Source organism: Caballeronia glebae (assembly GCF_001545035.1).
GTDB classification, from domain to species: domain Bacteria; phylum Pseudomonadota; class Gammaproteobacteria; order Burkholderiales; family Burkholderiaceae; genus Caballeronia; species Caballeronia glebae.
Genome location: NZ_FCOJ02000020.1, coordinates 1 through 56348 on the forward strand (window position 1 = coordinate 1; position 56348 = coordinate 56348).

Consider the following 56348-nt stretch of genomic DNA (forward strand, 5'->3'; position numbering starts at 1 on the left):
ATCTTGCCCGCAAGCGGCAAGCGATACTTCGCGATATCGCCGATCCCGATGTTCCGGTATTCCGGCCTTGGTTTTTTCAATGCTTCAGCCACGTTAGACCCCTTCCCAAACTGATTGACGATTCGCGCGCCGCCGATGCACGCCACATGCTCGACACGGGCGCGACCCGCCATGCCTGATTCGCGTTTCCGGGCGACCGGCGATGTATTCGGGGATAGTTCCAGCCCGCGCACTGCGCGATAGCGGTATTTTGTCGCTCGATTGATATACTGTCCAATATCTATCTCGTCTTTCTGAAATCTGTTTTACCGACTATCGCATGGAACTGCGCCATATCCGCTACTTTCTGGCCGTTGCCGAAGAGCGCAACGTGACGCGCGCGGCCGAGCGGCTCGGCATCGGTCAGCCGCCGCTCAGCCAGCAGATTCACGCACTGGAAGACGAACTTGGCGTGCGGCTCTTCCGGCGCACGGGGCATGGCGTCGTGCTGACGGAAGCCGGCGAAGCGTTCGCCGTCGATGCGAAGCGTCTCGTGAACGACGCGCGTCTCGCCGTCGAAAAGGCGCAAAGCGCGGGGCGCGGAGAGATCGGGCAGTTCAATATCGGATTTACGGGATCGGCGGCGTTCAATCCGGTCGTGTCGAAGCTCATCCGGTCTTATCGTCAGGCTTATCCGAACGTCACGCTGACCCTCACCGAGGGCAATACCGCGCAACTGCTCGCGCATCTCGACGCCGGCCGTGTCGATGTCGCGTTCGTTCGTCTCGGCAGCCAGTCGCCCGCCGGCGTGCAGATCAATCACATCGCGATCGAGCCGATGAAAATCGTGCTGCCCGCCACGCACAAGCTCGCGAAAAAGCGCAAGGTGCCGCTCGCGGCGCTGGCGGACGATCCGTTCGTGATGCTCCCACGCGAAGCAAGCCCAACGCTGCACGACGTCATTATCGGCGCGTGCCGTGAAGCGGGATTCGAGCCGCTCGCCGGGCAGCAGGCGCCGCAGCTTTCATCAGTCGTGAATCTGGTCGCGGCGGAATTCGGGGTGTCGCTGGTGCCGGCGTCCGTGTGCCAGATTCAGGTCGATGGCGTCGCCTACACCGACGCGCTCGGCAGCGCCATCACGATTCGTCTCGCGCTGGCGTCGCGCATCGACGCGACAGCCGCCAAGACCGCCAACTTTCTGGATATCGCACGGCGAGTCGTTACGTCATCGACCTGACGTTGTCATCAGAACAAGCGCGCATTGCATTCGACGCAATTTCGTCCAACACTTCAGCTCGCAGGAAGAGCGTCAGAAGGCCGAATCCCGTTCGATCGAGGAGCGAGATCATGCGCGAAGTTATGAAGCATCCGCTGCAATGCACGCCCGCGTGCCGCCGGGGTTTTCTCAAATCAGTTGCATGTGCAACTATCGCCGGAATTGCCGGGCCGCCGCTTCTCACGACATCCGCTCACGCCGACGCGCTCACTCACGCGCAGCGCGATGCCATGACGCCCGCGCAGATACTCGCCGCGATGCAGCGCGGCAACGAGCGCTTTCGCAGAGGCGAGCGCAAGCCGCGTAATTACCTGGCCGAACAGAAGACGAGCGCGAAGGGACAATATCCCGCGGCCGTGCTGCTTAGTTGCATCGATTCGCGCGCGCCCGCGGAAGTGATCATGGATCTCGGTATCGGCGATATCTTCAACTGCCGTATCGCGGGCAATATCGAAAACGACGATATCCTCGGCAGCATGGAGTTCGCGTGCAAGCTGATGGGCGCGAAGGTCGTGCTCGTGATGGGGCATACGTCGTGCGGCGCGATCAAAGGCGCGATCGCCAATGCCGAACTCGGTCATCTCACGGCGCTGCTCGCGCGCATCAAACCCGCCGTGGACGCAACGCAGTACGACGGCGAGCGCTCGGCGACGAACTACGCGTTCGTAGACAAGGTGGCGCGCAAGAACGTCGAGCTGACCATCGCGCAGATTCGCAGTGAAAGCGCCGTGCTGAGCGACATGGAGAAGCAGCACGCCATCAAGATAGCCGGCGCGATGTACAACCTGAGCACGGGCGCGGTGGAGTTCTTCGGTTCCTAACTCTCGACGGGCTCGCGAAGCGCTTCCTGTTTCGTCGCGACGCCACGCTGCGCCGACCAGTAATCCGTGCGCACGCCGATATCCTCCGACACGAACGGTCCGCTGCGCGTCGAGCGATAGTTCGCGAGCGCCTTGTACACGAGACGTTGCCCGATCAGCAAGATCGGCACGTTGAGCAGCACCATCACGATGTTCATCAGATCGGACAGCGCCCAGAGATTCGGCAATTCGAGTCCGGCGAGCACGGTGAGCGCGCCGAACGGCACGAACACGAGCGAGCCGACGACGCGAATGCCGGTGATGAAACCTCGCCTGCGCGAAATGAAGTTGGCCGAGATTTCGGCGAAGGAAATCATGCCGAGCAAGGTGGTGAACGCAAAGAGCCCGTAACACGCGCACATCACTATCTTCACGACATGCGCGACGGAAACCGGCACGAGCGTTTCGACCGACGCGAGATAAACCGTGATCTTCGACGCCCTCACCGATTCCCACGCCTGACCGTCCACGGTGCCGGTCCACACATGCGCCATCACGACGATGAAGCCGGTCATCGTGCAGATGACCATCGTGTCGAAGAACACGCCGAGGCTCTGCACGAAACCCTGCTCGCACGGGTGCTCGTTGTCGGCGATCGCCGCGGCCATCGTGATGGTGCCCTGCCCCGCTTCGTTCGACATCAGCCCGCGCTTGACGCCCTGCGCGAGCGCGGTGCCGATCGCGCCGCCGAAGAGCGCGTGCGGTGCGAAGGCGCCGACGATCACTTCATGAAAGAAGTACGGAATCAGCGGCAGATTGATGAGGATGATGACGAGCGACATCGCGCAGAAGAGCGTCGCCTTGATCGGCACGAGCACATCGGTGTAAGCGGTCACGCGGCGGATGCCGCCCATGATGATGAACGAGCACGCCGCGACGAGCACGGCCGCGATGACGTAATACACCGTCGACTGACGCGCGAGATGCGTGCCCGTGACCGTGTCGGCGATGGTGCCGATTGCGGTGAACACGTTGAACGTTTGCGGCGGCACGTTGAAAAGCGCGTAGATGATGAATACGAGCGACAGGAACGTGCCGACGAAGCGTTTGTCGCCGAGAATGCGCCGCCCATAGAACGGCAAACCGCCGACGAACTCGTCGTGCTTCTTCTCCTTGAAGAGCTGCGCAAGCGTCGATTCCATGAACGCGGTCGCCATGCCGAAGAACGCGGCCACCCACATCCAGAACAACGCGCCCGGTCCGCCCACGGAGATCGCGCCCGTGATGCCGACGATATTGCCCGGCCCGGCGCGCATCGCGAGCCCGAGCATGAACGACGCAAGTGCGCTCACTCCGGTTTTCGACGACTGCTTGCGCAACATCATGCGCACGATCCGCGCGACGTTCATCGTCTGGATGAAGCGCGTGCGAATGGTGAAGTGAATGCCCACGCCGACGAGCAAAAGAATCGCGAACGAAAACTGCCCGAGTACGGGAATCTGCGAATAGGCCTTGAAATTGGTGGGGAAATCCCACAAGAAATCCGAGATGGGCGCAATGCAGGCAAACAATGCATTCACGGACTGGAAGAGACTTTCCACGCGGGGCGTTCCTTTCTTGCTTCGGCCTGTCTGCGACAGGCGTTCGGAATGTTGATGAACCAGCGTCGTTCGAAGCTGGCGGGCGTGCTTTCAGGGGCACGCAAACGTATGCAAGGTCGCGATTATACGGCTCCGCGCCGGCCATCTGCCGGGCCGTAAATTTCGGTGGCCGCGAATCTGGACTTGAGCGACAAGTGCGAAGGCAAATCGAGACCGTTAGTTGCGCTGGACGATCATGCTCATCTCATTCTTCTCTCGCATAATCGGGTTCACAACGCGTCTGGAGAACGAGATGACCGAACGGCTCGCGAAACTTCTCGTCGTCGCTTCGATGGCGTTGCTCGCCTCGCTCGTCAGCTTCGGCAATCTGACGGATTACGGCAGCAACCTGCAATTCGTCGAGCACGTCATGCGGATGGACACGACCTTCCCCGGCAACGCCAATATGTATCGCGCGATCACGTCGCCAATGCTTCAGCATCTCGGCTATGACGCGATCATTCTTCTCGAAACGCTCACCGCGCTTCTTTGCTGGGCAGGCGCGACCGCGATGTGCCGTGCGCTGCGGCAAGAGAACGCCGCGTTCGCGCGAGCCAAACGCTGGGCAATCGCGGGTCTCACGCTCGGCTATCTCACCTGGCAGGTCTGCTTCATGACGATCGGCGGTGAATGGTTCGCCATGTGGCAGTCACAGCAATGGAACGGCACTGAGAGCGCGTTCCGCTTCTTCATCACGTTTCTTGTGATATTGATTTTCGTGACGCGTGCCGAAGCGCCTCAACCGCCGAGCGAACGAACATGATCGCCGACTCGATTCGACTCGGCAGTCGATAACCCTCAATTCAACGCCACCGCAGCCGCCGCTCCCACGGGCGTGCCTTCGATCGCCACCGAGCTACGACCGTCCGGTCCCACCGGCACATCGCCGACGAGCGTCGTGCGATACAACTGGCGATCGAAGTCGAGATCGAAGATATCCGTCGGCGCGAGATGCGCGGTCGCGCGGTTGTCCCAGAACGCGATGCTGCCCGGCTCCCACTTGAATCTCACCGTGAACTCCGGCCGCGTCACGTGCTCCCACAGCAGTTCGAGCAACACCTGACTTTCGCGCGGCGCCAGTCCCGCGATGTGCTTGAGAAAACCCGGACTCACATACAGCGCGCGCTCGCCGGTCTCCGGATGCACGCGCACCAGCGGATGCTCGCTCACGAGCGTGTGATTCGTCACGGCTTTCGTGAACGCATCGGTGCCGTTTGCGCCTTGCGGCGGCGCGAAACGATGCAAGCCGCGCAGACCATCGACGAAAGCGCGCAGCGGCGCCGACAGCTTCTCGTACGCGATCACCAGATTGGTCCATTGCGTATCGCCGCCATAGGGCGGAATGGTCACGCCGCGCAGAATCGATGCGAACGGCGGATTCACCGCGGCCGTCACATCCGTGTGCCAGCCCGTCCACGGACGCAAGACCGACTGCCCTTCGAAGCGCGTGGCCTTGCGAAACTTCGAGATCGAATAGATCTCCGGATGGCCGTCGACGTGGCCGAATACCGGATGCCCGACCGTGAGCTCGCCGAACTGCGCCGAGAACGCGACGTGTTGCTCGTGACTCAGGAACTGCTCGCGAAAGAAGACCACGCGCCACTTGAGCAGCGCGGCGCGAATCGCATCGACCTGTGCGGAAGACAAAGGACGCGTGAGATCGACGCCGCCGATCTCCGCGCCGATATACGCCGATAGCGGGCTGACAGTCACATCCGCTTCGTTCTCGATTGCCACAGCACTCATTTCGGATTCCTTTTCATATTGGATGAATGAAAGACGTGCTCAACTGCCCTGCGCGTTCGCGTCTTCCGCGAAGAAATAATCGCGCCATGATTTCGGCTCGTGGCGAATCACGCCGACCTTGTGCAGGAACGTGCCCAGTTGCAGCGTGTTTTGCGGCGCGGTCGCGAAGCTCGCTTCCTTGTCGTTCAAGATTCGTTCGACGAATGCGGGCGAAAGCTTCGACCCGTCCTGACGAATGTAGATGGCCGCCGCCTGAGCTTTGTCCTTCTCGACGAGCTTCGCCGCATCGTCGAGCGCCGCGCGCACGGCGGCATAAGTCTTCGGGTTGTCTTTGCGCCATTTGTCGGAAGTCACGACGACGCTACCCGTCGACGGCCCGCCGAGGATATCGGTGGAACTGATGACCTTGTGAATCTTCGGGTCTTCGAGTTCCTGATACTGATACGGCGCATTGGAAAAATGCAGATCTATAACTGAGTTGCCCGATAACATCGCGGTCGTCGCATCGGCGTGCGGCATGTTGACTTCGAAGCGATCGAGACGCGCATAGTCGGCGTCGCCGAAAGCCCTGGCCGATGCCATCTGCAAAAGGCGTCCCTGCTGCGAGACGGCGACGGACACCACCGCGATACGATCCTTCTCGCCGATATCTTTAATGCTGCGAATGCGCGGATCGTTCGTCACGAGATACACCGGCACCGCGCTTTGCGCCGCGATCGCGCGAAAGTCCTGATGCCCGCGCGTGCGGTCCCAGATAGTCAGCAAAGGCCCGATGCCGATGGTCGCGATATCCGCCGCGCCCGACAGCAGCGCGTCGTTCACGGAAGCGCCGCCCGAGAGCGTGTTCCACTGCACGTCGATATCGAGTCCCGTGCGAGCGCCCGCTTTCTCTATAAGCTTCTGATCCTTCGCCACCTTGAGCAGGAGCGAACCGATGCCGTATTGATCGGCGACGTTCACCTTGCCCTCGGCATGCGCGCGATCAGTCGGCAACGCAAACGCCGCGATCAACGCGAGCGCGGAGAACAAGCGATGCAATGAAGTCGTCGTGGTCATGCGGTGAGATCGTGGAAGAGCGGCGAGCGATCAATGTACTAGCCGCTTCCTCACACGCGAACGAAGAAATCCCGATACGGATAGCTTCGTTCGCGATAAGCGCCAGGGCGGCGCTCACGTGCTTACCAGTGATAGTTCATGCCGGCGAACACCTGACGTCCATAACCGAACGCGCACCAGCTTCCGTAGTAGCACGACGCGACATATTCCTTGTTGAAGAGGTTCTGCGCGTTCACGTACAGTTCGAGGCCCTTCAACTGGGGCGACGCGCGGCCGAGATCATAGTTCAGCGTGGCGTCGACGAGGAAGAAGCTCGACACCTTGAAGCTGTTGTCGCTGCTGTACGTCGTGCCCGTGTAACGTCCGCCGGCGCCCATCGAGAGACCGGCGAGCGGCCCGCGATTGATCGTGTAATACGCCCACAACGAAGCCTGATTCTGCGGAATGGCAGGAAGGAACTTGCCGTCGAGACCGCTGTTGTCCTGCGTGTACTTCGTGTTGAGATACGTATAACTTGCCGTGACGTTCAGCGAATCCGTAAGGCTCGCTTTCGCTTCGAGTTCGACGCCGAGCGATCGCGCTTCGCCGACCGCCGACTGGAAATTCGGGTTATCCGCATTGACCGTCAGCAGATTCTTGCGCGTCAGATCGAACAGCGCGGCCGAGAAGAACGCGTTGTAGCCCTTCGGCTGGAACTTCACGCCGACTTCATACTGACGTCCCTTCTCCGGCGAAAACTGATTGCCGTTGATATCGGTGCCCGCTTGCGGCGTGAACGATTCGGTATAGCTGACATACGGCGCGATACCGTTGGCGAACACATACGTAAGGCCCGCGCGACCCGTGAACGCGCGATCGAACTGATGAGACACGATGCCATACGTCGTGTTGTTCGAATCGCTGCTGGCCCAGTCCTCGCGTCCGCCGAGCGTAAGGATCACGTTGCCCCAGCGCGCCTGATCCTGTGCATAGACGCCGTATTGCGTGCCGCTCAGTACCTGGTGATAGCGGTCCGGCGGCGTGATCGCCTGGTTGTAGTTCGGCGCGAACATGTCGAGCGGCGGCGCGGTGCCGAAGCCCGCATCGAAGTTGCTCGCGTAATGCTGGTAATCGAAGCCGAACAGCACCGTGTGATCGATCGGACCGGTCGAGATATTGCCTTCGATCTGATTGTCGAGCGAGACGGTGTTGAGGTTATCCTTCGACGCCGCCGTGCCGCGATCCAGCGTGCGCAAATCGGCTTCGAGCTGGCTCGCATAGACGCTCTTGTAGTCCTGCGCGAGATGCAGCAGGCGGCCGTTCGAGCGGAACGTCCATGCATTGTTGAGCTTGCGGTCGAACTTGTAGCCGATCGCTTCCTGCACGCGATTAAAGCTCTCGAAGTTATGATCGCCGTCGTAGAAGTCGCTCGGCAGCTTGCCGTTCGGGTTATAGAGCACCGTGCCTTGCGGCGGCACGCTGCCGTACGACGTGCTGTCCGGATCGTGCTGATACAGACCGTACAACGTGAGCGAAGTCTTGTTGTCCGGACGCCACGTGAACGACGGCGCGATCGCGATGCGCTTGTTGTACGTCGATTGCACTTGGCCGTCTTCCGAGCGCGCAACGCCTGTGATGCGGAACAGATAGCGGTCATCGCCCGCGATCGGTCCCGAGAAATCGAACTTGGCGGCCTTGTGCGCGTAGTTGCCGAACTCGATGCCCACTTCATGCAGCGGCACGACCGTCGGCATCTTGCTTTCCTGATCGAGCAGACCGCCGGCCGCCGCCTGGCCGTAGAGCACCGACACCGGGCCCTTGAGCACTTCGACGCGCTCCATCATGTACGGGTCGATCTGCGGCACCGCGTACCAGCCGTTGTCGAGCAGCTTGAGACCGTTCCAGTACTTGTCGGCATCGAAACCGCGCACCTTCAGCATGTCGTAGCGCGTCGCGATCCCGCCGCGCGTTTCTGGCGTCACGCCCGAGACATAGCGCACGGCCGCGTTGAGCGTCTGCGCGTGCTGCTGATCCATCTGCTCGCGCGTGACGACGGAGACGGACTGCGGGGTTTCGAGCAACGACGTGCCCGTCTTGAGCGCGGTCGATTCCTTCGCGACATAACCTTTGGTCGGACCATACGGTTCGTCCGCGTTTTGCGCCGTGACCTTCACGGCCGGAAGCGCGCTTTCGGCGGGCGCTTTCGAAGCCGCGGCGGCGGATGCGCCCGACGGCGCATCCGCCGATTGCGCATAGGCGAGCGGCGCTACCGCGAACAGCAGCAGGGCGGCCAGTTTCAACGGCCGCATCGCGACCGGACTCGTCGTTTCTGATCTCATGCTCATTTCTCTTGGATCTCGTAGCGTGCGTGAATGCGAATCGTTATTATTTGCGGGCGAATTTTGACTGGATGTTTTGTTTTTGTAAAGAAATGATTCAGAATTTTTAGTCTGGAAACGAAGCCGTCGCTGAAAGGCGGCTGAAATAATCCGCTCAGGGACGTGAAATCCGCCGCGCAGCCACTACCATGAAAAGCGAGGTCGCCGGGCCGTCATTCAGCCCAACATGGCGAGATCACGCCCATGAACTCTTCTCTCTCCGGCAGTGGCTACGTGCTCGGCCATTCCGATCCAGAAGTACAGCGCCTTGAAAATCAGGCGCGCTTCGTCGCCGATCTGACTGACGATATCCTGCGTCGCGCGGGGCTCGCGCCCGGCATGCGCGTGCTCGATCTCGGCTGCGGCACGGGCGATGTTTCGTTCCTCGCCGCGTCGCTCGTGGGGCCGGGCGGCTCGGTGCTCGGTATCGACCAGGCGTCCGGCGTGATCGAAAAGGCGCGCGAGCGTGCGCATCGCGCTGGCCTCGGGCATGTGCGATTTCAAGTTGCGAGCGTCGCGGATTTCGATCTCGGCGAACCCGTCGATGCGATCATCGGGCGTCTGATCCTGCTGCATCTGCCCGATCCCGTCGCGACCTTGCGCCGCCTCGCCGAGCAGGCGGGCACGGGCACGCTCTTCGTGTTTCACGAGATGGATATGAGCACGGCGCGCTCGCTGCCCGAATCGCCGCTATGCGCGCAGGGCCTGCACTGGATCAAGGAGACGTTTCGGCGCGCGGGCGTCGAGACCGACATGGGATCGAAGCTGTATTCGACGTTTCGACGCGCCGGCCTGCCCGGCCCGCGCATGCTGCTTTCGGCGCGCTTCGAAGGCGGTCCCGACTCGTTCGCGTATCAATATCTGACCGAAGTGCTGCGCACGTTGCTGCCGCTCGCCGAGCGCTTCGGCATCGCGAACGCGGATGCGGTCGGCATCGACACGTTCGCCGAGCGATTACGCGACGAGGTCGTCGCGCTCGATGGCGTGATGCAGCCGCCGGCTTTCATCGGCGCATGGACGCGCGTGGCCTAGCCGGCCGCTTTCTTCTTCGATTTCGTCTGATTCAATTCGATAGCCGCGCGCACGAGATTCTTCAGCGCGCGCGCGTCGATCTTGTCGCCCTCGAAGAAATCGATCGCGCGCCGCGCGTTGCCTTCGAGGCCCGCGTTGAAGAGCTTCGCGGGGTCCGGCAGGCTCGCGCCGTGCGCGAACGTGAGCTTCACCTTGCCTTTATGCGCGTTGGCCACCGCGATCATGCCGTCGCGATACCAGACCGGGCTGCCCATGTACTTCCACTCTTCGACAATCCCGTCGTCCGCCGCGAGGATGATCTTGCGCACATTGGCGAAGGTCTCGCCGCGCCAATCGGCGATGCCTGCGATCAGCGCGTCGATTCGTTCCGATGCATTCATGCGTTTCTCCGTGCCTTGGCGTGCTGGTTATGGTTCTATAGCGACGTCAGCGGATAAGGCCCGGGCTGCCTATCGTGATCTGCAGCCGTTGCGCCTGATCGAGATGAAAGATGAATGACGGGCGCGAGCGGATCAGCAAGGTCCGCGCTTCTGCACTTCGCGCCATGCGGATATAAGCTTCGACGGTATTGACCAGCTTCTGCAAAAACTCGACTTCGTGCTCCAGATACGCTTCGTCGAAATCGTAGGTGCTGGCTTCGTCGAGTTCGGCGATCTCGTCGGCGCTTTGCTTCGTCAATGCGTCGCTCGTTGCGCTGCGTTGCAGCTGGGTGCCGAATCGCTGCGTCAGCGTCATGATCTCCTGGTTGACCTGCGCATGTTCCGACACGATCCGCTTCGCGTATACCTGCAGGCTATTGGAGCGCGTCTTGCGCAACGCGAGATTCGCCGCAGCGATCTCGGCCTGATCGGCGACGAAAATCACGCCCAGCATTTGTTGATCCGTAAGCGGCGGCTGTTCTGCTTGCACATAAGCCGTCCATGACAGCAGCAATAGCAGCGCCGCCGCGATGCGCCTGCCGTTCATCTGCGCCTCCCGATCATGTCGACGGCGACGACTTTACCCCGAAACATGCGCGCCGCTGTCCGAATAGCTTGCTTTTATTGTTCGAACGCGAGCCTTCGGTGCGCCGATAACCTGCAAAGCCTCGTCCAGTATGGAGTTTAAGAGCACGCTTGAACTAAGATGTAGCCTTCGGTCCAAGACGGCACATCAATCTATCCTTCATCGCTATGAGACCTGAAACGGTTTGGCCCGACTCATCGTTCGACTGCGAAGGCTGGCGCGGCGAGATGGCCTCGCGTATCGCCGGCTTCGACTGGTCAAACACGGCAATGGGCCCGATCGATCGATGGTCGAAAAGTCTGCGGGCCGCCGTGCAGCTTCTGCTTGCCTCGCCGGTACCGCTCGTCATGCTCTGGGGGCGACCCGGCACGATGATCTACAACGACGCCTACGCGGGTTTCGCCGCGGGACGTCATCCGTTTCTGCTCGGCCGGCCGGTCGAGGAAGGATGGCCGGAGATCGCCGCGTTCAATCGCAATGTCGTGGACACGTGTCTGTCGGGCGCGACGCTGTCCTACTCAGACAAGCGTCTCACGCTGCATCGCAATGGCCAGCCCGAAGACGTCTGGATGGATCTGCACTACAGCCCCGTCGCCGAAGACGACGGTCATCCGGCGGGTGTGCTGGCCGTCGTCGTCGAGACGACTCGCAAGGTGCTCGCCGAGGACAAGCTGCTCAAGCTCACGCAGACGCTCGAAGAGCGCGTCGCGGAAGCGGTCAGTGCGCGCGTCGAGGCCGAGGAGCGATTCCGTCAGGTGCAGAAGCTCGAAGCTATCGGCAATCTCACGGGCGGCGTCGCGCACGATTTCAATAACGTCTTGCAGATCATCTCGGCGAACCTGCAGTTGATCGAGCTCGTCACGCGCGACCAGCCCGATCTCACGCGCAGGTTGCGCGTGATGAGCGAAGCCGTCACGCGCGGCGGCAAGCTCGCCGCGCAGATGCTCGCCTTCGCGCGGCGTCAGCCGCTCAATCCCGCCGTCGTCGATGCCGCGAAGCTATTCGCGAACATTTGCGATTTCCTGCAGCGCGCGTTGCCCGAATCGATCAAGCTGAAGACATCGGTTTCGTGCGGCGCCTGGAATTTGTTCGTCGATCGCCATCAACTGGAAAACGCGCTGCTCAATCTCGTCATCAACTCGCGCGACGCGATTCACGAAAGCGGCAACATTCTCCTGGAGGTCGAGAACACGACCATCGGCGAAGAGAACACGAGCGGCCTCGCGTTGCCCCCGGGCGATTACGTGAAGCTCGTCGTGACCGACGACGGCGCCGGCATGTCCGACAGCGTAAAAGCCCGCATGTTCGAGCCGTTCTATTCGACGAAAGCCGAAGGTCAGGGCACGGGCCTCGGCCTGAGCATGGTGTTCGGCTTCGTGTCGCAAAGCGCGGGCTGCGTGGATGTGCAAACGCAGCTCGGTACGGGCACGTCCGTCGCGTTGTACTTCCCGCGCTGCACGCAGACCGAATCGATGACTGCGGATGGCGCGAGGCCGCGCGCGTCCAGCGGCGGCGAGGTGGTGCTCGTGGTCGAGGACGATGCCGAAGTGCGCCTCGCGACCATCGACATGCTGGCGCAACTCGGCTACAAGGTGCTGTCCGCGCAAACCGCGGAATCGGCGCTCGCGGTCTTGCAAAAGCACGGCAACGTCGATCTACTTTTTAGCGACGTGGTGATGCCCGGCACCCTCCGTGCAAGCGCGCTCGCGAAGATTGCGAGCGCGCCGCCATACAACGCGACCGTGGTGTTTGCATCGGGCTATACGCGCGACATCATCTTTCACGAAGGGCGGCTCGATGAAGGCGTCGTGCTGCTGAAAAAGCCCTTCACCTTCGATGACCTCGCACGCACGATCCGCCATGCGCTCGACGCGCGGCGCTGAACGTCAACGAGACACGCGCGCCTTCGCCCAGTCCGCCTTCTTCGCAAGCGCGATGAACGCAGCGAGATAGTCGATGCCTGCATCGGTCTCGCGCGTGCCGAGATAGATTTTCTTCGCAATGCCCTTCCTGCCGAGCTTGAGCACGGCGAGCGGCATACGGTCCGCGTATTCCTCCGCGAGCCAGCGCGGCAGCGCCGCCACGCCGCGCGCGCTCGCGACCATCTGCATCATGATGTCGGTCGTCTCGATCGTCTTGTGCCTTCGCGGCACGACATTCGCGGGCGCGAAGAACTGCGTGTAGATATCGAGGCGATCGGTCTCGACGGGATACGTGATGAGCACTTCCTGCGAGACCTGCTCCGGCGTGACGTAAGCGGCACCGGCGAGCGCGTGCTCTTCGGGCACGACGAGCACCTGCTCGTAATCGAACACGGGCGTGAAGCGCAAGCCTGGCTTCTTTATCGGATCGGGCGTCACGAGCACGTCGATGTCGTAACCGAACAGCGCGCCGATGCCGCCGAACTGAAAGCGCTGCTTCACGTCGACATCGACATCGGGCCAGCGCGCGAGATACGGCGACACGACCTTGAGCAACCACTGATAGCACGGATGGCACTCCATGCCGATGCGCAACGTGCCGCGCTCGCCTTCGGCATATTGCTTCATGCGCGCTTCGGCCAGTTCGAATTGCGGCAGCATGCGGTTCGCGAGGCCGAGCAAATACTGCCCCGCCTGCGTGAGCCGCATGGTGCGTCCTTCGCGCGTCCACACCGGCGTGCCCAGCCGCTGCTCCAGCTTCTTCACGGTATGGCTCAGCGCCGACTGCGTGAGATTGAGCACGTCCGCCGCAGCGGTCAGCGAGCCTTGACGCTCGACCTCTCGCACGACCATGAGATGCGCGCGTTCGAGCATCGTCGTCTCCATGAATAAAGTTAATCGATGCATGAAATTAAACCATTTTTATTCATGCATCGAAAATTCTATCATCGCCTGCATCCACTCTCATTTCGACGAGAACACGCAACGATGGTCACGACACATAACCTGGGCTTCCCGCGCATCGGCGCAAAACGCGAGCTGAAGTTCGCGCTCGAAAGCTATTGGAAAAGCCAGTCTTCGCGCGACGAATTGAAGGCGGTCGGCGCGCAATTGCGCGAGCGCCACTGGAAGGATCAGTCGCGCCTCGATCTCGTTCCGGCCGGCGATTTCGCGTTCTACGATCAGGTGCTCGACATGAGCTTCACGCTCGGCAATCTGCCCGAACGCGTGCGCGGCTTTCACGGCGATGCGCTCGACAACGCCTTCCGCGTCGCGCGCGGGCGCTCGTCCGAAAACGCCGGGGAACATGCCGCGTGCTGCGGCGGCGTGGCCGCAGGCGAGATGACGAAGTGGTTCGATACCAACTATCACTACATCGTCCCCGAGTTCGATGCGGCGACGCAATTCACGCTCGATACGTCGCGTCTCGTCGAGCAGCTCGGCGAAGCGCGCGCGCTCGGCGTGAATGCGAAGCCCGTGATCATCGGGCCGGTGACGTATCTGTGGCTCGGCAAGGCGAAGGACGACTCGGACAAGCTCGCGCTTCTGCCGCGCCTCTTGCCCGTCTATGGCGCGCTGCTCGATCACTTCGCGGCGCTCGGCATCGAGTGGGTACAGATCGACGAACCCGCGCTCGTGACCGAACTCGATGCGCGATGGCGCGACGCCTTCAACACCGCTTACGATGCGCTCTCGGCGCGGCGCGTGCGCCTTCTGCTCGCGACCTACTTCGGCCCGTTGCAGGAGAATCTCGAACTCGCGTGCAAGCTGCCGGTGGACGGCTTGCATATCGATGCCATCAACGCACGCGACGAAGCAAGCGCGGCGGTGTCGTTGCTGCCGGATACATCGGTGCTGTCGGTCGGCGCGATCAATGGCCGCAACATCTGGAAGACGGATCTGAACGCCGCGCTCGACTGGCTCGAACCGTTGCACGCGTCGCTCGGCAACCGGTTGTGGATCGCGCCGTCGTGCTCGTTGCTGCATACGCCCGTCGATCTCGCGAGCGAGACGAAGCTCGATGCCGAAATCAAATCGTGGCTCGCGTTCGCGCTGCAAAAGCTCGACGAGCTGAACGTGCTCGCGCGCGCCTTGAACGAAGGCCGCGCTTGCGTCGCCGACGCGCTCGCGCACAACGTGGCCGCGATCGAACGCCGCCGTGCTTCGTCGCGCGTGCATAACCCGGCGGTGAAGGCCGCGCTCGCAAACATAGACGCGGCGCTCGGCCAGCGCGCGAGCGCATACGAAGCCCGCGCGAAGAAACAGGCCGCGTTGCTCGCCCTGCCCGCCTGGCCGACGACGACCATCGGCTCGTTTCCGCAAACCAGCGAAATCCGCCATGCGCGCAGCCAGTTCAAAAGCGGCCAGCTCGATGAAGCCGCCTACCACGCCGCGATGGAGCGCGAAATCACGCGCGCGGTGAAGGAACAGGAAGCGCTCGGACTCGATGTGCTCGTGCATGGCGAAGCCGAACGCAACGACATGGTCGAGTACTTCGGCGAACGACTCGACGGCTATGCGTTCAGCGAGTTCGGCTGGGTGCAGTCATACGGATCGCGCTGCGTGAAGCCGCCGATCCTCTTCGGCGACATCAGCCGCCCGAAGCCGATGACCGTCGAATGGACCCGCTTCGCGCAGGCGCAAACGACGAAGCCGATGAAAGGCATGCTGACCGGTCCTGTCACGATCCTGAACTGGTCGTTCGTGCGCGACGATCAACCGCGTTCGGTATCGTGCCAGCAACTCGCGCTCGCGATCCGCGAGGAAGTGCTCGATCTGGAACAGGCCGGCGTGCGCGTGATCCAGATCGACGAGGCCGCATTGCGCGAAGGCCTGCCGCTGCGCCGCGCGCAATGGCGCGAGTATCTGCGCTGGGCGGTGGAGGCGTTCCGCATCGCGGCGAACGGCGTGCGTGACGAAACGCAGATCCACACGCACATGTGCTATTCGGAGTTCAACGACATCATCGCGTCCATCGCGGATATGGACGCCGATGTCATCACGATCGAAACGTCGCGCTCCGACATGGAACTGCTCGATGCCTTCGACGACTTCAAGTATCCGAATCAGATCGGGCCGGGCGTGTACGACATCCATTCGCCCAACATTCCGAGCGAAACGCATATCGTGGCGCTGATGAAACGGGCGGCCGAGCGGATTCCGGCCGAGCGTCTGTGGGTGAATCCCGACTGCGGTCTAAAGACGCGTCAGTGGGACGAAGTGATTCCCGCGCTGCGCAACATGGTCGCAGCCGCGCATGCGCTGCGAGCATCGGCGTGATCGTGCTTCAGACGGTCAGCGTGTTGCGGCCCGCGAGCTTCGCGCGATACAGCGCGACGTCCGCGCGTTGCAACGCGTCCTGATAGCTCGCATCTTGCGCGCCGATCTGCGATACGCCGATGCTCGTCGTCCATTCCGGCATGCCTTCGGTGTATTTGCGGCACGCCGCGTGGATCTGGTTCGCGCAGGCTTGCGCATCCGATGCACGCGAGGTCGGAAGAATCGCGATGAATTCGTCGCCGCCGAGCCGCCCGAATTCGCCGCCCAGCGATGCGACTTCCGCGCCCGCGAGCCGCGCGAGTTCGATCAGCACGTTGTCGCCCGCGAGATGGCCGTGCCGGTCGTTGATCTGCTTGAAATGGTCGAGATCGATGGCCAGCACGGCGGCGCCCGGCGCGGCGAGACGCTTCGCGTGGACGTCGAAGCCCGCGCGGTTCCAGACGCCCGTGAGCGGATCGCGCAGCGCGGCGTCGCGCAAACGCCGCTGCGCGCGTTCGGCGGGAATGGCCAGCAGGGCGAGGTTGAGCACGCCGAGCAGCAACTGGTCGGAAAGCATGGGGATCAGCGCGAGGTAATTGAAGCGCGGTGCCCACCACGCGTAGGCCACGAGCGTCACCGCATAGCCGGGCAGATAGGCCAGCATCGCGAGGCCCGCAATGCGCCGCGCGCGGCTTTGCTCGCGCCGCCCGCTCGACCAGAGCATCGCGCCGGTGATCGCGGCCGAAAGCGCGACGCTGATCGTGTCGCCCGCGTGCGTGAACATCGACGGAACCGGACGGTGACCGCCAATCCATCCCGGCAGGACATGCGCGCCGACGCAGATCAGAATCGGCGCGAGCATCCATGAACGGAATGGCGGCTTGCCGTCGAACGCGCGCAAGCCGGAGATGATCAGCATGTTGGTGGCCGCGAGCGCGCCGAGCAGCGAGCCGATCAGGAGCGGATGGCCGCGCGCGGGCTCGAAGCCGACGAGCACGGCCGCGTAGAGGAACGCGCTCGCCGACCAGTGCACGAACTCCGGCTCGATCCGCCGACCGAAGCGCACCAGCGCGAAGACGAGCCCGAACGCCGTGCTCGCGAGCACGCTGCACAGGCGTAAGGTTTCAGTGTCAGGTGTGTGGAACATGGAAAGCCCGCCACGCGCGCGATAGTCGGGACATCGGCCGTCATCGACGGCGAACCGCGCCTCGCGTTGAACGGCCGTATCATACCCGCCGCCTTCTATCGCTACGAAAGCGGCGCTCTCATATCATCGGCACGCACGCGGCGAAACTTTAGTCCGCTGGTCTGGCTCACCTTTTCGCGGCATGCGCCTTGCTCGCCGGATGGCTTCCCAGGCACAGCCTCTACGAAAGGAGACGCGCATCATGAAACTCTATTACTCCCCCGGCGCATGCAGTCTCGCCGATCACATTGCGATGCATGAAGCAGGCCTGGACTTCGACCGCGTGAAAGTCGATCTCAAGACGAAGCTCACGGAAAGCGGCACGCCATTCGGTGACATCAATCCAAAGGGTTATGTGCCCGTTGTCGAGTTCGACGACGGCAAGCGTCTCACCGAGAACATCGCGATTCTCTCGTGGGTCGCGCAGAAGAAGCCATCGCTTGCCCCTTCCGGCGAAGATGGCGGCTTGCGTCTGCTCGAAATGCTCGCGTTCATTTCGACCGAGATCCACAAGCAGTTCGGACGCGTGTTCCGCCCGACGTCCGATGCGGAAGCTTCGGCGGCGCGCGAAAAGATCGGCCAGCGTTTTGCGCTCATCGCCCGGACGATGCGCGGCGATTATCTGTTCGGCAACGAGGTGAGCGTCGCGGATGCCTATCTTTTCACGATGCTGACCTGGGCCAAGAAGATGAGCGTCGATATGCCCGCGGAACTTCAGGGTTTTTATAAGCGCATGCGCGAGCGGCCCGCCGTGAAGCTCGCGTTCGAGCACGAAGGGCTTGAATGACGCGTCGCATGGGACGCAACCGAGCGCGATCCATGGTCCGTCGAGCGCGTCAAGGCGTTTCCGGTGTGTCGAACCAGTCGTCGGCGGCGCGGATATCGAGCGAGCATTCGTTCGCGTTCGCCTGATCCGCGCGCGAGCGGTCGAACGCATCGCGTTCCTGCACGATGCGGCGCGGGGCCATGTCCATCGCGCCGTAGCGTTCGAACTGACGCGACGCGACCCGCAACGGGGCGCTGCAGCGCGCGTCGAGCGTCGTGTCGCGTCCCGTCTCCACGACCCACGATACGTTGATCACCACGTCGTCACCATCGTCCAGCACGCCCACGGCAGGCGTCTTCCGCGCTTCGAAGGCGCGCGACATGGCCAGTTGCAATTCCTCCACGCGCTGATCCTGATCGGTAATTTTCATCGCTCGTTTTCCCTGAATGGCTGCTCGATGATTCGCGCGGCAAGCCGCGAACCCGTCGACACCATGCGAATGGGTCCGACGCTTGCTTCGCCCGATACGAAGGCGCGCATCCGCGCGCCGCATCACGTTTTTGGAGGCCATCATGGCGCCAGATAAGCCCGTTCCGCACGCCACCGCCGACGACATGGACGAACCCGTGGGTCGCGACGATTCGGCGCCGGCATCGTCGCAAGACACGAAGCAACGTCAACTCGACGAGCGCGACAAGCGCACGCACGAGGCATCGGAAAACGAATTGCCGTCGAGCCAGGACAAGAACCCCGTTCCGCCCGATTCAAACAAGCCTTGATCGCACGGCAAGCGTTCATGCATCGCGCATGTCATTCAACGAGAGATCACATCATGTCTACCGAGACTTACGTTCGCAACGGGCATCACGTCGAGATCACGATCGATCACGATCCGACTGGTCAATGCACCTGGTCCTACACCGTCGATGCGGACGGTTACACCGAAATGCGCGATCGTCCTCTGGAAAGCCCGGAAGCGGCGATGCAGGCGGCCAAAACCCACGCGAATGCAAAGGCCGACATGCTGCCGGCCGGCGACGCGGCGCAGTGAATGCACGAGCTTGCGCCTAGCTAATGCGAAGACGAAGCCGCGCGGACATCCTCCGGCGGCCTTTGATTCGGTGGATCGCCATCGGGCGTCGGGGTGTGCATCCGCTCGTCGGCGTCGGTTGGGAAGCGCGATCGATCGTCAGGGAGATGCCCGCATTCGTCGTGCCGTAGTCAGAGCACGACCTGCACGCCGAGTTCGACCACATCTTCGCTTCGTAGTCCGTAGTATTCCGCCCTCGACGCCGAGTGAAACGACATCCCGCCGAAGAGACGCTCGCGCCAGCGCGCCATCTGTCCGTGCGAGCAGCCGGGCATCGCCTCGTCGCGCGGCAAAAAGAATGTCGTGTGCTTCGGATCGAAGCGCCATTGCCCGAGTTGTCCGTCGAGCGATGCAAGCAAGCGCGGCAGATTCGGCCGCTCGACGAAGCCATGACGCGATATCACTTCATAGCAGCCCGCGCCCAGATCGCGCACTTCGATGCGCGTATGTTCATCGACGCGCGGCGCGGATTCCGAGCGGTTCGCGAAGATCACCGTCGTCTCGTGCAGCACGCGGTTATGGCGCACGTTGCTCGCGAGCGCCGAAGGGGTCGCGCCCTGCGTGCTGCCCGGATAAACGGCCGTGCCGGGCACGCGCGCGGGCCGCTCGCCGCTCGTCAGCACATGGCGCAGAAACTCCGCGAGCGGCTGTGCACGCGACGAATGCATCTGCGCGAGTTCGAGCCCGCGATGCCATGTCGCCATCGACACGAACAACACGATGCCGATCGCGACCGGAAACCAGCCGCCCTGCGGAATCTTGTGCACGTTCGCCGCGACGAGCAGCCCATCGATCGCGATGAGCGGCACGCTGAGCGCCGCAACCGCGAGCCACGACCAGCGCCAGATGTTGCGCGTGACGCTGACCATCTGCACCGTGGTGATCAGCATCGTGAGGCCGACCGCGATGCCATACGCGGACGTCAGCCTGTCGGAGCTGCGAAACACGAGCACGAGAAACATCACGGCGGCGAACAGGGCCGCGTTCACGGCCGGCACATAAACCTGCCCACGTTGCGACGTCGACGTTTCGATCACACGCAGACGCGGCAGAAAGCCGAGTTCGATCGCCTGGCTCGTCATCGAGAAAGCCCCTGAAATCACGGCCTGCGATGCGATCACGGTGGCGAGCAGCGCGATCAGCACGGTCGGTATCAGCGCCCACGAAGGCGCGGCGAAAAAGAACGGCTGCTTCGCCGATCCAGGCTGATGCAGGATCGTCGCGGCCTGCCCGAAGTATCCAACGATGATCGCCGGAAACACGACGACGAGCCATGCAAGCCGGATCGCGCGCCGGCCGAAATGACCGATGTCGGCATAGAGCGCTTCGGCGCCCGTCAATGCGAGAATCACCGCGCCGAGAATAGTGAACGCGAGCCCGGCATGCGCGATCACGAGCGCCCACGCATAAGCGGGCGAAAGCGCGCGCAACACGTCCGGATGCTCGACGATCCGATAGACGCCCACCGCCGCGAGATACGCGAACCACAGCAACATGACCGGCCCGAACGCCTTGCCGACGACCGCCGTGCCGCGCGATTGAAAGAGGAATAGCGCGACGAGAATCGCCGCCGCGATCGGCACGATGAACGGCTCGAACTTCGCGCTCACCTGGCTCAGGCCTTCGACCGCGGACAGCACAGAGACAGCGGGCGTGATCATCGAATCGCCGTAGAACATCGCCGCGCCGAACAAACCCGCCATCAGCAGAAGATGCGGCACGCGCCGTCCTTGCTGCTCGTAGCCCGAGCGTGCGAGCGCCGTCAACGCGACGATGCCGCCCTCGCCTTCATTGTCCGCGCGCATCACGTAGCACACGTACTTGCCCATCACGACGATCACGACGGCCCACACGATCATCGAGAGAATGCCCATCACGATCGATGCATCGACGCTGCCCGCTTCGGTCACGCCTTGTCTGAGCGCGTAGATCGGGCTCGTGCCGATATCGCCGAACACGATGCCGAGCGCGCCCAGCATGAGACCCGTCAGCGCCTTCTTCGGCGCGGGCGCTGGCCGACGTTCGCGGGCTTGGTTCGCGCCATCGCGCGCGGGGCGCGGAGCATCGTTCGATGTGGTTGTCATTCGACGTGTGCATCTTCGTCATGCCGTGCGGAACGTCCAAGCAAAAGCTATTCCGCCCGTTCACACGAAGGTCTTGCGCCGGGTGCGCCAGAATGCTTACACCGTGAAAGAGAACGCACGACTCGCATGTTTTCGTTCAGTGCGTGAGGCGCTATTTGTGTTTAAGCGCATGCGCCACGTCGTTTCAATTCGCGTAATCAAGCGTAAGCGTTGCTTACACATCTTCACGCCATTTTCTTCGTTCATTGCGTACAGTCCGGGCATTGCAAAACATCAATTCGCCAACTTCCAGAGGAACGAAAAATGAAGAAAAGTCGAATCATCGCCGCACTGGTTTGCGCGAGCATCGGACTCACGACGGGCGCCGTCATGGCACAACCCGCCCCAGGCGGTCCTGATGGTTATCACGACACATATCGTGGCGGTCCGGGTGCTCAGGAGGGCGGTCCCGGCGCGCCCGGTCACGGTCCCGAGATGAACGGTCGCGACGCCCCGCGCCCGCCCGTTCATGCGAACGAGGAGCAGCGTCACGAAGACTGGCGCAAAGGCGAGCGTCTTTCGAACGACTACCGGAATCATCAATACGTCGTAGACGACTGGCACGGCCACAACCTGCGCCAGCCGCCGCGTGGCTATCAATGGGTCGGCGTCGGAGCGGACTATCTGCTGGTCGCGGTCGCGTCGGGCGTCATCGCGCAGGTCGTGATGTCGCATTGATGTGTGCGCTCGATTCCTCCTTCTGAACGCGCATAAAGAAAAGCCCGCCTGTGGAGGCGGGCAAGATGCGCTTTAACGAGAGGGGGTCGAAGCGCACATCCAACGCGGTAAGTTACAGCTTCATTCAGGCAATCAAGCTTTTCTGTGAATCATGTTAGGCGGATCGAGTTGTTGCGCCGCCTTTCCCGGCTGGTCCGGCACAGAAGCCGTCTGATCGAAAACGAAGCCCATAGCAATGTGCTCGGTGTTCGTGGAACCGCATGCGGGGCACGTATCGTCTTCGAGGGCGTCGTCTGAGTAAATGAGCTTGTTGCATGCCACACAACGTATGAGCATTTGTACTCCCGAAGTCCCTTGAAATCGTCTCTCTTTTATATGTCAAAACGGGCGCGCAGCCAATTGTTCTTTATGCGCCCCTTCCGAGCATTGCAAGCACTGCGTTCATAACCGCTTTCATAACATTCCGCGACTCTATCGGACGATGCTCCATTCGGATTCGCTCGCTCCAGCGTCCATTGCGCACTCGCTGAAGGGCGGCGTTTGCGGCGCATCGGGCGCGCCGTGCCAGCGCACTTCAAAGCGCTCTTCCATAAGATCCGATCCTTTCATCGAGCCCGCCACCGCGGTGAGCCGGCAACCCGTCGCCTGCATCGAAGCGGCCAGCACGTCTCTGGAAAACGCGCCCTTTTGATAAGTAATCCGGAGGTCCGCGTGATTCTCGCGCGGTATGCGTCTTTCGACTTCCTTCAAAAACCAGAGCACGACGATCCCGAGCGCGAGTCCCACCGCGCCTAGACCAAGCTGACCGCCGCCAAAGCATAAGCCGACGACCGTTACGAACCACAGCGTCGCCGCCGTCGTCACGCCCTTCACGAGCCCGTCCTTGCGAAGAATCGCGCCCGCGCCGATGAACCCCACGCCCGACAATATCCCGAGCGGCAGGCGCATCAGATCCAGCACCGCGAACGAACCGGGCATCTTGCCCGACTGAGCGAGTAACGCATTGGCTTGCAGCATCGCAAGACACGCGGCGAGGCACACGAGCAGCGTGGTTCTCAATCCGGCGACCTTGCCTGATTCGCCCCGATTCAATCCGACGAGAACACCGGCGAGCACCGCTAGCGATATTCGAATGCAGACATCCTGCCATTCGAGGGTGAGAGGCATGAGCGCCATTGTTTGAGTCCTGAGGCAATCGCCCGCAAGAGCGCATTAGCAATCGTCAAGCCCGCGCGCATTCATCCATCCCTTGCGAAAATTGAAAGACAGCGGCATGGGCATTGCGCACATGGCTTGCAGGCGAAGCCGCCATTACATGCCTTACGAGCGCGAGCGGCATTCTTTGCGATCCTGCTATCCGGAGACTTCAATCATGGCTATTACCGTCGGCGATTTCCTGATCGACCGCCTGCATGCCTGGGGCGTGCGCCGCATTTACGGCTATCCCGGCGACGGCATTAATGGCGTCTTCGGCGCGCTTAATCGCGCCAAAGGCAAGATCGAATTCATTCAGGCGCGCCATGAAGAGATGGCCGCGTTCATGGCCTCGGCGCATGCGAAGTTCACAGGCGAGCTGGGCGTGTGCATCGCGACATCGGGGCCGGGCGCGGCGCATCTCGTCACCGGTCTCTACGATGCGCGCCTCGATCACATGCCCGTCCTCGCGATCACGGGCCAGCAGGCGCGCGCGGCGCTGGGCGGACACTATCAGCAGGAAGTCGATCTGCCCGCGCTGTTCAAGGACGTCGCGGGCGCCTTCGTGCAGCAGGCGAGCGTGCCCTCGCAGATTCGCCATCTCGTCGACCGGGCGGTGCGCATCGCGCTATCGGAGCGCAAGGTGACGGCGCTCATACTGCCGAACGATCTGCAGGACCTCGAATATGAGCCGCCGGGCCGCAAGCACGGCACGCTGCATTCGGGCGTCGGTTATCGCGCGCCGAAGACCGTGCCGTATGACGACGATCTGCAACGCGCCGCCGACGTGCTCAACGCCGGCAAGAAGGTCGCGATGCTCGTCGGCGCGGGCGCGCTGCAAGCCACGGACGAAGTTATCGCCGTCGCGGAAAAACTCGGCGCGGGCGTCGCGAAGGCGCTGCTCGGCAAGGCCGCGCTACCCGACGATCTGCCCTTCGTCACCGGTTCGATCGGTCTGCTCGGCACCGAGCCGAGCTACAAGCTCATGAACGAATGCGACACGCTTTTCATGATCGGCTCGGGCTTCCCTTACTCCGAATTCCTGCCGAAGGAAGGTGCCGCGCGCGGCGTGCAGATCGACCTCAAGGCGGACATGCTTTCCATCCGCTATCCGATGGAAGTGAATCTCGTCGGCGATAGCGCGGAGACCTTGCGCGCGCTGCTGCCGCTGCTGCAACAGAAAACGAATCGTGCTTGGCGCAAGGACATCGAAGGCTGGATCGGCGACTGGTGGAAGACGCTGGAGAAGCGCGCGATTGAACCGGCGGCAGGCGGCGTGAATCCGCAGCGCACGATATGGGAGCTCTCGCCGCGCGTGCCGGCGAACGCGATCGTCACGAGCGATTCCGGTTCGGTCGCGAACTGGTACGCGCGCGACCTGAAGGTGAAGCGCGGCATGATGTGCTCGCTCTCGGGCGGCCTCGCGTCGATGGGCGCGGCCGTGCCCTACGCGATCGCGGCCAAGTTCGCACATCCGGAGCGCCCGGTGATCGCGCTCGTTGGCGATGGCGCCATGCAGATGAACAACATGGCCGAGCTCATCACGGTGTCGAAGTACTGGAAGCAATGGTCCGATCCGCGCTGGATCTGCATGGTGCTCAACAACGAAGACCTGAATCAGGTCACGTGGGAGCAGCGCGTGATGGAAGGCGATCCGAAGTTCGAGGCATCGCAGAACATTCCGTCGGTGCCTTATCACAAGTTCGCGGAAATGATCGGGCTGAAGGGCTTTTATGTCGACGACGCCGAGCGCATGGCCGCCGTGTGGGACGAAGCGCTGGCGGCGGATCGTCCTGTCGTGATCGAAGTGAAGGCCGATCCGAACGTGCCGCCGCTGCCGCCGCACATCACGCTTCAGCAGGCTAAGGCCTTCGCGACCACGCTCATGAAGGGCGATCCGAGCCAGAGCCATGTGATCGTCGATACGGCGAAGCAGGTGTTGAGCGCGGTGCTTCCGGGGCACAAGGACAAGTGACGCCTATCGAAACGATACAGCGTCGCGCTCGCGGATAGAGCAAAGGAGCGCGTCATGAACACGCTGCGCATCGACCAGTTGCATCCGACGCAGATGACGCACGGAGAACGCCAGATTCGCCGCAAGGTTGCGGAGTATCGCGCATTGAATACGCATGATCTTGAGATGTCGATCGCCGCGAAGCCGATCGCCGTCGTGCTCGGGCCGGGCGGCGAGCCGTATGTGATCGACCATCATCATGTCGCTTGCGCGCTGGCCCGCATCGATGTGCGGGAAGTGCCGTTCGTTTTGGTGAGGGACTTGTCTTCGTCGTCGCGCGCGGCGTTCTGGTTGACGATGGAGAACAACGCGTGGGTTTATCCCTACGACGCAAACGGTCGCCGCGTCGCGTTCAAGGATATGCCCGTGCATATGTGGGACGCCGTGGACGACGAATTTCGCAGCCTCGCGGCCTTCGCGCGCAGTGCGGGCGGCTATGAAAAAACCACTGTGCCGCTGGCCGATTTTCGCTGGGCGAACTTCTTTCGCGCGCACTTCCCGCGACCTTGCGACGACGCACAATTCGACGCGTTGCTCGAACGCGCCGTCGTTCTGGCCCGCAGCGATAGCGCCGCGGGCCTGCCGGGTTTCATCGGCTGATCGCTTTAACGCGGATTCGTCGCGATGAAGTTCTTGACCGCCGTATAGACCGGCTTCTTCGTCACGCCATCGTTGAGCATGATGCCGTAAGGCCCCTGTCCGGTCGGCGGATCGTCGTAGAGTTCATAGACCTGAAGCGACTGGATGTTGTACTGCGGCGCGATCGCGAGCAGCGCTCCCATCATATTGTTAGCCATGAACGTCGCCGCCTGATCGGCCGTGCCGGGGAAGCTCGGACGCATGCCCACTTCGTTGATCCAGATCGGTTTGCCGAACGCTTGCAGCGTACCGATCACGTCGTAGCACAGCGTGCCGCACGCGTGACGAATGTCGCCCTGCTCCGAGTACCAGTGCCACGCGGTGATGTCCCACGTGACAACCGGATGACCGCTCGTGCCGTCGGGCTGCGTGCCGTTGGCGAGCATCGTGTCGAAGCCGAGGTGCATCCACGTATTGCCGCCGATGATGATCTTGCCATCGGGATCGACCGACTTGATACCCGCGATCAACCCGCGAATGACACCGCGCGCGAGCTGGAAGCAATCGTTCTTGTAGTCGGTGGTGTTCACACCGTCGACATAACCGACGAGACATTGCGGCGCGAGTTCGTTGGTGACTTCGTAATACGCATAGCGCTGCACGTTGACGATCTGCTGAGCGAGCGCATAGCTCGCCTGATAAGCCGAATTCTCGTCGGGGAAATCGAGCTGCTGCAAGATCACCGGATAAACCGTCACGCCGGATTGCTCCATCGTCTGCGCGATGCCCGCGAGCTTTTGCGCCTGAGCCACGTTGGAAACATCGTTGCGATACAACGTAACGTTGAGGTCCTTTAGTTGCGCGAGTTGTTGCTCGGGTGTCGACGTCTGGTATGGACCGATCCAATTGTCATGACCGTTCATGCCATAAAACACGCTGCCCGCGGGCGCGATCACAGGCTTTGCGGTCGTGCTCGGGCCGCTCGCAGGCGTCGGGCTCGATGCCGCAATGGGACTCGATGCGCCCGCCGGACTCGATGCCGCCGCCGGACTCGATGCGCCCGAAGCACTCGTTTGCGAACCGCCAGTCGTGCTCGCGCCGTCGCTTCCGCCACTGCCGCCGCATGCGGTCAATGTGCATGCGATCGCGAAGCTCGATAACATCGAAAATCGCGCCGGCGAAGCAAGGCGAAGCGACTTGAAGATGCAGGCAATGGTTCGAATGAAAACGTTTTCTTTCATGGCCGATTCGGAGTTTTGGAGAGGATTATCGAGCGCCCGGTTCATTGCCGGAAACGAAACGCCCGCCTCGCGCGGGGACGTATGAGCGCGTACAGACGCGCGCGTTCGATAAATAACGAACGCAGCTTCGCTTCGATAGAAGAGATAGCGGAGCACCCCAATAGCCGATGCGCGGGAACGCGATGGCACGGGCGCGGCACTCACGGAGCCACAAAGAACCTTCGCGCTACGTTCGATCGGAGCACGCGAAGGAAGATCGGAAGTTATTGAAAAACACGAACATGCATCGAGCATGCATGTCACGAATACGTTAGCACATCATAGCGTCCGTGCCGGCATATTCAAGCATTGCGAATGTATAGAGAAGAATAGTTATCGATTCGATAACTTCTATTCTACTGATGAAACATCGCGTGAAAGCGAGCGCGATCCGTGCTTTATTCCGTAAGGTTATCGTTGGGACCGTGGATTGCTCCGAGTGAAATGCCCCGCGCGTATAACACGCGCCGGAACCGCTCGAATCGAGCCAATCACTTCACGGAGATGCATGCGGATGCTTGCTACGCACAAAGCGATCCATTGTGCCTGGCGAAGCACTCGCGCCGCCATCGCCGTTCTCGTTGCATTCGTGTGCCACGCGAATGCGCGCGCCGATGCGCCACTCAATTACTTTCTTCACGCCGACGGTCCAGCCGCCACGCCGACGATGCGTCTCGGCTGGGCGCTCGCCGCGTTGGCCGTGGTGGTTGCGCTGATCGTGAGCGTGTTGCTGATCGGCGCGATCGTGCGCAGGCGTCCGCCGCCCACGGAGCGCGATGCATCGCACGTCGAGGGCGAAGGCGGCGGCATGCATTGGGTGTGGATCGGCACGGGCGTATCGTCGGTGGCGCTCTTCGCCACGCTCGCGTATGTGCTCGTCACGCTGGAATCGGTCGCATCGCCGCGCAGGGAGCCTCGCGTGACCATCGCCGTCACTGCATACGACTGGTGGTGGAAGATCGACTATGCGGGCGTGACCACGGCGAACGAGATCCACATACCCGTGGGCGAGCCGGTGAAGATCGAACTGCGCAGCGCCGATGTCATTCATGCATTCTGGGTGCCGCGTCTCGCGGGCAAGACGCAGACGATACCCGGCGTCGTCAACGAGCAATGGATTCAAGCGGATCGCGCGGGCGTGTATCGCGGGCAGTGCTCGCAGTTTTGCGGTGCACAGCACGCGCACATGGCCTTCGAAGTGATCGCCGAACCCCGCGCGCAATTCGATGCGTGGTACGCGGCGCAAGCGCAGCCACATGCCGCGAACGCAACCGTGAACGCCGGACAGCAATTGTTTCTCGACCGCTGCGCAGGCTGTCACGCCGTGCGCGGCACCGATGCGAACGGCATGCAGGCGCCCGATCTCACGCATCTGAACTCGCGCAGACTCATCGCGGCGGGCGTGTTGCCGAACACCGCATCGAATCAGCTCGACTGGATACAACACGCGCAGCGCATCAAACCGGATGCATTGATGCCGTCGATCGCGCTCACGGCGGCGGAAGCGGCCGCGCTCTCCGCCTATCTTCGGACACTGCAATGACCGAACACGCCACGTCCCCGCCGCCGCTGCAACGCACGCTCACGATCGGCCGCATCGAACCCGGCAGCGTCGAGGAACGCAAGCTGCGCGAACTCTGGGAGGCGCCGCCGGGCTGGCGCGGCTGGCTCTCGACCGTCGATCATAAGAGCATCGGCTTGCGCTATCTCGTCACGGCGTTCGCGTTTCTGATCGCGGGCGGCGTCGAGGCGCTCATCATGCGCGTGCAGCTTGCGCGCCCCGACGCGACGCTGCTTACGCCCGAGCAATACAACCAGCTCTTCACGATGCACGGCGTGACGATGATCTTCCTCTACGCGTTGCCCGTGCTGTCCGGCTTCTCCAACTATCTGTGGCCGCTGATACTCGGCGCGCGCGACATGGCGTTTCCACGCCTGAATGCGCTGTCGTACTGGATCTTTCTCTTTGCGGGCCTCTTTCTCTACGCGAGCTTTCCTTTCGGCGAAGCGCCCAACGCGGGCTGGTTCAACTATGCGCCGCTCGCGGGACTCACCTATAACACCGGGCCGAACATCGATGTCTATGCGCTCGGCATGGTGCTGCTCGGCATCTCGACGACGGTCGGATCGATGAACTTCGTCGTCACGTTCTTGCGCATGCGCGCGCCGGGCATGTCGCTCGATCGCGTGCCGGTGCTCGTGTGGGGCACGCTCACCGCGTCGGGCGGCAACCTGCTCGCGGTGCCCTCGGTGAGTCTCGCGTTCTTTCTGTTGTGGCTCGACCGGCGCATCGGCACGCATTTCTTCGATGTCGTCAACGGCGGCCGCCCACTGCTCTGGCAGCATCTCTTCTGGATCTTCGCGCATCCGTGGGTGTACGCCGTCGTGCTGCCCGCGATGGGCATCGTCTCCGACGCGCTGCCGGTCTTCTGCCGCAGGCCGCTCGTCGGCTATCTGCCGGTCGCGCTGTCGACGGTGGCGACGATGGTCGTCGGCTTCGTCGTGTGGATCCATCACATGTTCGCGACCGGCATTCCCGCGCTCGCGCTCTCGTTTTTCGGCGCGGCGAGCATGGTGATCGCGATACCGAGCGCGGTCGCCACCTTCGCGTGGATCGCGACGATCTGGACCGGCAGGCCCGTGTTCCGCGTGCCTTTTCTGTACTTCGCGGGCTTCGTGTTCCTCTTCGTGATCGGCGGATTGTCGGGCGTGCTCACCGCCGCCGTGCCCTTCGACTGGCAACTTACGGATACCTATTTCGTGGTCGCGCATCTGCATTACGTGTTACTCGGCATCAACGTGTTTCCCGTTATCGGCGGCATCTACTTCTGGTTTCCGAAATTCACGGGACGCATGATGAGCGAGAAGATCGGGCGCATAGGCTTCTGGATTCTGTTCGCGGGCTTCAACATCGCGTTCTTTCCGATGCATATCGCGGGCTTGCTCGGCATGCCGCGACGCATCTATACCTATGCGCCCGACATGGGCTGGAACACGGTGAACATGATTACGTCGATCGGTGCGTTCCTGTTCGCGTTCGGCGTGCTCGTGTTCATGTGGGATGTCATGTACAGCCTGCGGCGCGGTCGCGTGGCGGGCGATAACCCCTGGGATGCGCCCACGCTCGAATGGGCGACCTCGTCGCCGCCGCCGCCGTATAACTTCGCGGTCGCGCCGCGCATCGCGAGTCGTCATCCGCTGTGGGAGGCGCGCATATCCGGCACGATGCGCTCGCGGCTCACCGAAGGCTACGTGCTCGACAAGGGACGCGAGGCGCTCGGCACGACAGCGCTCGACGGCGACCCCGATGTGATCCTCAAGATGCCGGAAGACTCGTATGCGCCGTTCTGGCTGAGCGTCGCGTTGCTGGTGTTTTTCGCGGGCCTCGCGTTGACCGCCTGGTGGCTCGCGGCGCTCGGTTTGATCGGATGCGGCGCGGCCATCGTCGTGTGGTTATGGCCGCGCCGCGAACTCGGCCAGCGCGACGACACGGCGCAGCCGCACGAATCGGGAGCGGCGTCATGAGCGATCTCGCGGAAACGCTGCCCGAACGCGCGCGCTTGCCCATCGGCAGTCCGGGCGAACGCTCGGGCGGCTGGTGGGGATGTCTCACGCTCGTCGCGACCGAAGCCGCGCTCTTCGGCTATCTGATCTTTTCGTACCTGTATCTCGCTTCGCAAACGACGCAACGCTGGCCGCCCGAAGGCATGCCGAAGCTCGGCCTCGGCATCGCGAACACCTGCATTCTGTTGTCGAGCAGCGTGTTCGTGTGGGCGAGCGAGCGTTTCGTGCGGCGCGGCAAGCGCGGCCTGGGCGTGTCGATGCTCGCGATCGCCATCGCGCTCGGCGTTATCTTCGTCGCCATACAACTCAAGGAATGGGCCAATCATCCCTACGGCCTGACGACGCATCTCTACGGCTCGCTCTACTTCACGATCACCGGCTTTCACATGATGCACGTGCTCGTCGGCCTCGTCGTGCTCGCGTTCCTGTTGCTATGGACCGCGCTCGGCTACTTCGACCGGGCGCGCTCGGCGGCGCTGACCATCGGCGGCCTGTACTGGCATTTCGTCGATGTCGTGTGGCTCTTCATCTTCGCGACGCTGTATCTGTCGCCTTACGTGCTGGCGAGATGAGATGAACGACGCATCGCCCATCGACGAGAAGCGGCATCCCACGCGGCCCGGCGCGATCGCGCTCGTGAGCGGCCTGCTGCTCGCGCCCGCCGCGTGGATGGCGCAGACCACGCTCGGGCAGACGCTCGCCGCGTGGGGCTGCTTCCCGCATGAGCGTCCTGTGAACGCGCCCGCGATGCCCTGGCTCGAACACGGCATCGCGTTGCTCGGGCTGGTCGCGTTGCTGCTTGGCTTCGCGGGCGGCGTCATCGCGTGGCGCAACTGGCGGCGAACGGGAGAGCTTGCGTCGATGCTGAAAGAACACGGATCGATCGACAGACACGCGGCCCGCGATGCCTTCATCGCGCGCGCGGGGGCGCTTGCGAGCACGCTCTTCGTGTTCGCGCTGGTTGCCACCGATATGGCGTGGCTGCTCGTGTCGCCATGCGGAGGACGGTGATCGTGACGACCATCCCGCGCCGCGCGCTCTTTTGCGCTTTCACACTGATCGCATCGATGCCGCTCGCTCACTCGCAGACGCCCGATCTCGTCACGCGCGGCGCGTATCTCGCGAAGGCCGCCGATTGCGCCGGCTGTCACACCGCCGCGCCCGTGCCCGGCAAGCCGCAGCCGCATCCGTTCGCGGGCGGCCTGCCGATGGGCTCGCCCTTCGGCACGATCTGGTCGAGCAACATCACGCCGGACGCGCAACACGGCATCGGGCGCTACAGCTATGAGGACTTCGCGCGCGCGTTGCGCGAAGGCGTTGCGCCGGGCGGCAAGCATCTTTATCCGGCGATGCCCTATCCATCGTTCTCGAAGATCGACGACGACGACATGCGCGCGCTCTACGCGTATTTCATGCACGGCGTGCAGCCCGTCGCGCAGGCCGCGCCCGAAACGCATCTGCCGTTTCCGTTCAGTCAGCGCTGGGCGCTCGTCTTCTGGAATCTCGCATTCGCACCGACACAACGCTTCACGCCCGATCCGAAACACGAAGCGCAATGGAACCGCGGCGCGTATCTCGTGCAATCGCTCGGGCATTGCGGCGCGTGCCATACCCCGCGCGGTCCTGCTTATAACGAACGCGGCTATACGCAATCGTCGCGCGCGTATCTCACGGGCGGCACCAACGATCACTGGTACGCGCCGGATCTGACCGGCTTGCCGGGCGCGGGACTGGGCCGCATTTCCGCCGACGATATCGCCGCGTTTCTCAAGACCGGACACGGCGCGGGCCTCGCCACGTTCGGCAGCATGGTGCAGGTCGTCGAAGACAGCACGCAATATCTCGCCGATCAGGACCTGCTCGCGATCGCGTCGTATCTGAAGAGCCTGCCCGCGAACGGAAGCGGCGGCAGCTACGATGCGCGCTCGCGCTCGGCGCAACAGAGCGTGGCCGCGTTGCGCACCGGCGACGTCGAACGCCCCGGCGCGGGCCTCTATCAAAGCACATGCGCGCGCTGCCACAAGAGCGATGGCGCGGGCGAAGCGTTCAAGTATCCGCGGCTCGCGGGCAATCCTGCGGTGCTGTCGGAGAAGCCCGATTCGCTGGTGCGGATGGTGCTGCAGGGCGGCCACGCGCCATCGACGGAGCACGGGCCCGAGCCGAAGAAAATGCCCGCATTCGCCGACAAACTCACCGATACGGAAATCGCGCGCGTGCTGACCTTCGTTCGCTCGGCATGGGGCAACGATGCATCGCCCGTCACGACGCGCGATGTGCGAAGCATGCGCGACGCGGTGTCGAAAAAACACGCGCAACCCTGAAACGGCCGCCGCATTTGCGATTCGCGGCGCGTTGTACCATGAATGACGGGATCGAAGCCCTTCAATCGATTGCGAGCGCCGTCATGCCCAACAGAAAAGCCTTAGAGGAACTAGAGAGGCTCGACCGGCATATCGCGATTTGCGGGCAGCGTATCGCCGAGCAAAGGCGACGCATCGCATCGATCAAAATGTGGGGATGGGACACCGAAGATTCGGAAAGCCTGTTGCGCAATCTCATCAATAGCCTGCGCGCACTCGATCAGCTTCGCGAGACGGTGAGAAAGGAAGTCGACGAACCGGAACGTTGATTCCTTCCTCACTTTCAATGCAGTACTGACGCTTTTTTCCCGATACGTCGGCCGGGCGCGGATTACGAACGCGCCATCTTCGCGTCCGGCGCATCGCCGCCTGGAACGCCCCATGCTGAATGGATCGCATGTCCGCGCATGCGGTCGTCATTTCAACCAGCATTGGAGCCGTGAATGAAAGCACTCGTCTATGAAGGACCGCGCAAAGTCGTCGTAAAGGACATGCCCGACGCGCGCATCGAGCAACCTACCGATGTCGTCGTCAAGATCACGACGACGAACATCTGCGGCTCCGATCTGCACATGCGCGAAGGCCGCACGGAAGGCTACAAGAACTTCGACGAGCGTGAGGAAGGCTCGACCAAGGTCGTTCTGAAAACCGCCGCGTAAGGAGCACGACATGAGCGATAACGCTGAAACTGGATACCCACGCCCGCCGCTGCCGTCACAGCAGCAAGACCGCCGCCCCGGACTCACCGGCCCGATGGACCCGCAACCCGATCACGGCGAATCGAGCTACAAGGGCAGCAACCGGCTCGCGAACAAGGTCGCGCTTATCACGGGCGCGGACAGCGGCATCGGCCGCGCGGTGGCGATTGCCTATGCGCGCGAAGGCGCGGACGTCGCCATCGCGTATCTCGACGAGCATGACGACGCCAAGGAAACCGCGCGCTGGGTCGAACAGGCGGGACGGCGCGCGCTGCTCTTGCCCGGCGACATCACCGATCGCGCGCATTGCAAGGAGATCGTCGCGAAGACCGCCGAGGCGTTCGGGCGCATCGACGTGCTGGTGAACAACGCGGCGTATCAGGCGACCTACGACAAGCTCGAAGACATAAGCGACGACGAATGGGACAAGACCTATTCGACGAATATCGGCGCGATGTTCCGCATCACTAAGGCGGCGCTCGCGCATATGAAGGCGGGCAGCGCGATTGTCAACACGACCTCGATCAACGCCGATGCGCCGAATCCGGGACTCATCGCCTATGCGAGCACGAAGGGCGCGATCCAGAACTTCACGGGCGGGCTCGCGCAACTGCTGGCCGAGCGCGGCATACGCGCGAACTGCGTGGCGCCGGGGCCGATCTGGACGCCGCTGATTCCATCGACCATGCCGCCTTCGAGTGTCGAGAACTTCGGCAATCAGGTGCCGATGAAGCGGCCGGGCCAGCCCGCCGAACTGGCGGCCGCCTACGTGATGCTGGCGTCGGACGAGGCGAGCTACATCTCGGGCGCGACCATCGCGGTGACGGGCGGCAAGCCTATCATCTAGCGCCGCGCGGCATGGCGAATGCTTTTATAGAGGCATGAGGGCTTCGCGCACGAACGCGCGAAGCCGGGCGAATAGAGCGGGCGATGCAAGCCCGAAAGATCATGCAATCCGACGTGTTGACGATGGCCCGAAAATCGGGGATGACCATTCTGCTCGACGGCAGGATCGGCCAGCAGGAGTACATGAGCGCGAGCGGATCGGCGGATGCGCTGCAGAAGTTCGCTCACGAAATACGCGCTTCGGTGTCGAAAGAGCCGCGTCGCAAGGTGCGCGCGGCGCGCTCGCCAAGCATGAACGCGCTCGTCGTGGCGCGCATGCGCGAGGGCATTGCCGCATGCGTGTATCGCGGCAGCGGCGCGCCGCGTCATCGCAGGCCTTCGCCGCGCGGGCCGCGTTTCATCCTCCGGCGCCGTTCTTCCGCTGGGCAATGCGCGCCATGATAAGCGTGCGATGCTCGATCATGGCGCCTAGCGTGTCTTCGAGTGTCATGAGCAGCCTGAGCGCTGCTTGCGTATCGTGGCCGTCGGAACTTAGTTCATAGATGATTTCCCGCTGACGCTGGATGCGCGCCTTGCCGTCGTTGATATCGCGATTGGCCTGGACAAGCGCCGCGCTCTCCACTTCGACATCCATTCGAACCTCCACGTGCGCTCATCCCACGGGCGAAGGCGCTGCCCGCATCGCGTCACGCAACAGCTCGACGACACGTTCCGCTTCGTCGATGCGCGCCTGCTCGACCTCGATCTGATCTTCATTGCCCGCCCGCTCGGCCCAGCGCTGACGCTCTTTCGCGTAGATGACGCGCTCATGCACCGCGCGCATCGCCGACCAGACCGCCGCCTCCGAACGCGACGCGATGCCCTCTTCGAGCGACAACCCCGTGTATGCATGACCGGTGTGACAACGGTAACGCAGCGGATGATCGTCCTTGATGCGCCAAAGCGCGCCGCCGCAATCCGGACAGGTCAGCGCCGAACGATCGCCCACTTCATCGAGCGTCTCGATATCGGACAGGCCGCTGGCGGCGAGACGGGCCTCTTTTTCGAACACTTGCTTGTTCATCCGCGCGCCCTCGGCGGCTTCGTCAGACGACATCCCGTGTACGGCGGCCTGAATGCAGCGCGAGAGTTCGCCTTCCACACAAAGCAGATCCGCGCCGCACGAACCGAGCGCGGCGCGGGGCATGCTCGGCGCTTCGCAATCGTCCGGATGCTGCACGATGGCGAAACCATGTTGCGCGCGGATATTCGCGAGGCCTGCCGCGCCGTCGTCGAGATCGCCGCTCATCACGACGCCGACCACGCGCGCGCCATATTCCAAAGCCGCACTGCGAAACAGCGGATCGGCGGCGGGCCGCGCGAAGTTTTCCCTCGCGCCCTCGCTGAGCCACACGCGCCCTTGCGACAAGACCAGATGCCGGTCCGGCGGCGCGACGAAGATGGTGCCGCGCTCGACCTTTTCGCCGTGCGTCGGATAACGCGCGACCAGCGGCCCCCAACTCGTGAGCAGATCGGGAAGCATGCTGGCGTGACGGCCGATATGAAGCACGACGAACACGGCTGCCGGGAGATCGGCGGGAAGCTCGCTCACGAGCACCTTCAGTCCCTGAAAACCGCCTCTCGACGCTCCAATCACCACAATGTCCCGTTCGCGCATACTGCCTCCTGTCTTTTCAAGGAAGCAATCGGTGGACCGGCGCCGCGCCTACGCGTCGCCCCGCTCCTCGCGGCCCGGTTCGAGCAGCACGTCGAGTGTATGAAGCAACTCCGGAAAATCGACCGGCTTGGTCAGATGCGCGTCGAAGCCCGCCTGATGCGCCGCGCGCTTGTCCTCGTCGCGGCCGAACGCCGTCAACGCGAGTGCCTTGATGCCCGCGAGCGAGGCATCGGCGCGCACTCGCCTGATGAATTCGTAGCCGTCGATGCCGGGCAACTGGATATCCGATAGCAACGCATCCACCGCGCCCTTCGCGAGCAGTTCGAGTCCCTGCTCCGCGCTCGATGCCACCTGCACCGAAGCCTGCTCCAGTTCGAGCAGCGCGGCGAACGAAGCGGTCGCCTCGACGTCGTTGTCGACGAGCAGCAGGCGCGCACCGCTGACAGGCCGCGCGCGGCCCTCGCTTCTCGGCGCCACGGCCTCTTGCGTGGCCGCTGCGGGCAGCCAGACCGACAGCGTCGTGCCCCGGCCGAGGCCATCGGAACGCGCCTCGATGCGCCCGCCATGCATCTCGACGAGCTGCTTCGCGAGCGCGAGGCCGATGCCGAGTCCGGCCGACGTGGGATTGCGCCCGCCTTGCCGGTACATGTCGAAGATATGCGGCAGCGCCGACGCCTCGATGCCTTGTCCCGTATCGACGACATCGATGCGCACCATGCCGCCGTCGCGCACGATCCGCAGATCGACCGAGCCGCCGCGATCGGTGAACTTGAGCGCGTTGGAGACGACATTCCAGAGAATCTGCTCGCAGCGCACGGCATCGGCGAATGCGTAGATCGGCTCCGAGCGAGCGCGTGTGCGCAGCGCGATATCGCGTTGCGCGGCTTCGCTCTCGCTGACATCCGCGATACGCACGAGCATGGCCGCGACGTCCACCGGCGCGATGCTCAACGCGAGCTTGCCCGTGCGCACGCGCGAGAGATCCAGCAGATCGTCGATGATCTGCGCCTGGCTGCGCACCGCGCGGCGGATCGAATCGGCGGTTTCCTGCACCACTTCGATGCCGCGCGTTTCCGGCAGGCGCGGCAGCATCTCCGCCTTCATGCCGATGAGATTCAGCGGATGCTTGAGTTCGTGCGACAGCATCGCGATGAAGTCGTCCTTGAGCTGATTCGACAGCGACGCCTTCTCGCGCTCGGCGTGCTCGTGCGCGAGCGCGTCGCGGTTCGCGTCCTCGCGCAGCTTGCGCTCGGTCAGATCGCGCGCGATTTTCGCGAAGCCCGTAAACGACGGGTCCGAGATCGGCGTCACCACGCCGCTGCAATACACGCGGCGTTCGTCGCGCGTGACGTACCAGCGTTCGTCGTCGGCGCGTCCCTCGCGCGTGGCGATTTCGCGCTCGTTCGCCGGCACTTGCGCCTTACGGTCTTCCGGCGAGTAAATGAACGCGATATTCCTGCCGACGACTTCTTTCTCCGAGAAGCCGAAAATGCGCTCCGCGCCCGCGTTCCATGTGACGATCGTGCCTTTCGGGTCCTGCACGACGATCGCGTAATCGTTGGTCGACTGCGCGACGAGCCGCAGACGCTCTTCGCCGATGCGCGCCGACTCCTCGGCCTCGTGCCGCGCGGTGACGTCGATGAGCGTGAGCACCGCGCCGTCGATGCGGTCATCGGCCGTGCGGTACGGCAGAAGGCGCATCAGGTACCACTTGCCGTCCAGACTCTCGACTTCGCGCTCGATCAGCTTGAGCGTTTCGAACGCCTGCTTCACGTCGTCCGCGAGCGAGGAATAGCGCAGCGAATGCGTGATGTCGAAGAGCGAGCGGCCGATATCGACGTCGATCAGCTTGAACACGCGCGCCGCGCTCGACGTGAAGCGCTTGACGCGAATCTGCTTGTCGACGAACACGGTGGCGATTTCCGTCGCCGCGATGATGTTCTGCAGGTCGTCGTTCGCTTTCGCCGTGTCTTCCACGCGCGCCTGCAACTCGGTGTTGACCGTGGTCAGTTCCTCGTTCACCGATTGCAGTTCTTCCTTGCTGCTTTCCAGCTCTTCGGTCGCGGAACGCAGCTCTTCGTTGATCGCCTGCAATTCCTCGTTCGACGCTTTCAGTTCCTCGACGGTCGTCTCGTGCTGTTCGATGGTCGTCGCGAGTTGTTCGCGCGTGTGCTGCAGCTCGCGTTCGAGTTGCAGCAGCAGCGGGTCCTGGCCGCGTTGCTCGGGCAGACCTTCGTCGGCCATGTGCTCCTGAACCTCGTCGAACAGCACGAGGAAAAAGTCGGCGTTGACGCCCGTGTCATGGAACGGACGCACCGTCATGTTGACCCACATGGGGCGGCCGTCGTGAGTCAGCTTGACGCGCCGCGCCTCGACGCTGCCACCCGTCTGATGCGCGCGAAAGAGCGTCGTGCGCAGATCGAGCCGCAACTCGGGCAACACGAGCGCCATGATGTTCGAGGACAGCTCGCCGCCGCCGTGGCGCAGGAAACGCCCGGCCGTCGTCGAGAGATGCACGATGTTCGAATCGCGATCGACCACGACGCTCGGCGGCGCATATTCCTCCAGCACGCGCTGATGCAGCGCCGCGAAGGAAAAGCTGCGGCGCTCCGGCGCTTCCGGCCCCGCAGTCATGCTGACCGGCGCGGTGGTCGCCAGGAACTCTTCGCGCGGCCCGATGTTCGTGGGGCCGAGCGAAGGAAACGAGACCGGCGGTTTCACGCGGTTCAACACCGTGCGCGCGCGATAGATGCGGCTCTTCTTGTCGACGATGGTGAAGAGATCGTCCGCGGTATCGGCGGATTCGGCCGTGCCGAGAAAGAGATAACCGCCCGCCCGCAACGCGAAGTGAAAGAGTTCGAGCACCTGACGTTGCACCGCGCGATCGAGATAGATGAGCACGTTGCGGCACGAGATCAGATCGAGATGCGAAAACGGCGGATCGCGCAGCAGGCTGTGCGCGGCGAACAGAATGCGCTCTCGCACCGATTTCACGATCTGATAGCGCCCGACATCCTGCTTGAAATAGCGGCGCAGGAGGTCCACCGGCACATCGGCCGAGATCGAGCGGAGATAGGAACCGCTGCGCGCCTGCGAGATGGCGGGCTCGTCGATATCGGTGGCGAAAATCTGGTAGGTCGTCTCGAAAGCGGCGGTCTCGCGCGCCTGCGCGAGCATGATGGCGAGCGAATACGCCTCCTCGCCGGTCGAGCAGCCGGGCACCCATACGCGTATCTGCGCTTCGCCCTTGTTCGCGTCGAGCAACTGAGGCACGACATCGCGCCGCAGCGCTTCGAACGCGTCGCGGTCGCGAAAGAACTGCGTCACGCCGATCAACATGTCGGCGAGCAATGCCGTGGTTTCGTCCGGATTCGAACGCAGAAAGTCGCGATACGCGCCGATTTCGCGCAGCCCGTTCACCTGCATGCGCCGCTCGATGCGCCGCAGAATGGTCGCGCGCTTGTAGTGACGGAAATCGTGTCCGGTGCGCACGCGCAACTGCATGAGGATGTCGCCCAGCGCGCGCTCGGCGGCGCCCGCCGTGGGCGGGGCTTCCTTCTCCGCCGACTCGCCGCCCTCGGCGATCGGAAGTTGGATTTTCTTCGCGTTGTTCCAGAGGTCGAGCAGCTTCTCGGGCATCTCCGCCGCGGGCAGGATGAAATCGACCTGGCGCGTGGTGATGGCGTGCTGCGGCATTTCGGCGAAGTGCGCGTCTTCCGGTTTCTGCGCGACAGTGATGCCGCCCATCTCCTTGATGCGCGAGAGGCCCGCCGCACCGTCGGAGCCGGAGCCCGACATCACGATGCCGATCGAGCGCGTGCCATGCACCGTCGCCAGCGTGGCGAAGAAGTGGTCGATGGTGGTCGCCGACCCGCCACCCGCGCGATCCACCGCCTGGAGATAGCCCTCGGACATCTCCAGATGCTTGTCCGGCGCGTTGATATAGATGTGGTTCTTCTCGATGGCCGTCGTCGCGGAGACCTGCATGACGGGCATGTCCGTCACGCGTTGCAGAACTTCATCGGCGCGGCTCAGATGATCCGCCGGCAAATGCACGATCACCACGAACGCCATGTCCATTTCGGCCGGCGCGTTATCGAAAAAATTGAGCAACGCTTCGATGCCGCCCGCGGACGCGCCCATCCCCACCACGGCGAAAGGCAAGGGTTCGAAATGCTCGGAAGCCGCCGCCTTCGATCGACTGGTGGTCACGTCTCCGAATCCTCCGGGTTCATTCTTTCCTGCCGATAACCGCCCATCTTGTTCGAGTTCATTCGTGAGCCCTCACGCCAGCCGTTCTGTCGTGTCGTTTGTATTGGGAACGCCGCGCCAGAAAGCACGCCGCGCTTCTGGCGGCATCGATTGTAGTGTACGCAACGCAACGGTTCGGGGAGCGGATATCGGTTCGACGCATTTCGTACGCGCCGTCTGACCATGAAAGCACGAAACAGGCCGCTGCGTTAAGGACGCAGGGAAAGTAATGCCGGGCGCGGGGCGACCGACGATGAAGGGCGCGACGCCGTTAGTTCGAGTCGTTGGCGGCGCGCGGCTCGGGTCCATCCGGAGCCTGCATGACCGCGTGCACCGCGCTTTCTTGTTGTGGATGCCCGTGGGCGTTGCGCAGGCGCATGATGGTCTGCCGCGACGTGTTGAGCGAGCGCGCGATCTCGGTCACGGTGAGGCCGGAGTCGAGTCCGATCATCGCCTGGCGCTGCTGCGCTTCGGTAAGTGAACTGGGGCGGCCCTGCGCGACGCCGCGCTCCTTCGCGGCAGTGGCCGCCTCGCGGGCGCGGCTGCGGCGCGTGACGCGTTCGAGTTCTTCCGCGAGCCGAAGCGCCTCGACGAACGGAGCGCCTTCCTCCGAACAGAGATCGCTCTTGCCGTAGGCGAGACAAACCGTGGCGATGCCTCGCCGCTCAAGCAGGCCGATCGTCGCGACGACGTCCTGCATGCTGCTGCCGAGGCACCAGAGCTTCGTCGTGATCAGGGTGTCGCCCGTCTGCAGCCGACGCAGCGCGCGCTGAAACGCGGGCCGCGAAGCCGCGGCGATCGTGCAACTGCAGCGCTCGACGAATACCGCGCTCATATCAACGAAATAACCTGCCGAATCTATCTCCAGCAAATCGCGCTCGTGCGTCGGAACACCTCTGCTTTCCTCGAAGACGTATACGACGGTTGCCATCGGCTGCCCTTTTCAGTGCAAAGATCGTGCGCGTGTCCCGGCGGACAAGACGCACGGATGCATGCAGTATGACAGCAAGGGTGGCTCATACAATGTACGAAACCCGTGCGTATCACACATGGGCAGATACGTACACGAGTCGTACACGAGTGTTGATGCGGGGATTTTTTCGAAACGATACGAAGGTGCGTTTCAAGCCGCGGCCGGCGCGCGCCACATGCGGCCGTCGACTTCGTCCTTGCCCGCCAACAGGGCGAAGGTGCGAGCTTCCTCGGCGGAAGCGAAATGGCCAAGCACGCCGGTCGCGCGCTGGAGGCCGTCGACGTCGCAAATGATCGTCATCGCCGCGTAGAGACCGCCGTCGAACGCGGCCATCGGCATGATGACGAAGCCGCGATAAGTAACCCGAGGCTGATTCATGGCGCCACTCTCTCTATCTAATAACTGTCCTTGTTCCTTCCGGCAGTGCGGACCGCCCGGAGGCAGTGCGCAAACTGTCCTTCAAAAGAATAAATGGGCGGCACGACCGTGCGTTCACAACTCCGGCCGCGCCAGATCCGCTTTCACCAATTCGTCGCCCCGGTCGAGCGCGGCGGCGACCGCGGCCGCCTTTGTCGGAAAGGGACCGATGCTATCCGCGCCGTCGAACGGAAACAGCAGCTTTCCATCGGTTTTGCGCACGACTTTCAGCGTGCCGAAAAACCCGCTCGCGCTGCTGCCCCTGTACGAAGCGTAGATCTGGAAGTCGTCCGCGCTGGCTCCCGGCGTAGGCGCCATGGTGCGCGTCGGAAATAGAACCAGCTTGGGGCGTCTGCCGCTCGATTGGTTCACAGAAATCACCGCTGTTCGTCTCGATGATTCATTGTCTGTCACCGCACATGCATCGATGTCGTACGTAAGGCGCGGCTTTTGCAGTACGCCCGAAACGGCTCGCCGGCACGGTCATTGCGCAACAGCGAAGCCACTTAACCCGGAGCGGCCATGTCGTTGCAACCCATACGTCCTTTACTTTTCGATCCCGCGTTCGAAGTCATTCCCGAAGACGAATCCGAAACCACCGCGGAACTCGTCAGGACGATGCGCGACATCGCCGAGACGACGTACAAGAACTACGGCCACGCCGTGCGCAGCGTGCATGCGAAGAGTCACGGCCTCGTCGTCGGCGAGATGCGCGTGCCTGCATTGCCCGCGCCGTTCGCTCAAGGCGTGTTCGCGCGCGAAACGGTCGTTCCCGTCGTGCTGCGCTTCTCGACCAATCCCGGCGACGTGCTCGACGACAAGGTGTCGACGCCGCGCGGTCTCGCGATCAAGCTGATCGGCGTGGAAGGCGAGCGTCTGCCCGGCAGCGAAGGGCACGTCACACAGGACTTCGTGATGATCAACGCGCCCGCGTTCACGGCGAGCACGCCGAAGGCGTTCCTCGCCAATCTCAAGCTGCTCGCGAAAACGACGGACAAAGCGCCCGGAACGAAAGAGGCGTTGTCGGCCGTGCTGCGCGGCGCCGAAGCGCTCGTCGAAAAGATGGGCGGCGAGAGCGGTATGCTCAAGAGCCTGGGCGGACATCCGAAAACCCACATTCTCGGCGAGACGTTTTACACCGCCGTGCCCTTTCTGTACGGCCCGCATATCGCGAAGCTGAGCGTCGTGCCGGTGTCGGCGGAATTGACGGCGCTCACCGATGCCCCGGTCGATCTCGACGACAAACCCAACGGCCTGCGCGACGCCGTGTGCGACTTCTTCGCGAAACACGGCGGCGAATGGGAAGTGCGCGTGCAACTCGCGACCGACATCGACACGATGCCGATAGAAGACGCGTCGGTGCAATGGCCCGAGAACGACAGCCCGTATGTGGCGGTGGCGCGCATTCGCGTCGCGCCTCAGGCGAGTTGGAACGCGTCGCGTGTCGCGGCCATCGACGAGGGCATGGCCTTCAGCCCGTGGCACGGCGTCGCCGCGCATCGGCCGCTGGGCGGCGTCATGCGCAGCCGCAAGCCCGCCTACGAGATGTCCGCGAACTTCAGGGGCGAGCGCAACGGCTGCCCGATGAGCGAACCGGCACAGGCGCCGGAACCGGGAGAGTGAAGGCCCACTCGCGCGAATTCCCTTTGCCGACGATCGATAACAAAAACCATGAAGGAAGCGTCAATGCGGGCCACCATTCTCTCTCACGAAAAACCGTCCGATGCATCATCGGTGGAAGTGCATCGCTTTGGATTCAGGATCGATGACGAGCAGCCCCGGCCCATGACCGAGTCGATATCGCTGCGCACGGCGCGCGTGCTCGTCGAGCATTTCGAGGATGGCAACGCGTTCATTCGCATGCTGAGAGCGATTGTCGCCGCGCGCTGCGAGGAATACGACGATCTGCTCGGGCGCGTGTACACGGATCATCCGCACTGACTGGCTTGCGCTAGCGCTTTTCCCGGTCGCCGAAGCGCATCAGCGGCGCGCTTCGGTCGCCATTCTCACCGCGAGGCCGGCGAGCACCGTGCCCATCAGCCAGCGCTGGATCAGCAACCACGCGGGCTTGCGCGCAAGAAAGAGCGCGATGGTTCCGGCGGTCATCGCGACCGTCGCATTGACAGCGATGCTGAGCGCAATCTGCACGACGCCGAGGACGAGCGACTGGCCGAGCACGCCGCCGTGCGCCGGATCGATGAACTGCGGCAACAGCGACAGATACAGCACCGCGATCTTCGGGTTCAGCAGGTTGGTGACGAAGCCCATAGCGAAGAGTTTGCGCGGGCTGTCGATTGGCAAGTCGCGCACCTGAAACGGCGAGCGTCCGCCCGGCTTCACGGCCTGCCACGCGAGATACAACAGATACAGCGCGCCGCCGAAGCGCAGCGCGTCGTAAGCGAACGGGATTGCGATCAGCAGCGCGGTGATGCCGAACGCCGCGCACAACATGTAGACCACGAAGCCGAGCGCGACGCCGCCCAGCGAAATGAGCCCCGCCGCGCGGCCCTGGCAGATCGAGCGCGAGATCAGATAAACCATGTTCGGCCCTGGCGTGAGCGCCATGCCGAGCGCGACGAGAGCGAATGCGAGCAATTGCGCCGTGTGAGGCATCGGACGGGCTCCGGCTAACGAGAGGTCGATGCATCCTCGCTCGCGATGCACGGTGACGCCAGATACAAAACCGGCGTCGCCCGTCGATACACTTACATCAACGCATGCCGCCGCTCGCGATGAGGCTTTCGCCGGTCATCCAGCGCGCGTCGTCCGATGCGAGGAACACCGCGATCGATGCGATATCGTCCGGCTGACCGAGACGTCCGAGCGGCGTTTGCGCGAGCGCGGCCTTATCGAAATCGGAATCGATGATGCCCGCGGCGTGCGTGCCTTCGGTCACGACGACGCCCGGATTGATCGAGTTGACGCGGATCTTTCTCGCGCCGAGTTCGCGCGCCAGCACGCCCGTGATTGCATCGACGGCGCCCTTCGTGCCGCTATAGACCGCGCTCGCCGGCGGCGTAATGCGCGTCACGACCGAACTCACGTTGATGACGCTCGCGCCTTCGCCGAAATGCTTCGCGGCGGCCTGCGTGGTCAGCAGCGTGCCGAGGACGTTGATATTGAACTGCTTATGAAAATGCTCTTCGGTGATCTCTTCGAGCGTCGCGAATTCGTAGACGCCCGAGTTGTTCACCAGAATATCGAGGCGTCCGTAAGTCTCGACCGCTGCATTCACGATGCCTTGCGCATCGGCGGCTTTCGACACATCGCCGCCGACGGCGATCGCCTTTCCGTTCGCTGCGGCGATGTCCGCGACGACCGCATCCGCGCCTGCCTTGCTGCTCGCATAGTTGACGACGACCGATGCGCCTTCTGCCGCTAGCGCCTTGGCAATCGCCGCTCCGATACCTTTCGATGCGCCCGTGACGACCGCGACCTTGCCTGCGAGTTTGCTCATGATGGATTCCTTGAAGAGATTATTTAATGCCGTGATTTACCGGTCGGTGTGCCGCAAAACCGGCGTGACAGGAAGCAATGTAGACATCTCCGCGAACGCGATAAAGGCGCGTAGAGTGAAAAGACTTGAGGGCTCAGACGAATAATCGATCGGAGGCGGCGCATGAACACGGACACGCTTCGCACGGACGCGAATTTCGCCGGCCAGATTCCCGAACTTTACGAGCGGCTTCTCGTGCCGATGCTCTTCGCGCCCTACGCCACGGATATCGCGGCGCGCGCGGCGGCGCTCGGTCCATCGCGCGTGCTGGAAACGGCGGCGGGCACCGGCGCGCTCACGCGTGCGATGGCGCGAACATTGCCCGCGCACGTCGAGATCGTCGCGACGGATTTGAATCAGGCGATGCTCGATCGCGCCGCGACGACGCCCATCGAACGAGCCGTGACGTGGCGGCAGGCGAACGCGCTGCAACTGCCTTTCGACGACGCAAGCTTCGATATCGTCATCTGTCAGTTCGGCGCGATGTTCTTCCCCGACAAACCGGCGGCATTCGCGCAAGCACGTCGCGTGCTGCGGCCCGGCGGCGCGTTGCTTTTCAACGTGTGGGATCGCATCGAGGATAACGAATTCGCCGGCACGATCACCGATGCGCTCAGCCGTCTCTTTCCCGCCGATCCGCCGCTTTTCATGAAGCGCACGCCGCACGGCTATTTCGATCGCCAAGCGATCTCGCGCGATCTCGCTTCCGCGGGCTTCGACGCAACGCCGCGCTTCGAGACCGTCACGCGACGCAGCCGCGCATCGTCGGCGCGGGAGGTTGCGCTCGCTTATTGCCAGGGCACGCCGTTGCGCAACGAGATCGAATCGCGCACGGGCGCGAGTCTCGACGAAGCAACATCGGTATGCGCCGAAGCCCTCGCCGCGCGCTTCGGCACCAATGCGCTCGATGGAAAGATTCAGGCGCACGTGGTCGCGGCGTCACGCTAGAGCGAACGCGCCGCCCTCTGACCCAACACGCGATCGAGCCACGCAAGCAGCGTCGGCGACGAACAACTCGCGCTTCTGAAGCCGATATGCCCGTCCGGCCGCACGACCCACGCCATGCCGTTCTTCGCGCCGAACACATCGGCGAATTCGCCCGCGTTGTCGCTCAAGGTTCGATACGCTTCACACGCGGGCACGAACGACGGCGCGCTCGCAAATCGCAGCGACACGATCAGCACCGCGCTCGCCGCCGTGCCGAGCGCGACGCGCCATGCATCGACGGCCTCGGCGAACGCGGCGACGCGCGCGCCTTCGGCGTCGTCATCGATATAGCCGACGAGCGTGTGACGTCCGCGTCCGAGCTGATCCTGCAAGCGCTGCGCATGGCCGATGAACGCTTCCACGAGACCGCCGGCTTGCGGCGCGCGATCGCCGGGCGCGGGCAACTCGGCCGCCATGCCCGCGGCATCGTCCGCGACGATTGGACTGCTGCCGCGATAACCCACGAGCAATTGCGTTTCGCGCATCGCGGGCTTGATCTCGCCGTGCGCGAGGACCGTGTTCAACGCGCGGCTCGTCGATTCGACGACATCGAGTCCGACCGGCCGCCGCTCCGCTTCGTAACTGTCGAGCAGCGTCTTGCTCGCGAGACCGCGCGACGCGAGCGTGAGCTTCCATGCGAGGTTGTGCACATCCTGCAAGCCGGTGTTCATGCCCTGACCGCCGACGGGCGGATGAATATGCGCGGCATCGCCCGCGAGAAACACGCGCGAGCGCGCATAGTGCTGCGCGATCCGATGACTCACGCGATACACCGACGACCAGCGCATCGACGAAAGCCGCGTGCCCTTGGGCAGGATCGGCAGCATGATGCGCTGGATCTCGTCGAAGTCGGGCGTGGAGTTCAGCGTGTGGCGGGCGGCGTCGTCGGGAAGCAGGACCATCGAGAGACGATAGCGGCGCGCCGAACCGCGCACCGGCAGCGCGGCGAGCGTGGTCGATCCGGCCTCGCCCTCCGCTTGTCCCTGACCCGACACGTTGAAGCGATACATGCGCCCGCGCGGCAAGTTCCAGTCGACGTCGAGATCGGCGAGCATGAATGTCTGCGGATACTGATCGCCTTCGTAGGCGACGTTCAGTTGACGCCGCACGGTGCTGCGCGCGCCGTCGCAGCCGACGAGCCAGCGGCATCGAACGGTGCGGGACTCGCCACATGCGTCCTGTATGTGTGCGTCGATGGCGTCGCCGGATTCGGTGAAATCGACGAGCGTCGCGCCGTATTCGACGTGCCCGCCGTTGCGCGCGAGCGCCGCTTCCAGAATGCGCTCCGTCTCGAACTGCGCGAGCGAGAGCGCGCCATACGGCAGTCCCGCGCGCGGCACCTCGGCGCTGAACGCGGGCGCGCCGTCCTGATACGTATCGGCGCCGGTGAGCCATACGCCCGCATCGATCGCGTCGCGCGCGATACCGAGATCGTCGAAAATTTCCAGCGTGCGCGCCGTGACGCCCAGCGCCTTTACGAAAAACGTGCGCTCGTCGTGAGCATCGACGATGCGCACGTTCACGCCATCGCGGCGCAGTTCGGCGGCGAGCATCAGCCCGACGGGGCCCGCGCCGGCAATCAGCACATCGGTCGTATCGAACATGATGCGATTTCTCCTGAGGAAACCGGCGTATGTCATCGACTGCCGTCAAAGAGAATACCGCTGTATGTGCGCTTGTGGCGTATCGCGCGTCAGCCGGCGAGCGGCCCGAGACGCATGCCGATTACGCAGCCCGCCGCGATCACGAGGAGCACGGTCGCGGCGATCGTCGCGTAGAGATAGTCGCGTTGTCGCGCGAACACGGCGAGCATCAGAACGACGCGCAAAACCGGCAGCAGAATGAAGAGCGCGACGCCCGCCGTCAACGCTTTCGTGCCGGCGAAAAGTCCCGCGCCGATGAGCGCGCACGCAGCCCACGTGCCGCACTGGAGAAAGCCGGCGAGCAAACGATCGAGCGATGCAGACGTCGAGTGCTTCGTCACCCGGCATGCTCCAGCAGATCGATGCCGAAGCCTTGCATGAGCATCTGACACGCGACGAGCAGCAGCATCGACAGAAACAGCAGGCGCAGGCGTTCACTGCGCACTTTCATCAGCACGCGCGCGCCCGCGATCGCACCGATCACCGAGCCTAGCGCGACCGGCCCGGCGATCGCGCTCACGATCTCGCCGCGCAGGAAATAGGCGCTCGCGCTCGCGGCGGCCGTCACGCCGATCATGAAGTTCGACGTCGCGGTCGATACCTTGATCGGCAGGCGCAAGGCGTTGTCCATCGCCGGAATCTTCAGGATGCCGCTGCCGATGCCGAGCAGCGCCGACACGAGTCCGGCGACGTACATCAACGTGAGACCGGCGGGCACGCGGCGCACTTCGTAAGGGATGTCGCGGCGCAGCGTGCTGTCGGGATAGCTGGAGTTGAGGCCGAGCTTGGCGGCCAGTCCTTTCGATGGAAGCGGACTTGCCATGCCCGCCGGATCTTCCCGGCGCAGGAACATCTGCCACGCTGACACCAGCAGCACGCCCGCGAAGAGAAAGTCGAGCGCGGCCACCGGCACGATGCCCGCGACGAGCACGCCCGTGAGCGCGCCGAGCGTCGTGCCGGTTTCGAGCACGACGGCGAGCCGCACGTTCGTGAGACCGCCGCGCAGAAACGCGGCCGCGCCGCCGCACGAACACGCGATAACCGAGACGATGCTCGTGCCGATGGCCGCGTGCATGTCGATATGGAAGAACATTGTCAGAATGGGCACGATGAACAGGCCGCTCGCCATGCCCAGCATGCCGCCCGCAGCGCTCGCGCCGAGGCCCGCGCAGAAGAGCCAGAATGTGGCTTCGAAGCTCATCGTTTCAGCCTCGGTGAAGTGTCTATAAATCGTCAATATAACATGTCATAACAAGTAGCAAAAGCTGTGGCCGCACGGTCTCGCGCTATGATTGCCCATCGCACGACGACAACGACAGCCGAACATGGCCCGACGAAGCAAACAGGAAGACACTCAGGCGGAAACGCTCGACACCGTGGACGAAGACGCGTCATCCGGCGGCGGTTCCAGCTATCTCGTGCCGGGCCTCGAACGCGGCTTGCGCATCCTCGCCGAATTTACGGCGCGCGAGCCGGTGCTGGGCGCGCCGGAGTTGTCGCGACGCATCGGCATTCCGCGCACGACGACCTTTCGTCTGCTGCAAACGCTCGAAGCGCTGGGCTTTCTCGAACGCGTGAACGGCGACCGCAATTTCAGGCTCGGCGTCGCCGTGCTGCGGCTCGGTTTCGAATATGTGAATTCGCTCGAACTGACCGATTTCGGCACGCCCATTCTCGAACGTCTGCGCGACGCGACCGGGCTTTCCACGCATCTGCTGATCCGCGATCAACGCGATGTCGTGTTCGTCGCGAAGGCGCAAAGTCACGAGCCGCTGTTCAGTTCGGTCAAGGTGCACGTCGGCACGCGCCTGCCCGCTCACGCGACCGTGCACGGTCATGTGCTGATGGGCGATCTCTCGCTCGCCGCGCTCAAGGCGCTCTATCCCGAGGCGCAACTGGAAAAGTACACGGAGCGCACGCCCGCGACCATCGACGAACTCTACGAACGCGTGCAGGAGTGTGCGGCGCTCGGCTATGGACTGAGCGAAGCATCGTTCGAGCGCGGAATTTCCGTCGTTACCGCGCCCGTGCGCGATCATTCGGGCGCGATCGTCGCGGCGGTGGCCGCGACCGTGCCGCGTTCGGACATCGGCGCCCGCGATGAGAAAGCGCAACTCGTCGAAACGATCTGCGCCGCCGCGATGGAACTGTCGATCCGCCTCAACTATCGCCCGTCGCCGGACGATCCCACCGCCGTTCTCGCCGCGCGCAAGATGCTCGCCTAGAACGAGTGGTGAATGCCCGCGAGCACGATCACCTGATTCGCCGTGCTCGACACGCCCGCCGTGAAGAACGCCGCCTTCGCGCCGCCCGTCGCATGCTCGTAAAGCGCGTTGACGTAGAGTTGCGTCGACTTCGACAGCATGTAGATGTCGCCGATTTCGAACTGCGTCCAGCGCCCGCCCGCGAAGGTCGTGGTCGCCGCGCCGCCCGCGATCCAGTTCCACGCGACCGGCTTGAAGGTCAGACCCGCATCGTATGACTGGAAGGTGTCGGACTGTCCGTTCGATTGCAGTTTCACGCGCGTATAGAGACCGTGCACGACGAACTTGCCGATTTCATATGACGCGCCCGCGCCCATCTCTTCCTGTTTGTCCGCCATATAGGTCGCCGCCGGCTGACCCTGGAAGGTCGTGAGTCCGGTCGTCGCGATCGCGGGCGTGCGGTTGTGTTCGTTCGAATACGTGGCCGCCGCCTTGAACGGGCCGTTCGCATACGTGATGCCGAAGCCGTAGTTGCGGCCCGTCGAGAAGTTCGTCGTGTTGCCGAGGCCCATCATCGCGCCGGCGGAGAAGCCGTAGAAGCTCGCCGAGCGAAATTTCACCGAGTTGTCGTACGGCACGACGCCCGTGTCCGCGAGCTGATCGATGTTGCCCGGATGGAACGCGTACCAGCTCGCCGCGAGATACGCGGTCGAGAGCGGCCCGAGCATGTCGAAGCTGAACGGCGTCTGATGACCTAGCGTCAGCGTGCCGACGTTTTCCTGATCCAGCCCGAGATACGCCTGCCGGTTCCATAGCGTGCCCGCTTTCGCGAAGTTGCCGGTGTTCGTATAGAAGCCGTTCTCCAGTTGCGCGACCGTCTTCAGTCCGCCGCCCAGATCCTCCGTGATGCGAAAGCCCCAGCGGTCCGGCTGCATGTTGCCTTGTTCCTCCATCCACTTCGGATGGCCGCCCACGTTGTTGATATATGCGATGCCGGCATCGAGGCTGCCGTAGAGCGTGACTGTGCTTTGCGCGGCCGCGCCGGTCGCGACTCCGGCTCCGATGAGCCCCGCTGCGATGATTTGCTTCACCCTTCGTTCTCCTAACCGTATGGTTCAAGCGCGGGCGTTGCCCGCTTTCCTGTTCCCGCTTGTCGCCGTTATTTCGCTTTATCCCGGTTCCGGACGGCGGCGGTTCTTGCCGACCGGAAGGCGTCACATTGATCGTTCGTCTTGTTCCATCTACGGATCAACGTACTGCCTATGGAAAGTATAGTGAGATTTCCGACGCCAAAACAATAATTTTGAGATGAGATCGGGTAGACCCTGAGGCATCCCCGATACAGAGCGTGCGCGGCAAAAAAAGCATACGAATCAATGTCGAACGGACGTTCTTACTTCAGCCCCGAAGTCTTAAACGCGCCGACTTCAGTGTTTTCACCTAGAGGTTCAGATTTTTATTTTCCCCGGCTCAGACGACTCCTATAATGCCCATACACGAACTGTTGTTCCTTTAGTGGAACGCAGACGAACCAGAGAAAAGGGTGAAAGATGTCTGAACAATGGCGCTGCGCCGGGCATGCCGGCGATCTGTCGGAAGACGCACCGATCGAATTCAAGTTCGATGACGGCGCGGAAATCGGTATCTACAAAGTGGGCGACGAACTGTATGCGCTCGAAAACGTCTGCCCGCACGCCTATGCGCTGCTGACACAAGGCTTCGTCGATGGCGACACCGTCGAGTGTCCGCTCCACGAAGCGGTGTTTCACATTCCCACGGGCAAATGCCTGAAAGAGCCCGGCGGCCGCGACCTGAAGACGTATTCGGTGCGCCTCGCCGGCGAAGAAATCCAGATCAAGGTGGCGTGACATGGAAAAAGTCGTGAGCTTCAACCCGCATCTCAAGCCGTGGCTCGCGCCGCAGCCGAACAACGTCGCAGGCAAGGGCGTGATCGAGAAGCCGGGCGAGACCGAAAACTTCATCTGGCAGACGCGTCGCGCCGAGCCGACGCAATACGAAAACGACTTCGGCGATGCGCTCGAACGCGTATTCGAAGCGGGCGCGCTGGAACTGGAACAAGTGGTCGCGGGCTTGAACAAGGACGGTTTCCGCACTCCGGAAGGCGCCGTCTGGACCGCCGATCGCCTTGCCGCCGAACTGCGCACGCTCGCTGAATAAAGAAGGAGCCCTTCCCCATGACGTCCCCTCAACAAACCACCGCCGCCGATCCCGTTCAGGCTTATCTCGATCGCGGCTTGCGTAACTACTGGTATCCCGTCGCGCCGAGCTGGCAAGTGGCGAACGCGCCCATCGGCCTCACGCGCCTCGGCGATCAGATCGTGCTCTGGCGCGACAACGAAGGCAAAGTGCATGCGCTCGAAGACCGCTGCCCGCATCGCGGCGCGCGTCTGTCGCTCGGCTGGAATCTCGGTGGCAGCGTCGCGTGCTGGTATCACGGCATTGAAATCGATGGCAGCGGCACCGTGCAGAAAGTGCCCGCCGTGTCGGCGTGTCCGCTCGAAGGACAGAAGTGCGTGAAGTCGTATCCCGTCGAGGAACATGCGGGCGCGATCTTTCTCTGGTTCGGCGACGACGCCAACAACGAACCCGCGCCGCTCGTGCTGCCCGAAGAACTCGTCGGCGACGAATACGCGAGCTTCCTGTGCATGTCGCACTGGAAGTGCAATTACCAGTACGCGATCGACAACGTGATGGACCCGATGCACGGCGCGTATCTGCATGCGACCTCGCACTCGATGGCCGAAGGCGACAAGCAGGCCGACATGCGCGTGCGCAAGACCGAAACCGGCCTCATGTTCGAGAAGGTGAATCAGCGCGACGTGAACTTCGACTGGGTCGAGCTCGGTGAAACCGGCTGCCTGTGGATGCGTCTCGCGATTCCGTACAAGAAGAAGTTCGGCCCGGGCGGCAACTTCGGGATCATCGGGTTTGCTACGCCCGTCGATGACGACAACTGCCAGGTCTACTTCTGGCGCACGCGCCGAGTCTCCGGATGGCAGCGCGATGCATGGCGTTTCCTGTATCGCAATCGTCTCGAAGGGCTGCATTGGGCGGTGCTCGAACAAGATCGTTACGTGCTCGAAAGCCTCGCGCCGAACGCCCGCAATCACGAATTCCTCTATCAGCACGATGTCGGCATGACGCGCGTGCGTCGCATGCTGAAGCAGCGCGCGCAGCAGCATCTCGCCGCGCTCGAAGCGTTGCCGAAGAGCACGGAGCACGCTCATGCGTGACGCGTTCAAAGCGCTCGACGGCCGCCGCGTGCTGCTGACGGGCGGCGCTCGCGGACTCGGCGCGGCGTTCGTCCGCGCGCTCGTCGAGCAAGGCGCGCGCGTCGCGTTCGGCGACGTGCTGCGCGAAGAAGGCGAAGCGCTCGCGCGATCGCTCGACGGCGCGGCGCATTTCATCCCGCTCGATTTGAACGAACCGCAGAGCATCGAAGCATGCGTCGCGCAAAGCGTGCAAGCGCTCGGCGGTCTCGACGGCCTCATCAACAACGCCGCGATCACCAACTCGGGCGGCAAGTTCGCCGATGAACTCGCGCCCGCCACGTGGGACGCCGTGATGAACGTCAACGTGCGCGGCACGTGGCTGATGAGCGCCGCGTGCCTGCCGCATCTGAAGGCATCGGGACGCGGGGCGATCGTGAACATCGCCTCCGATACGGCTTTGTGGGGCGCGCCGAAGCTGCTCGCGTACGTCGCGAGCAAAGGCGCGGTGATCGCGATGACGCGTTCGCTCGCCCGCGAATTCGGCGCGAACAACGTGACGGTGAACGCGATCGCGCCCGGCCTCACCGAAGTGGAAGCCACCGCCTACGTGCCCGCCGAGCGCCACGAGTACTACCTCAAAGGCCGCGCATTGACGCGCGCGCAAGTGCCCGACGACGTGAACGGTCCCGTGCTGTTCCTGCTCTCGGACGCGGCGCGTTTCGTGACGGGCCAGTTGCTGCCGGTGAACGGCGGCTTCGTGATGAATTGATTCGCTCTATACAGAACCTGGAGAAAACAATGGCCGATGCAGACATCGAACGTAAGTCGTGGGAGCAACCCGCCGAAGCGAGCTTCGAGCAATGGATGGATTCGCGCGTCGCGCGACTCGACACGCGCCGCTACGACTGGGACGCGCTCAAGTTCCAGGCCGATTACGACCCGAAGTATCGCCGCGCGCAGATGCGCTATGTCGGCACCGGCGGCACGGGCGTCGCGAAGGACATGAACACGATTCCCGCCGGCAGCTTCACGTTTTCCACGATGGTCATTCCCGCCGGCAATATCGGGCCAAGCCATATTCATATCGACGTTGAAGAGATTTTCTTCGTGCTGCGCGGAAAGATGAAGGTCGTCTGCGAGAAGGACGGCAAGACGTGGGAAGCCGTGCTCGGCGAGCGCGATCTCATTTCCGTGCCGCCGGGCGTGTATCGCACGGAGATCAACATCGGCGAGGAAGACGCGCTGATGTGCGTGATGCTCGGCGCATCGAAGCCCATCACGCCGACGTATCCGCCGGAATCGCCCTTGGCGAAGCTCAAGCGCTGAGGCCGCGATGAACATCGAGACGCTCGCGTGTTTTCCGGACATGCATATCGATACCGCGCACGGCATCACGGGTTATCGCGAGGCAGGTGCGATGCATCTGCGCACTCTGCCCGTCGTGTTGCTGCACGGGATCGGCTCGGGCGCGGCGTCGTGGGTTCGGCAGCTCGATACGCTCGGTGCGAAGCGGCGCGTGCTCGCGTGGGATGCGCCGGGGTATGGCGTGTCCACGCCTGTCGCCGCCGACTCGCCCGTTGCCGCCGACTATGCGAATGCACTGCGCGCGTGGCTCGATGCGATGGATGTCGATCGCTGCGTGCTCGTCGGCCATTCGCTCGGCGCGATCGTCGCGGGATCGTTTGCGGTGCATGCGCCCGAGCGCGTCGCGGGCTTGTTGCTGATATCGCCGGCTGCGGGTTACGGCGCTGCATCCACGGAACTGCGCGAATCGAAACGCGACGCGCGTCTCGCGATGCTGAAAGAACTCGGCCCGCAAGGACTCGCGCGCGAGCGCAGCGCCAACATGGTCTCGCAATACGCCGATGAAGCCGCGCGCGAATGGGTCCGCTGGAACATGGCGCGCATCGTGCCCGAAGGCTACACGCAAGCGACGCATCTGCTCGCGAACGCGGATCTCGCGGCGGACATCGCGCGCTTTCACGGACGCATCGCGGTGGCGGTGGGCGCGCAGGACGCGATCACGCCGCCCGATGCGTGCGAGCGCATCGCTCAGGCCGCGCGCGTCAGTCTGCAAGTAATGCCGCGCGCGGGGCACGCAGGTTACGTCGAATCGCCCGCTGCCTACACGGCGCTGATCGACACGTTTTGCCAGGGCATCGAATGCCACACGAAAGACGGAGTACCGCAATGACATCCCTCGCCACAGAAGAAGCCGACAAAGGCGAACCGACTTACATCGTGCCGGGACTCGAACGCGGATTGAAAATCCTCACGGAGTTCTCGCCGCGTGAACCGGTGCTCGGCGCGCCCGAATTGTCGCGTCGGCTCGGCATTCCACGCACGACGGTGTTTCGCCTGTTGCAGACGCTCGAATCGCTCGGCTTTCTGGAACGCGCGGACAAGGACCGCAATTATCGGCTGGGCGTCGCCGTGCTGCGTCTCGGCTTCGAGTATCTGAGTTCGCTCGAACTGACCGATCTCGGCCTGCCGATCATCGAGGCATTGCGCGACGCGACGGGACTCACGAGCCACATTCTCATTCGCGATGGCCGCGATGTCGTGTTCGTCGCGAAAGCGCAGAGTCACGCGCCGATCTTCAGTTCGGTGAAGGTCAACGTCGGCACGCGCCTTCCCGCGCATGCAACGACGCACGGTCACGTATTGATGGGCGATCTTTCGCTCGACGAGCTGTGCGCGCTCTATCCGGAAGCGCATCTCGAACGCTTCACGAAGTCCACGCCCGAAACTGTGGCAGAGCTTTACGAGCGCGTGAAAGAAGACGCCGAACGCGGCTACGCGACGAGCCAGTCTTCTTTCGAGCGCGGCATTTCGGTCGTCACCGCGCCGGTTCGCAACGACACGGGGCGCATCGTCGCCGTCATCACGACGACGATCCCGCGTCCCGAGATCGACGCCGCGTTGCTCGGCAGCGGTCTCATCGAACGTGTCCGCGAAGCCGCCGATGCGCTCTCGATGCGGCTCAACTATCGGCCGGGCGCGCGTTCGTCGGCGTCGAACCGCTACATGAAATCTCT

At 63.1% G+C, this 56348-nt stretch carries 55 protein-coding genes and 2 pseudogenes (1 of these 57 running past the window's edge); 32 read left to right on the forward strand and 25 right to left on the reverse strand.

Annotated elements, in window-relative coordinates:
• A pseudogene (locus AWB82_RS15575) lies at positions 1-92 on the reverse strand (succinate dehydrogenase, cytochrome b556 subunit); the annotation flags it as partial.
• A 227-nt stretch (positions 93-319) separates the two neighbouring features.
• On the opposite strand from AWB82_RS15575, the gene AWB82_RS15580 reads away from it, so the two are divergent.
• The gene (locus tag AWB82_RS15580) at positions 320-1216 is read left to right on the forward strand and encodes a LysR family transcriptional regulator (RefSeq protein ID WP_086968648.1); all 897 of its coding nucleotides are present in this window, start codon (positions 320-322) and stop codon (positions 1214-1216) included.
• 110 nt (positions 1217-1326) lie between these two features.
• Positions 1327-2076: a carbonic anhydrase family protein gene (locus tag AWB82_RS15585; RefSeq protein WP_086968650.1), complete on the forward strand. Its 750-nt coding sequence runs from the start codon at positions 1327-1329 to the stop codon at positions 2074-2076.
• On the opposite strand, the gene AWB82_RS15590 is transcribed toward AWB82_RS15585, so the two are convergent.
• Positions 2073-3656, reverse strand: coding sequence for an alanine/glycine:cation symporter family protein (locus AWB82_RS15590; protein WP_086968652.1), 1584 nt, complete (start codon positions 3654-3656; stop codon positions 2073-2075). The genes AWB82_RS15585 and AWB82_RS15590 overlap by 4 nt on opposite strands.
• Positions 3657-3948: 292 nt before the next feature.
• Between AWB82_RS15590 and AWB82_RS15595 the strand changes: the two genes are divergently transcribed.
• Positions 3949-4458, forward strand: a complete 510-nt coding sequence (locus AWB82_RS15595) for a DUF2165 family protein (RefSeq protein WP_086968831.1) — start codon at positions 3949-3951, stop codon at positions 4456-4458.
• A 35-nt stretch (positions 4459-4493) separates the two neighbouring features.
• On the opposite strand, the gene AWB82_RS15600 is transcribed toward AWB82_RS15595, so the two are convergent.
• From AWB82_RS15600 to AWB82_RS15610, 3 genes are all read right to left on the reverse strand, one after another.
• Complete coding sequence (locus AWB82_RS15600; protein ID WP_086968654.1) at positions 4494-5441, reverse strand: TauD/TfdA dioxygenase family protein; 948 nt, start codon at positions 5439-5441, stop codon at positions 4494-4496.
• A 39-nt stretch (positions 5442-5480) separates the two neighbouring features.
• Positions 5481-6497, reverse strand: coding sequence for an ABC transporter substrate-binding protein (locus AWB82_RS15605; protein WP_086968656.1), 1017 nt, complete (start codon positions 6495-6497; stop codon positions 5481-5483).
• Positions 6498-6619: 122 nt separating this feature from the next.
• Positions 6620-8815 carry a TonB-dependent siderophore receptor gene (locus tag AWB82_RS15610; protein ID WP_086968833.1) on the reverse strand — a complete coding sequence of 732 codons (2196 nt, stop codon included), beginning with the start codon at positions 8813-8815 and terminating at the stop codon, positions 6620-6622.
• Between the two features lie 243 nt (positions 8816-9058).
• On the opposite strand from AWB82_RS15610, the gene AWB82_RS15615 reads away from it, so the two are divergent.
• Positions 9059-9886: a class I SAM-dependent methyltransferase gene (locus AWB82_RS15615; protein WP_086968658.1), complete on the forward strand. Its 828-nt coding sequence runs from the start codon at positions 9059-9061 to the stop codon at positions 9884-9886.
• Here AWB82_RS15615 and AWB82_RS15620 read toward each other — a convergent pair.
• Positions 9883-10266 (reverse strand): DUF1801 domain-containing protein, encoded by a 384-nt coding sequence (locus tag AWB82_RS15620; RefSeq protein ID WP_086968660.1) that lies wholly within the window; start codon positions 10264-10266, stop codon positions 9883-9885. The genes AWB82_RS15615 and AWB82_RS15620 overlap by 4 nt on opposite strands.
• Before the next feature lie 46 nt (positions 10267-10312).
• A complete protein-coding gene (locus tag AWB82_RS15625; RefSeq protein WP_086968662.1) occupies positions 10313-10852 on the reverse strand; it encodes a DUF4142 domain-containing protein in 540 nt (179 codons plus the stop codon).
• 266 nt (positions 10853-11118) lie between these two features.
• Between AWB82_RS15625 and AWB82_RS15630 the strand changes: the two genes are divergently transcribed.
• On the forward strand, positions 11119-12774 hold the full coding sequence (locus AWB82_RS15630; protein WP_086968835.1) for an ATP-binding protein: 1656 nt from the start codon (positions 11119-11121) through the stop codon (positions 12772-12774).
• A 3-nt stretch (positions 12775-12777) separates the two neighbouring features.
• Here the strand turns inward: AWB82_RS15630 and AWB82_RS15635 are convergent, their stop codons facing one another.
• Positions 12778-13686, reverse strand: a complete 909-nt coding sequence (locus AWB82_RS15635; protein WP_086968664.1) for a LysR family transcriptional regulator — start codon at positions 13684-13686, stop codon at positions 12778-12780.
• Between the two features lie 114 nt (positions 13687-13800).
• Between AWB82_RS15635 and metE the strand changes: the two genes are divergently transcribed.
• A complete protein-coding gene (gene metE, locus AWB82_RS15640; protein ID WP_086968666.1) occupies positions 13801-16092 on the forward strand; it encodes a 5-methyltetrahydropteroyltriglutamate--homocysteine S-methyltransferase in 2292 nt (763 codons plus the stop codon).
• Between the two features lie 7 nt (positions 16093-16099).
• On the opposite strand, the gene AWB82_RS15645 is transcribed toward metE, so the two are convergent.
• The gene (locus AWB82_RS15645) at positions 16100-17218 is read right to left on the reverse strand and encodes a GGDEF domain-containing protein (protein ID WP_086968668.1); all 1119 of its coding nucleotides are present in this window, start codon (positions 17216-17218) and stop codon (positions 16100-16102) included.
• Between the two features lie 241 nt (positions 17219-17459).
• Between AWB82_RS15645 and AWB82_RS15650 the strand changes: the two genes are divergently transcribed.
• The gene (locus AWB82_RS15650; protein WP_086968670.1) at positions 17460-18044 is read left to right on the forward strand and encodes a glutathione binding-like protein; all 585 of its coding nucleotides are present in this window, start codon (positions 17460-17462) and stop codon (positions 18042-18044) included.
• Between the two features lie 49 nt (positions 18045-18093).
• Here AWB82_RS15650 and AWB82_RS15655 read toward each other — a convergent pair whose 3' ends face one another.
• A complete protein-coding gene (locus AWB82_RS15655) occupies positions 18094-18453 on the reverse strand; it encodes a hypothetical protein (protein ID WP_086968672.1) in 360 nt (119 codons plus the stop codon).
• A gap of 142 nt (positions 18454-18595) precedes the next feature.
• Between AWB82_RS15655 and AWB82_RS15660 the strand changes: the two genes are divergently transcribed.
• Complete coding sequence (locus tag AWB82_RS15660; protein WP_086968674.1) at positions 18596-18802, forward strand: hypothetical protein; 207 nt, start codon at positions 18596-18598, stop codon at positions 18800-18802.
• 53 nt (positions 18803-18855) lie between these two features.
• A complete protein-coding gene (locus AWB82_RS15665) occupies positions 18856-19074 on the forward strand; it encodes a hypothetical protein (RefSeq protein ID WP_086968675.1) in 219 nt (72 codons plus the stop codon).
• 170 nt (positions 19075-19244) lie between these two features.
• On the opposite strand, the gene AWB82_RS15670 is transcribed toward AWB82_RS15665, so the two are convergent.
• A complete protein-coding gene (locus tag AWB82_RS15670) occupies positions 19245-21197 on the reverse strand; it encodes a potassium transporter Kup (protein WP_235023314.1) in 1953 nt (650 codons plus the stop codon).
• A 303-nt stretch (positions 21198-21500) separates the two neighbouring features.
• On the opposite strand from AWB82_RS15670, the gene AWB82_RS15675 reads away from it, so the two are divergent.
• Complete coding sequence (locus AWB82_RS15675) at positions 21501-21914, forward strand: RcnB family protein (protein WP_086968677.1); 414 nt, start codon at positions 21501-21503, stop codon at positions 21912-21914.
• 471 nt (positions 21915-22385) lie between these two features.
• Here the strand turns inward: AWB82_RS15675 and AWB82_RS15685 are convergent, their stop codons facing one another.
• On the reverse strand, positions 22386-23090 hold the full coding sequence (locus tag AWB82_RS15685; protein ID WP_086968681.1) for an MgtC/SapB family protein: 705 nt from the start codon (positions 23088-23090) through the stop codon (positions 22386-22388).
• Between the two features lie 196 nt (positions 23091-23286).
• Here AWB82_RS15685 and AWB82_RS15690 point away from each other — a divergent pair, with 196 nt between their 5' ends.
• Both AWB82_RS15690 and AWB82_RS15695 read left to right on the forward strand, forming a co-directional pair.
• Entirely contained in the window at positions 23287-25083 is a 1797-nt protein-coding gene (locus tag AWB82_RS15690; RefSeq protein WP_086968683.1) for a thiamine pyrophosphate-requiring protein, read from the forward strand.
• A gap of 54 nt (positions 25084-25137) precedes the next feature.
• Positions 25138-25722 (forward strand): ParB-like protein, encoded by a 585-nt coding sequence (locus AWB82_RS15695; RefSeq protein WP_086968685.1) that lies wholly within the window; start codon positions 25138-25140, stop codon positions 25720-25722.
• A gap of 5 nt (positions 25723-25727) precedes the next feature.
• Here the strand turns inward: AWB82_RS15695 and AWB82_RS15700 are convergent, their stop codons facing one another.
• The gene (locus AWB82_RS15700) at positions 25728-26942 is read right to left on the reverse strand and encodes a glycoside hydrolase family protein (protein WP_235023315.1); all 1215 of its coding nucleotides are present in this window, start codon (positions 26940-26942) and stop codon (positions 25728-25730) included.
• 553 nt (positions 26943-27495) lie between these two features.
• On the opposite strand from AWB82_RS15700, the gene coxB reads away from it, so the two are divergent.
• The 9 genes and pseudogenes from coxB to AWB82_RS15745 all read left to right on the forward strand — a co-directional run bounded on the left by coxB (position 27496) and on the right by AWB82_RS15745 (position 34890).
• Positions 27496-28524 (forward strand): cytochrome c oxidase subunit II, encoded by a 1029-nt coding sequence (gene coxB, locus AWB82_RS15705; protein WP_235023316.1) that lies wholly within the window; start codon positions 27496-27498, stop codon positions 28522-28524.
• On the forward strand, positions 28521-30506 hold the full coding sequence (gene ctaD, locus AWB82_RS15710) for a cytochrome c oxidase subunit I (protein WP_086968687.1): 1986 nt from the start codon (positions 28521-28523) through the stop codon (positions 30504-30506). Before coxB ends, ctaD begins: the two co-directional genes overlap by 4 nt.
• Positions 30503-31117, forward strand: a complete 615-nt coding sequence (locus AWB82_RS15715; RefSeq protein ID WP_086968689.1) for a cytochrome c oxidase subunit 3 — start codon at positions 30503-30505, stop codon at positions 31115-31117. The genes ctaD and AWB82_RS15715 overlap by 4 nt, the downstream gene beginning before the upstream one ends.
• Position 31118: 1 nt before the next feature.
• The gene (locus tag AWB82_RS15720) at positions 31119-31556 is read left to right on the forward strand and encodes a hypothetical protein (RefSeq protein WP_086968691.1); all 438 of its coding nucleotides are present in this window, start codon (positions 31119-31121) and stop codon (positions 31554-31556) included.
• Entirely contained in the window at positions 31541-32866 is a 1326-nt protein-coding gene (locus tag AWB82_RS15725) for a c-type cytochrome (protein ID WP_086968693.1), read from the forward strand. Before AWB82_RS15720 ends, AWB82_RS15725 begins: the two co-directional genes overlap by 16 nt.
• An 83-nt stretch (positions 32867-32949) precedes the next feature.
• Positions 32950-33174, forward strand: a complete 225-nt coding sequence (locus tag AWB82_RS15730; protein WP_143756737.1) for a hypothetical protein — start codon at positions 32950-32952, stop codon at positions 33172-33174.
• A 174-nt stretch (positions 33175-33348) separates the two neighbouring features.
• Positions 33349-33495 (forward strand): annotated as a pseudogene (locus AWB82_RS15735) (aldehyde dehydrogenase); the annotation flags it as partial.
• Between the two features lie 79 nt (positions 33496-33574).
• On the forward strand, positions 33575-34450 hold the full coding sequence (locus AWB82_RS15740; protein WP_086968697.1) for a glucose 1-dehydrogenase: 876 nt from the start codon (positions 33575-33577) through the stop codon (positions 34448-34450).
• Positions 34451-34533: 83 nt separating this feature from the next.
• On the forward strand, positions 34534-34890 hold the full coding sequence (locus AWB82_RS15745) for a hypothetical protein (protein WP_159462590.1): 357 nt from the start codon (positions 34534-34536) through the stop codon (positions 34888-34890).
• On the opposite strand, the gene AWB82_RS15750 is transcribed toward AWB82_RS15745, so the two are convergent.
• The 6 genes from AWB82_RS15750 to AWB82_RS15775 form a co-directional block, all read right to left on the reverse strand.
• Entirely contained in the window at positions 34847-35083 is a 237-nt protein-coding gene (locus tag AWB82_RS15750; RefSeq protein ID WP_086968701.1) for a hypothetical protein, read from the reverse strand. The two genes, AWB82_RS15745 and AWB82_RS15750, sit on opposite strands and share 44 nt — an antisense overlap.
• Positions 35084-35101: 18 nt before the next feature.
• On the reverse strand, positions 35102-36106 hold the full coding sequence (locus AWB82_RS15755) for a chemotaxis protein CheB (protein WP_086968703.1): 1005 nt from the start codon (positions 36104-36106) through the stop codon (positions 35102-35104).
• A 48-nt stretch (positions 36107-36154) separates the two neighbouring features.
• Complete coding sequence (locus AWB82_RS15760) at positions 36155-40318, reverse strand: CheR family methyltransferase (RefSeq protein WP_086968705.1); 4164 nt, start codon at positions 40316-40318, stop codon at positions 36155-36157.
• 310 nt (positions 40319-40628) lie between these two features.
• Positions 40629-41288, reverse strand: a complete 660-nt coding sequence (locus AWB82_RS15765; protein WP_086968706.1) for a recombinase family protein — start codon at positions 41286-41288, stop codon at positions 40629-40631.
• 192 nt (positions 41289-41480) lie between these two features.
• Complete coding sequence (locus AWB82_RS15770) at positions 41481-41708, reverse strand: hypothetical protein (RefSeq protein WP_086968708.1); 228 nt, start codon at positions 41706-41708, stop codon at positions 41481-41483.
• 114 nt (positions 41709-41822) lie between these two features.
• Entirely contained in the window at positions 41823-42065 is a 243-nt protein-coding gene (locus AWB82_RS15775; RefSeq protein ID WP_086968710.1) for a DUF6723 family protein, read from the reverse strand.
• Positions 42066-42269: 204 nt separating this feature from the next.
• On the opposite strand from AWB82_RS15775, the gene AWB82_RS15780 reads away from it, so the two are divergent.
• A complete protein-coding gene (locus AWB82_RS15780) occupies positions 42270-43370 on the forward strand; it encodes a catalase family protein (protein ID WP_086968712.1) in 1101 nt (366 codons plus the stop codon).
• Positions 43371-43433: 63 nt separating this feature from the next.
• Positions 43434-43688 (forward strand): hypothetical protein, encoded by a 255-nt coding sequence (locus tag AWB82_RS37105; RefSeq protein WP_143756739.1) that lies wholly within the window; start codon positions 43434-43436, stop codon positions 43686-43688.
• 39 nt (positions 43689-43727) lie between these two features.
• Here the strand turns inward: AWB82_RS37105 and AWB82_RS15785 are convergent, their stop codons facing one another.
• Both AWB82_RS15785 and AWB82_RS15790 read right to left on the reverse strand, forming a co-directional pair.
• Positions 43728-44360, reverse strand: a complete 633-nt coding sequence (locus AWB82_RS15785) for a LysE family translocator (protein WP_086968713.1) — start codon at positions 44358-44360, stop codon at positions 43728-43730.
• 97 nt (positions 44361-44457) lie between these two features.
• The gene (locus AWB82_RS15790) at positions 44458-45204 is read right to left on the reverse strand and encodes a glucose 1-dehydrogenase (RefSeq protein WP_086968715.1); all 747 of its coding nucleotides are present in this window, start codon (positions 45202-45204) and stop codon (positions 44458-44460) included.
• A gap of 162 nt (positions 45205-45366) precedes the next feature.
• Here AWB82_RS15790 and AWB82_RS15795 point away from each other — a divergent pair, with 162 nt between their 5' ends.
• Positions 45367-46191, forward strand: a complete 825-nt coding sequence (locus AWB82_RS15795; protein ID WP_086968717.1) for a class I SAM-dependent methyltransferase — start codon at positions 45367-45369, stop codon at positions 46189-46191.
• Here the strand turns inward: AWB82_RS15795 and AWB82_RS15800 are convergent.
• From AWB82_RS15800 to AWB82_RS15810, 3 genes are all read right to left on the reverse strand, one after another.
• Positions 46188-47834 carry an FAD-dependent monooxygenase gene (locus AWB82_RS15800; RefSeq protein ID WP_086968719.1) on the reverse strand — a complete coding sequence of 549 codons (1647 nt, stop codon included), beginning with the start codon at positions 47832-47834 and terminating at the stop codon, positions 46188-46190. The two genes, AWB82_RS15795 and AWB82_RS15800, sit on opposite strands and share 4 nt — an antisense overlap.
• Positions 47835-47923: 89 nt before the next feature.
• On the reverse strand, positions 47924-48214 hold the full coding sequence (locus tag AWB82_RS15805) for a DUF1634 domain-containing protein (RefSeq protein ID WP_086968721.1): 291 nt from the start codon (positions 48212-48214) through the stop codon (positions 47924-47926).
• The gene (locus AWB82_RS15810; RefSeq protein WP_086968723.1) at positions 48211-49074 is read right to left on the reverse strand and encodes a sulfite exporter TauE/SafE family protein; all 864 of its coding nucleotides are present in this window, start codon (positions 49072-49074) and stop codon (positions 48211-48213) included. Before AWB82_RS15810 ends, AWB82_RS15805 begins: the two co-directional genes overlap by 4 nt.
• A 124-nt stretch (positions 49075-49198) precedes the next feature.
• Between AWB82_RS15810 and AWB82_RS15815 the strand changes: the two genes are divergently transcribed.
• Positions 49199-50098: an IclR family transcriptional regulator gene (locus AWB82_RS15815; RefSeq protein WP_086968725.1), complete on the forward strand. Its 900-nt coding sequence runs from the start codon at positions 49199-49201 to the stop codon at positions 50096-50098.
• Here the strand turns inward: AWB82_RS15815 and AWB82_RS15820 are convergent.
• A complete protein-coding gene (locus AWB82_RS15820; RefSeq protein ID WP_086968727.1) occupies positions 50095-51168 on the reverse strand; it encodes a porin in 1074 nt (357 codons plus the stop codon). The genes AWB82_RS15815 and AWB82_RS15820 overlap by 4 nt on opposite strands.
• Before the next feature lie 459 nt (positions 51169-51627).
• On the opposite strand from AWB82_RS15820, the gene AWB82_RS15825 reads away from it, so the two are divergent.
• The 7 genes in view from AWB82_RS15825 to AWB82_RS15855 are tightly spaced (at most 29 nt apart) and all read left to right on the forward strand, a layout consistent with a single transcriptional unit that may run on beyond the window.
• Complete coding sequence (locus AWB82_RS15825; protein ID WP_086968729.1) at positions 51628-51945, forward strand: non-heme iron oxygenase ferredoxin subunit; 318 nt, start codon at positions 51628-51630, stop codon at positions 51943-51945.
• Between the two features lies 1 nt (position 51946).
• Entirely contained in the window at positions 51947-52255 is a 309-nt protein-coding gene (locus AWB82_RS15830) for a recombinase-like helix-turn-helix domain-containing protein (protein ID WP_086968731.1), read from the forward strand.
• A 17-nt stretch (positions 52256-52272) separates the two neighbouring features.
• Positions 52273-53331 (forward strand): aromatic ring-hydroxylating oxygenase subunit alpha, encoded by a 1059-nt coding sequence (locus AWB82_RS15835; protein WP_086968733.1) that lies wholly within the window; start codon positions 52273-52275, stop codon positions 53329-53331.
• On the forward strand, positions 53324-54079 hold the full coding sequence (locus AWB82_RS15840; protein ID WP_086968735.1) for an SDR family oxidoreductase: 756 nt from the start codon (positions 53324-53326) through the stop codon (positions 54077-54079). Before AWB82_RS15835 ends, AWB82_RS15840 begins: the two co-directional genes overlap by 8 nt.
• Before the next feature lie 29 nt (positions 54080-54108).
• A complete protein-coding gene (locus AWB82_RS15845) occupies positions 54109-54636 on the forward strand; it encodes a cupin domain-containing protein (protein ID WP_086968737.1) in 528 nt (175 codons plus the stop codon).
• Between the two features lie 7 nt (positions 54637-54643).
• The gene (locus tag AWB82_RS15850) at positions 54644-55504 is read left to right on the forward strand and encodes an alpha/beta fold hydrolase (RefSeq protein WP_086968739.1); all 861 of its coding nucleotides are present in this window, start codon (positions 54644-54646) and stop codon (positions 55502-55504) included.
• Positions 55501-56348, forward strand: the 5' portion of a protein-coding gene (locus tag AWB82_RS15855; protein WP_086968741.1) for an IclR family transcriptional regulator. It continues 13 nt past the right edge of the window; the window shows 848 of its 861 coding nt (coding positions 1-848); it begins with the start codon at positions 55501-55503; the stop codon falls past the right edge of the window. Before AWB82_RS15850 ends, AWB82_RS15855 begins: the two co-directional genes overlap by 4 nt.

Coding starts and splice junctions, on each gene's coding strand:
- AWB82_RS15580 (WP_086968648.1), top strand. CDS start 320: ATGGAACTGCGCCATATCCGCTACTTTCTGGCCGTTGCCGAAGAGCGC.
- AWB82_RS15585 (WP_086968650.1), top strand. CDS start 1,327: ATGCGCGAAGTTATGAAGCATCCGCTGCAATGCACGCCCGCGTGCCGC.
- AWB82_RS15595 (WP_086968831.1), top strand. CDS start 3,949: ATGACCGAACGGCTCGCGAAACTTCTCGTCGTCGCTTCGATGGCGTTG.
- AWB82_RS15600 (WP_086968654.1), bottom strand. CDS start 5,441: ATGAGTGCTGTGGCAATCGAGAACGAAGCGGATGTGACTGTCAGCCCG.
- AWB82_RS15605 (WP_086968656.1), bottom strand. CDS start 6,497: ATGACCACGACGACTTCATTGCATCGCTTGTTCTCCGCGCTCGCGTTG.
- AWB82_RS15610 (WP_086968833.1), bottom strand. CDS start 8,815: ATGAGATCAGAAACGACGAGTCCGGTCGCGATGCGGCCGTTGAAACTG.
- AWB82_RS15615 (WP_086968658.1), top strand. CDS start 9,059: ATGAACTCTTCTCTCTCCGGCAGTGGCTACGTGCTCGGCCATTCCGAT.
- AWB82_RS15620 (WP_086968660.1), bottom strand. CDS start 10,266: ATGAATGCATCGGAACGAATCGACGCGCTGATCGCAGGCATCGCCGAT.
- AWB82_RS15625 (WP_086968662.1), bottom strand. CDS start 10,852: ATGAACGGCAGGCGCATCGCGGCGGCGCTGCTATTGCTGCTGTCATGG.
- AWB82_RS15630 (WP_086968835.1), top strand. CDS start 11,119: ATGGCCTCGCGTATCGCCGGCTTCGACTGGTCAAACACGGCAATGGGC.
- AWB82_RS15635 (WP_086968664.1), bottom strand. CDS start 13,686: ATGCTCGAACGCGCGCATCTCATGGTCGTGCGAGAGGTCGAGCGTCAA.
- metE (WP_086968666.1), top strand. CDS start 13,801: ATGGTCACGACACATAACCTGGGCTTCCCGCGCATCGGCGCAAAACGC.
- AWB82_RS15645 (WP_086968668.1), bottom strand. CDS start 17,218: ATGTTCCACACACCTGACACTGAAACCTTACGCCTGTGCAGCGTGCTC.
- AWB82_RS15650 (WP_086968670.1), top strand. CDS start 17,460: ATGAAACTCTATTACTCCCCCGGCGCATGCAGTCTCGCCGATCACATT.
- AWB82_RS15655 (WP_086968672.1), bottom strand. CDS start 18,453: ATGAAAATTACCGATCAGGATCAGCGCGTGGAGGAATTGCAACTGGCC.
- AWB82_RS15660 (WP_086968674.1), top strand. CDS start 18,596: ATGGCGCCAGATAAGCCCGTTCCGCACGCCACCGCCGACGACATGGAC.
- AWB82_RS15665 (WP_086968675.1), top strand. CDS start 18,856: ATGTCTACCGAGACTTACGTTCGCAACGGGCATCACGTCGAGATCACG.
- AWB82_RS15670 (WP_235023314.1), bottom strand. CDS start 21,197: ATGACAACCACATCGAACGATGCTCCGCGCCCCGCGCGCGATGGCGCG.
- AWB82_RS15675 (WP_086968677.1), top strand. CDS start 21,501: ATGAAGAAAAGTCGAATCATCGCCGCACTGGTTTGCGCGAGCATCGGA.
- AWB82_RS15685 (WP_086968681.1), bottom strand. CDS start 23,090: ATGGCGCTCATGCCTCTCACCCTCGAATGGCAGGATGTCTGCATTCGA.
- AWB82_RS15690 (WP_086968683.1), top strand. CDS start 23,287: ATGGCTATTACCGTCGGCGATTTCCTGATCGACCGCCTGCATGCCTGG.
- AWB82_RS15695 (WP_086968685.1), top strand. CDS start 25,138: ATGAACACGCTGCGCATCGACCAGTTGCATCCGACGCAGATGACGCAC.
- AWB82_RS15700 (WP_235023315.1), bottom strand. CDS start 26,942: ATGAAAGAAAACGTTTTCATTCGAACCATTGCCTGCATCTTCAAGTCG.
- coxB (WP_235023316.1), top strand. CDS start 27,496: ATGCTTGCTACGCACAAAGCGATCCATTGTGCCTGGCGAAGCACTCGC.
- ctaD (WP_086968687.1), top strand. CDS start 28,521: ATGACCGAACACGCCACGTCCCCGCCGCCGCTGCAACGCACGCTCACG.
- AWB82_RS15715 (WP_086968689.1), top strand. CDS start 30,503: ATGAGCGATCTCGCGGAAACGCTGCCCGAACGCGCGCGCTTGCCCATC.
- AWB82_RS15720 (WP_086968691.1), top strand. CDS start 31,119: ATGAACGACGCATCGCCCATCGACGAGAAGCGGCATCCCACGCGGCCC.
- AWB82_RS15725 (WP_086968693.1), top strand. CDS start 31,541: ATGCGGAGGACGGTGATCGTGACGACCATCCCGCGCCGCGCGCTCTTT.
- AWB82_RS15730 (WP_143756737.1), top strand. CDS start 32,950: ATGCCCAACAGAAAAGCCTTAGAGGAACTAGAGAGGCTCGACCGGCAT.
- AWB82_RS15740 (WP_086968697.1), top strand. CDS start 33,575: ATGAGCGATAACGCTGAAACTGGATACCCACGCCCGCCGCTGCCGTCA.
- AWB82_RS15745 (WP_159462590.1), top strand. CDS start 34,534: ATGCAAGCCCGAAAGATCATGCAATCCGACGTGTTGACGATGGCCCGA.
- AWB82_RS15750 (WP_086968701.1), bottom strand. CDS start 35,083: ATGGATGTCGAAGTGGAGAGCGCGGCGCTTGTCCAGGCCAATCGCGAT.
- AWB82_RS15755 (WP_086968703.1), bottom strand. CDS start 36,106: ATGCGCGAACGGGACATTGTGGTGATTGGAGCGTCGAGAGGCGGTTTT.
- AWB82_RS15765 (WP_086968706.1), bottom strand. CDS start 41,288: ATGGCAACCGTCGTATACGTCTTCGAGGAAAGCAGAGGTGTTCCGACG.
- AWB82_RS15770 (WP_086968708.1), bottom strand. CDS start 41,708: ATGAATCAGCCTCGGGTTACTTATCGCGGCTTCGTCATCATGCCGATG.
- AWB82_RS15775 (WP_086968710.1), bottom strand. CDS start 42,065: ATGGCGCCTACGCCGGGAGCCAGCGCGGACGACTTCCAGATCTACGCT.
- AWB82_RS15780 (WP_086968712.1), top strand. CDS start 42,270: ATGTCGTTGCAACCCATACGTCCTTTACTTTTCGATCCCGCGTTCGAA.
- AWB82_RS37105 (WP_143756739.1), top strand. CDS start 43,434: ATGCGGGCCACCATTCTCTCTCACGAAAAACCGTCCGATGCATCATCG.
- AWB82_RS15785 (WP_086968713.1), bottom strand. CDS start 44,360: ATGCCTCACACGGCGCAATTGCTCGCATTCGCTCTCGTCGCGCTCGGC.
- AWB82_RS15790 (WP_086968715.1), bottom strand. CDS start 45,204: ATGAGCAAACTCGCAGGCAAGGTCGCGGTCGTCACGGGCGCATCGAAA.
- AWB82_RS15795 (WP_086968717.1), top strand. CDS start 45,367: ATGAACACGGACACGCTTCGCACGGACGCGAATTTCGCCGGCCAGATT.
- AWB82_RS15800 (WP_086968719.1), bottom strand. CDS start 47,834: ATGTTCGATACGACCGATGTGCTGATTGCCGGCGCGGGCCCCGTCGGG.
- AWB82_RS15810 (WP_086968723.1), bottom strand. CDS start 49,074: ATGAGCTTCGAAGCCACATTCTGGCTCTTCTGCGCGGGCCTCGGCGCG.
- AWB82_RS15815 (WP_086968725.1), top strand. CDS start 49,199: ATGGCCCGACGAAGCAAACAGGAAGACACTCAGGCGGAAACGCTCGAC.
- AWB82_RS15825 (WP_086968729.1), top strand. CDS start 51,628: ATGTCTGAACAATGGCGCTGCGCCGGGCATGCCGGCGATCTGTCGGAA.
- AWB82_RS15830 (WP_086968731.1), top strand. CDS start 51,947: ATGGAAAAAGTCGTGAGCTTCAACCCGCATCTCAAGCCGTGGCTCGCG.
- AWB82_RS15835 (WP_086968733.1), top strand. CDS start 52,273: ATGACGTCCCCTCAACAAACCACCGCCGCCGATCCCGTTCAGGCTTAT.
- AWB82_RS15840 (WP_086968735.1), top strand. CDS start 53,324: ATGCGTGACGCGTTCAAAGCGCTCGACGGCCGCCGCGTGCTGCTGACG.
- AWB82_RS15845 (WP_086968737.1), top strand. CDS start 54,109: ATGGCCGATGCAGACATCGAACGTAAGTCGTGGGAGCAACCCGCCGAA.
- AWB82_RS15850 (WP_086968739.1), top strand. CDS start 54,644: ATGAACATCGAGACGCTCGCGTGTTTTCCGGACATGCATATCGATACC.